The organism is Polyangium fumosum (assembly GCF_005144585.1).
Taxonomy (GTDB): domain Bacteria; phylum Myxococcota_A; class Polyangia; order Polyangiales; family Polyangiaceae; genus Polyangium; species Polyangium fumosum.
The window spans coordinates 1-57,671 of record NZ_SSMQ01000022.1; the positions used below are offsets into that span (position 1 = coordinate 1).

At 69.2% G+C, this 57,671-nt stretch carries 46 protein-coding genes and 1 tRNA gene; 21 read left to right on the plus strand and 26 right to left on the minus strand.

Features of this window, described 5'->3' with window-relative positions:
• Positions 1-402: 402 nt before the first annotated feature.
• Together E8A74_RS21370 and E8A74_RS21375 are read right to left on the minus strand one after the other, a co-directional pair.
• A complete protein-coding gene (locus tag E8A74_RS21370; RefSeq protein WP_136930903.1) occupies positions 403-1,374 on the minus strand; it encodes a hypothetical protein in 972 nt (323 codons plus the stop codon).
• Entirely contained in the window at positions 1,371-1,835 is a 465-nt protein-coding gene (locus E8A74_RS21375) for a hypothetical protein (protein WP_136930904.1), read from the minus strand. Before E8A74_RS21375 ends, E8A74_RS21370 begins: the two co-directional genes overlap by 4 nt.
• Positions 1,836-1,924: 89 nt before the next feature.
• Between E8A74_RS21375 and E8A74_RS21380 the strand changes: the two genes are divergently transcribed.
• Entirely contained in the window at positions 1,925-2,998 is a 1,074-nt protein-coding gene (locus tag E8A74_RS21380; protein WP_136930905.1) for an NnrU family protein, read from the plus strand.
• A 20-nt stretch (positions 2,999-3,018) separates the two neighbouring features.
• On the opposite strand, the gene E8A74_RS21385 is transcribed toward E8A74_RS21380, so the two are convergent.
• Both E8A74_RS21385 and E8A74_RS21390 read right to left on the minus strand, forming a co-directional pair.
• A complete protein-coding gene (locus E8A74_RS21385; protein WP_136930906.1) occupies positions 3,019-5,139 on the minus strand; it encodes a response regulator in 2,121 nt (706 codons plus the stop codon).
• Positions 5,140-5,161: 22 nt separating this feature from the next.
• Positions 5,162-10,702, minus strand: a complete 5,541-nt coding sequence (locus E8A74_RS21390) for a HAMP domain-containing protein (protein ID WP_136930907.1) — start codon at positions 10,700-10,702, stop codon at positions 5,162-5,164.
• A gap of 189 nt (positions 10,703-10,891) precedes the next feature.
• Here E8A74_RS21390 and E8A74_RS21395 point away from each other — a divergent pair, with 189 nt between their 5' ends.
• The 3 genes from E8A74_RS21395 to E8A74_RS21405 are packed head-to-tail and all read left to right on the plus strand — an operon-like array spanning position 10,892 to position 11,848.
• Positions 10,892-11,320 carry a winged helix-turn-helix domain-containing protein gene (locus E8A74_RS21395; protein WP_170229266.1) on the plus strand — a complete coding sequence of 143 codons (429 nt, stop codon included), beginning with the start codon at positions 10,892-10,894 and terminating at the stop codon, positions 11,318-11,320.
• Positions 11,313-11,570 (plus strand): DUF5985 family protein, encoded by a 258-nt coding sequence (locus E8A74_RS21400; protein ID WP_136930909.1) that lies wholly within the window; start codon positions 11,313-11,315, stop codon positions 11,568-11,570. The genes E8A74_RS21395 and E8A74_RS21400 overlap by 8 nt, the downstream gene beginning before the upstream one ends.
• Positions 11,567-11,848 (plus strand): DUF5985 family protein, encoded by a 282-nt coding sequence (locus E8A74_RS21405; RefSeq protein ID WP_232379689.1) that lies wholly within the window; start codon positions 11,567-11,569, stop codon positions 11,846-11,848. The genes E8A74_RS21400 and E8A74_RS21405 overlap by 4 nt, the downstream gene beginning before the upstream one ends.
• Before the next feature lies 1 nt (position 11,849).
• Here E8A74_RS21405 and E8A74_RS21410 read toward each other — a convergent pair whose 3' ends face one another.
• From E8A74_RS21410 to E8A74_RS52505, 4 genes are all read right to left on the minus strand, one after another.
• Positions 11,850-12,584 carry a class I SAM-dependent methyltransferase gene (locus E8A74_RS21410; RefSeq protein WP_136930910.1) on the minus strand — a complete coding sequence of 245 codons (735 nt, stop codon included), beginning with the start codon at positions 12,582-12,584 and terminating at the stop codon, positions 11,850-11,852.
• A gap of 14 nt (positions 12,585-12,598) precedes the next feature.
• Positions 12,599-14,308 carry a hypothetical protein gene (locus tag E8A74_RS21415; protein ID WP_136930911.1) on the minus strand — a complete coding sequence of 570 codons (1,710 nt, stop codon included), beginning with the start codon at positions 14,306-14,308 and terminating at the stop codon, positions 12,599-12,601.
• 114 nt (positions 14,309-14,422) lie between these two features.
• Positions 14,423-15,475 (minus strand): hypothetical protein, encoded by a 1,053-nt coding sequence (locus tag E8A74_RS52495; protein ID WP_211365416.1) that lies wholly within the window; start codon positions 15,473-15,475, stop codon positions 14,423-14,425.
• A gap of 460 nt (positions 15,476-15,935) precedes the next feature.
• On the minus strand, positions 15,936-16,076 hold the full coding sequence (locus E8A74_RS52505) for a hypothetical protein (RefSeq protein ID WP_170229268.1): 141 nt from the start codon (positions 16,074-16,076) through the stop codon (positions 15,936-15,938).
• A 38-nt stretch (positions 16,077-16,114) separates the two neighbouring features.
• Here E8A74_RS52505 and E8A74_RS21425 point away from each other — a divergent pair, with 38 nt between their 5' ends.
• From E8A74_RS21425 to E8A74_RS21445, 5 genes are all read left to right on the plus strand, one after another.
• Positions 16,115-16,438: a hypothetical protein gene (locus tag E8A74_RS21425; protein ID WP_136930912.1), complete on the plus strand. Its 324-nt coding sequence runs from the start codon at positions 16,115-16,117 to the stop codon at positions 16,436-16,438.
• 558 nt (positions 16,439-16,996) lie between these two features.
• Positions 16,997-17,305 carry a hypothetical protein gene (locus tag E8A74_RS21430; protein ID WP_136930913.1) on the plus strand — a complete coding sequence of 103 codons (309 nt, stop codon included), beginning with the start codon at positions 16,997-16,999 and terminating at the stop codon, positions 17,303-17,305.
• Complete coding sequence (locus E8A74_RS21435; protein ID WP_136930914.1) at positions 17,302-17,565, plus strand: hypothetical protein; 264 nt, start codon at positions 17,302-17,304, stop codon at positions 17,563-17,565. Before E8A74_RS21430 ends, E8A74_RS21435 begins: the two co-directional genes overlap by 4 nt.
• Positions 17,562-18,140 carry an RNA polymerase sigma factor gene (locus E8A74_RS21440; RefSeq protein ID WP_136930915.1) on the plus strand — a complete coding sequence of 193 codons (579 nt, stop codon included), beginning with the start codon at positions 17,562-17,564 and terminating at the stop codon, positions 18,138-18,140. Before E8A74_RS21435 ends, E8A74_RS21440 begins: the two co-directional genes overlap by 4 nt.
• 161 nt (positions 18,141-18,301) lie before the next feature.
• Entirely contained in the window at positions 18,302-18,628 is a 327-nt protein-coding gene (locus E8A74_RS21445) for a hypothetical protein (protein WP_136930916.1), read from the plus strand.
• A gap of 120 nt (positions 18,629-18,748) precedes the next feature.
• Here E8A74_RS21445 and E8A74_RS21450 read toward each other — a convergent pair whose 3' ends face one another.
• Entirely contained in the window at positions 18,749-19,876 is a 1,128-nt protein-coding gene (locus tag E8A74_RS21450; RefSeq protein WP_136930917.1) for an IS1 family transposase, read from the minus strand.
• Positions 19,877-21,319: 1,443 nt separating this feature from the next.
• On the opposite strand from E8A74_RS21450, the gene E8A74_RS21455 reads away from it, so the two are divergent.
• From E8A74_RS21455 to E8A74_RS21475, 5 genes are all read left to right on the plus strand, one after another.
• Positions 21,320-21,712, plus strand: coding sequence for a hypothetical protein (locus E8A74_RS21455; protein ID WP_136930918.1), 393 nt, complete (start codon positions 21,320-21,322; stop codon positions 21,710-21,712).
• Positions 21,713-21,836: 124 nt separating this feature from the next.
• Positions 21,837-23,519, plus strand: coding sequence for a 1-acyl-sn-glycerol-3-phosphate acyltransferase (locus E8A74_RS21460; RefSeq protein ID WP_136930919.1), 1,683 nt, complete (start codon positions 21,837-21,839; stop codon positions 23,517-23,519).
• Entirely contained in the window at positions 23,516-24,499 is a 984-nt protein-coding gene (locus E8A74_RS21465; RefSeq protein WP_136930920.1) for an NAD(P)-binding domain-containing protein, read from the plus strand. Before E8A74_RS21460 ends, E8A74_RS21465 begins: the two co-directional genes overlap by 4 nt.
• 84 nt (positions 24,500-24,583) lie before the next feature.
• Complete coding sequence (locus E8A74_RS21470; RefSeq protein ID WP_136930921.1) at positions 24,584-26,128, plus strand: serine/threonine protein kinase; 1,545 nt, start codon at positions 24,584-24,586, stop codon at positions 26,126-26,128.
• Between the two features lie 43 nt (positions 26,129-26,171).
• Positions 26,172-26,819 (plus strand): HAD family hydrolase, encoded by a 648-nt coding sequence (locus E8A74_RS21475; RefSeq protein ID WP_136930922.1) that lies wholly within the window; start codon positions 26,172-26,174, stop codon positions 26,817-26,819.
• A gap of 18 nt (positions 26,820-26,837) precedes the next feature.
• Here the strand turns inward: E8A74_RS21475 and E8A74_RS52510 are convergent, their stop codons facing one another.
• From E8A74_RS52510 to E8A74_RS21520, 9 genes are all read right to left on the minus strand, one after another.
• Positions 26,838-29,213, minus strand: a complete 2,376-nt coding sequence (locus E8A74_RS52510; protein WP_170229269.1) for an MYXO-CTERM sorting domain-containing protein — start codon at positions 29,211-29,213, stop codon at positions 26,838-26,840.
• Positions 29,214-29,350: 137 nt separating this feature from the next.
• Positions 29,351-29,911, minus strand: a complete 561-nt coding sequence (locus E8A74_RS21485) for a hypothetical protein (RefSeq protein WP_136930924.1) — start codon at positions 29,909-29,911, stop codon at positions 29,351-29,353.
• A gap of 96 nt (positions 29,912-30,007) precedes the next feature.
• Positions 30,008-30,089 (minus strand) — tRNA-Leu (locus tag E8A74_RS21490).
• Positions 30,090-30,176: 87 nt separating this feature from the next.
• Positions 30,177-31,262 (minus strand): ATP-binding response regulator, encoded by a 1,086-nt coding sequence (locus E8A74_RS21495; RefSeq protein WP_136930925.1) that lies wholly within the window; start codon positions 31,260-31,262, stop codon positions 30,177-30,179.
• Between the two features lie 147 nt (positions 31,263-31,409).
• Positions 31,410-33,137, minus strand: coding sequence for a carboxypeptidase-like regulatory domain-containing protein (locus tag E8A74_RS21500; protein WP_170229270.1), 1,728 nt, complete (start codon positions 33,135-33,137; stop codon positions 31,410-31,412).
• A 50-nt stretch (positions 33,138-33,187) separates the two neighbouring features.
• A complete protein-coding gene (locus E8A74_RS21505; RefSeq protein ID WP_170229271.1) occupies positions 33,188-33,955 on the minus strand; it encodes a hypothetical protein in 768 nt (255 codons plus the stop codon).
• A gap of 30 nt (positions 33,956-33,985) precedes the next feature.
• Positions 33,986-40,687 carry a hypothetical protein gene (locus tag E8A74_RS52515; RefSeq protein WP_170229272.1) on the minus strand — a complete coding sequence of 2,234 codons (6,702 nt, stop codon included), beginning with the start codon at positions 40,685-40,687 and terminating at the stop codon, positions 33,986-33,988.
• Positions 40,688-40,733: 46 nt separating this feature from the next.
• Complete coding sequence (sppA, locus tag E8A74_RS21515) at positions 40,734-42,590, minus strand: signal peptide peptidase SppA (RefSeq protein ID WP_136930928.1); 1,857 nt, start codon at positions 42,588-42,590, stop codon at positions 40,734-40,736.
• Positions 42,590-45,025 (minus strand): zinc-ribbon domain-containing protein, encoded by a 2,436-nt coding sequence (locus tag E8A74_RS21520; RefSeq protein ID WP_136930929.1) that lies wholly within the window; start codon positions 45,023-45,025, stop codon positions 42,590-42,592. Before E8A74_RS21520 ends, sppA begins: the two co-directional genes overlap by 1 nt.
• Positions 45,026-45,405: 380 nt before the next feature.
• Here E8A74_RS21520 and E8A74_RS21530 point away from each other — a divergent pair, with 380 nt between their 5' ends.
• From E8A74_RS21530 to E8A74_RS21540, 3 genes are all read left to right on the plus strand, one after another.
• Positions 45,406-46,536 carry a hypothetical protein gene (locus E8A74_RS21530; RefSeq protein WP_170229273.1) on the plus strand — a complete coding sequence of 377 codons (1,131 nt, stop codon included), beginning with the start codon at positions 45,406-45,408 and terminating at the stop codon, positions 46,534-46,536.
• A gap of 234 nt (positions 46,537-46,770) precedes the next feature.
• A complete protein-coding gene (locus E8A74_RS21535; RefSeq protein ID WP_136930932.1) occupies positions 46,771-47,079 on the plus strand; it encodes a YtxH domain-containing protein in 309 nt (102 codons plus the stop codon).
• 139 nt (positions 47,080-47,218) lie between these two features.
• On the plus strand, positions 47,219-47,728 hold the full coding sequence (locus E8A74_RS21540; protein ID WP_136930933.1) for a hypothetical protein: 510 nt from the start codon (positions 47,219-47,221) through the stop codon (positions 47,726-47,728).
• A gap of 91 nt (positions 47,729-47,819) precedes the next feature.
• Here E8A74_RS21540 and E8A74_RS21545 read toward each other — a convergent pair whose 3' ends face one another.
• From E8A74_RS21545 to E8A74_RS21560, 4 genes are read right to left on the minus strand one after another with little or no spacing between them, the layout of a single operon-like run.
• On the minus strand, positions 47,820-48,137 hold the full coding sequence (locus E8A74_RS21545) for a hypothetical protein (protein WP_136930934.1): 318 nt from the start codon (positions 48,135-48,137) through the stop codon (positions 47,820-47,822).
• A 14-nt stretch (positions 48,138-48,151) separates the two neighbouring features.
• On the minus strand, positions 48,152-48,382 hold the full coding sequence (locus tag E8A74_RS21550) for a hypothetical protein (protein ID WP_170229274.1): 231 nt from the start codon (positions 48,380-48,382) through the stop codon (positions 48,152-48,154).
• Positions 48,383-48,419: 37 nt separating this feature from the next.
• Complete coding sequence (locus tag E8A74_RS21555; protein WP_136930936.1) at positions 48,420-49,253, minus strand: sensor histidine kinase; 834 nt, start codon at positions 49,251-49,253, stop codon at positions 48,420-48,422.
• Positions 49,231-50,334, minus strand: a complete 1,104-nt coding sequence (locus E8A74_RS21560; protein WP_170229275.1) for a PAS domain-containing sensor histidine kinase — start codon at positions 50,332-50,334, stop codon at positions 49,231-49,233. The genes E8A74_RS21555 and E8A74_RS21560 overlap by 23 nt, the downstream gene beginning before the upstream one ends.
• Positions 50,335-50,393: 59 nt before the next feature.
• Here E8A74_RS21560 and E8A74_RS21565 point away from each other — a divergent pair, with 59 nt between their 5' ends.
• Positions 50,394-50,876: a response regulator gene (locus E8A74_RS21565; protein WP_269749885.1), complete on the plus strand. Its 483-nt coding sequence runs from the start codon at positions 50,394-50,396 to the stop codon at positions 50,874-50,876.
• Positions 50,877-50,933: 57 nt separating this feature from the next.
• Here the strand turns inward: E8A74_RS21565 and E8A74_RS21570 are convergent, their stop codons facing one another.
• Both E8A74_RS21570 and E8A74_RS52520 read right to left on the minus strand, forming a co-directional pair.
• Positions 50,934-51,983: a DHH family phosphoesterase gene (locus tag E8A74_RS21570; RefSeq protein WP_170229276.1), complete on the minus strand. Its 1,050-nt coding sequence runs from the start codon at positions 51,981-51,983 to the stop codon at positions 50,934-50,936.
• 204 nt (positions 51,984-52,187) lie between these two features.
• Positions 52,188-54,194, minus strand: a complete 2,007-nt coding sequence (locus tag E8A74_RS52520) for a serine/threonine protein kinase (protein WP_170229277.1) — start codon at positions 54,192-54,194, stop codon at positions 52,188-52,190.
• A gap of 104 nt (positions 54,195-54,298) precedes the next feature.
• Between E8A74_RS52520 and E8A74_RS21590 the strand changes: the two genes are divergently transcribed.
• Positions 54,299-54,541: a hypothetical protein gene (locus E8A74_RS21590; protein ID WP_136930940.1), complete on the plus strand. Its 243-nt coding sequence runs from the start codon at positions 54,299-54,301 to the stop codon at positions 54,539-54,541.
• A gap of 13 nt (positions 54,542-54,554) precedes the next feature.
• On the opposite strand, the gene yhbY is transcribed toward E8A74_RS21590, so the two are convergent.
• A complete protein-coding gene (gene yhbY, locus E8A74_RS21595; protein WP_136930941.1) occupies positions 54,555-54,857 on the minus strand; it encodes a ribosome assembly RNA-binding protein YhbY in 303 nt (100 codons plus the stop codon).
• A 151-nt stretch (positions 54,858-55,008) separates the two neighbouring features.
• Between yhbY and E8A74_RS21600 the strand changes: the two genes are divergently transcribed.
• A complete protein-coding gene (locus E8A74_RS21600) occupies positions 55,009-55,482 on the plus strand; it encodes a host attachment protein (protein WP_136930942.1) in 474 nt (157 codons plus the stop codon).
• 58 nt (positions 55,483-55,540) lie between these two features.
• Positions 55,541-56,962 (plus strand): MATE family efflux transporter, encoded by a 1,422-nt coding sequence (locus tag E8A74_RS21605; RefSeq protein WP_136930943.1) that lies wholly within the window; start codon positions 55,541-55,543, stop codon positions 56,960-56,962.
• 71 nt (positions 56,963-57,033) lie between these two features.
• Here the strand turns inward: E8A74_RS21605 and E8A74_RS21610 are convergent, their stop codons facing one another.
• The gene (locus E8A74_RS21610; RefSeq protein WP_136930944.1) at positions 57,034-57,582 is read right to left on the minus strand and encodes a dihydrofolate reductase family protein; all 549 of its coding nucleotides are present in this window, start codon (positions 57,580-57,582) and stop codon (positions 57,034-57,036) included.
• Between the last annotated feature and the right edge of the window lie 89 nt (positions 57,583-57,671).

Here is a 57,671-nt window from a genome sequence, read left to right on the forward strand (position 1 = left end):
GCTCTTTTATTCTTTCGTGGAGAGCGCGAAGCTCTGCGGGCTCGATCCGAAAGCGTACCTGCGTACGGCCATCACCGCGGCGGTGCGCGGGGAGCGAATTCCCCTGCCTCATGAGATAGCCGCTCGGAGATAGAGCGCGAGCCGACGTCGCGTCCCTCGGTCGTCCGCGCCGAACACCGGCGCGAAGAGAGCGGGCGTGTGTCCCCAGAAAATGTACGCGTATGACGAACGCTGCCTCGCACGAGCGCTTGCGCAGACGTCTGCGCGCGCTTGCTGTCGAAGCTCGATGCCGCCCGGCGGCCGGACGAACGCGCGTGCGCGCGGCGCCTGCCACGGCGGCGGGCCGGCGTCCAGACGGGGGTGAGCGAGGTGATACATCTCAGCCGGAGGACACGGCCTCGTTCAGCCCGCCCGAAAGCCCACGGGCGCGATCCATGCGAGCACGATCATCACGCAAAGCAGGATCCATATCACGTCGGGCATGGTGGGCTGCCCGAGCTCGGGCCTTCGCGCGAGCAGCGGATCCTCGATGCGCGGGCGGCGGAAGAGGCGCGGCCACGGGACCGCGAAGAGGAGGAGCAGCGACATCGGCTCCAGATAAGGCATCGTGCAGAGCAGGAGGATGTGGAGGTGCAGCACCCAGATCGCCGCCGTCCACGCGAGGCGCCATCGCGCGCCGAAGAGCAGGACGAACGAGCCGCCCTCGATCACGAGCGTCGCAAACGCCGACAAACGCGCGAGATCCGGGCTCTCGATCAGGGCGCGCCGATAGGCGAGCAGCCAGGGAAAGCTCGCGAGCGGCTCCTGCGAGAGGACGAGCCAGCGAATTTGACTCGGGTTCACCCAGCCAAACCCCGACACGAAGAGCTTGCTCAGCGCCGAGCCCACGTACCCGGCCGCGATGCAGGCCATCGCGCCCGCCTCGGCGAGCGATTCGCGCAGCGGGCGTCCCTCGGGCGTCAGCGCGTCGCGCCCGGCGACGACGCGAGCCCAAACGAGACCGAGGACCCAGCCGAAGAGCATCGCCCCCGGGAAAAAGCAGTTGCGCGACGGCGTGCCGAAGAGCTCGGTTCGCCACTGGCTCAGCACCGCCATCCACCCGATCGCCCACGCCCCGGCGGTGATGACGAAGCGATCGAACGCGAGGAAAATGAGGCCGACCGCGACGAGCCCGAAGAGCACCCAAGCGAGGGCCGGCGTGTTCGGCAAGAAGCGCAGGAGCCCCGGCGCCCTGGGGGCGAAATGGGGATCCTTCGCCATGCTCGCCACCTCGAATGCCGCGTCCAGGAAGACGACCCCCGCAATCACGGCGAGCCCCACGCGCAGCGGGGTCCGCGAATGGCCGTCGTACGGCGAGCGATACACGAGGCTCACGGCGCCCTACGGCGCACGCGGCAAGAGGCGAGCTCGCAATCCTGGCTCGCCGGCGGCCCCGGGCGATCTTCGAGGGTCCACGTCCGCCAGACGATGTGCGCGTCCTCCATTCCGGCGGCGTCGCTCGTGACATGCGCGTCGAGGTAGACCTGGAGGTCGCGGGGCACGTATTCGACGTGGCCCTGATCCCCGGGCGCGCAATGCCGGACCTCGTCGAGCTTGGGCCACGAAGGCGCGCAGGAAAAACCGTCGAACGCCGTGATCTCCGCGGCCTCGCCCGACGCGCCCACCACGAGGACCCGCGACGCGACGTCGGGCGAGCGCCCCGCGTACATGCCGAAGGCCGAGAGCGGAAAGAAATTACCGACGCCCCGGGCCGCGAGGAGATACGCGATCGCAATCGCCCAGGCGGCCACGCCGGCGCGCGCGCGACGTTCGTCCCGGTACGGCCCGCTCGACATTGACGGGAGCCTACCACTCACAAATCGCGGCGCGCAACACCCCGAAGGGCCTTGGCACATCGCCACGGGCCGTCGTACCCTCCGGCGTCATGCGTACCCTCCCGGCTCTCGCCCTCGCGGGCCTCTGCTTGCTCCTCGCCCCCCACGCGCTCGCGGATGGCGATCCCGCGCGCGGCAAGCAGCTCCTCTTCGAGCGCGGATGCGCGGCCTGCCATTCCTTCGACGGCTCCGCGCGCCCCGGGCCGACCTATCACAGCCTCGTCGGCAAGACACGCAAGGTCGTGACGCAGGAAAAACCCCGCGAGATCGTGGCCGATGAGGCCTACATCCGCCGCAGCATCGTCGAGCCGAACCACGACGTCGTCGAGGGATACATGCCCGGCGCCATGCCGGGGCTCGCGATGCGCGAGGGCGACGTCGACCACCTCGTCGCCGCGATCCTCGAGATCGGCGGCGCCCCGAAGGCCGAGCCCGCGAAAGGCGCAAAGGACGGGAGCCTCCGCGCGATCGCGTCCGCGACGCTGCTCTTCGTCCTCGGCCACATTGGCCTGTCGAGCGTCACCCTCCGGCGCCCCCTCATCCAGAGGCTCAGCGAGAAGGGCTTTCAAGGGATCTATTCGCTCCTCGTCCTCGCGGCGTTCGTCTGGATGATCTTCGCCTATCGCGCGGCGCCCTACGTCGAGCTCTGGCGCGCCCCGCCGTGGACGCGCTGGATCCCGCTCGTGGTCATGCCGATCGCGTTTTTCTTCCTGGTCTGCGGGTATTCCACGCAAAACCCGACGCAGATGATGCAGGAGAAGGCGGTGGGCGCGGAGCCGCGAGGGATCGTGCGGATCACGCGTCATCCGGCATTGTGGTCGTTCGCGCTCTGGGGGATGGCCCATCTCCCGCCGAACGGGGACGTCGCCTCGATCTGCCTCTTCGGCGGGATCACCTTCCTGGCCATCGCGGGGATGCTGCACATCGACAGCCGGCGCAAGATCGCGCTCGGCGAAGCGTGGGAGCCGTTCGCCGCGAAGACCTCGCTCGTGCCGTTCGCCCGCGGCGGCATGGGCAAGGCCATCGCCGAGATCGGCGTCGTGCGGTTCGTCGTGGCGATCCTGCTTTACGTGGGCATGCTGCACGGACACAGGCTCGTCATCGGCGTCTCGGCGATGCCGTAATCCACCGGGGCCTTCGCCGCTCACGCGTCCGTCAGGGGAATCCCGCAGAGATTCGCGATCAACGAGACGAGCCGCCCGAGGTCCACCGGCTTCGGCACGTGCCGCTGGAACCCCGCGGCGAACGCGCGCTGGCTGTCCTCGCTCCGCGCATACGCCGTCAGCGCGATCGCCGGGGTTCTCCCGCCAAACTCCGCGGGCAACGTGCGGATGCTCCGGATCAGCGCATATCCATCCATGCCTGGCAATCCGATGTCACTCACGAGCACGTCGGGCCGGGACCGCGAAAGATCGTGAAGCGCCTCGTCGCTCGACGCGGCGAGGGTCACGGTCGCGCCACGGTCTTCGAGGACACGCCGCAAAAGCGCGCGGGCGTCCTCCTCGTCATCGACGACGAGCACCTTGAGCCCCACGAGCCGGACCTGCTGCTCCTGTGCCGCGGCCTCGTCCTCGGACGCGCGCGTGACCGGCGTGCTCCGGATGGGCAGCTCCACGGTGAACGTCGCGCCCCTCCCGATGCCGTCGCTCGCCGCGGCAATCGTCCCGCCGTGCGCCTGGACCATTTGCTTGACGAGCGCGAGCCCGAGCCCGAGCCCGCCATGGCGCCGCGCCGTGGAGCCGTCCGCCTGCCGGAACGCCTCGAAGACGTACGGCATGAACGCAGGATCGATGCCCTGCCCGGTATCGGTCACCCGGAGCAGGAGGTTCGAACCCGAAAGCGCTGCGCTGAGTGCGACCTGCCCGCCTTTCGGCGTGAATTTGATTCCGTTCGAAAGGAGGTTCCAGACGACCTGCTGGAGCCGCTCGGGATCGCCGAGCGTGAAGCCCAAGGGGCCGACCTGGATCGTGAGATTCACGCCGCGCGCCTCTGCCACGGGGCGGAGCGATTCGACGGCGGCCTGCGTGATCTCCACGAGGTTCGTCGGCACCATGTCGAGCCGGAACTTGCCGCTCACGATACGCGAGATGTCGAGCACGTCGTCGATGATACGCGCCTGCGCCCGCGCATTGCGCTCGATCACCGAGAGCGCCCGCTCGACCTGCGGCGGCGCCTTTTGCCGCGCGAGGACCGCCCAGCCGAGGATCGCATTGAGCGGCGTCCGGAGCTCGTGCGAGACCGTGGCGAGGAACTGATCTTTCGCCTGGCTCGCGAACTCCGCCTCGGCGCGCGCGGCGCGCTCGCGCTCGAGCAACGCGGCGCGCTCGGCCTCGTGCGCCGCGCGCTGGAGGTGCCGGGCCACGGCCCAGGCCGCGCGCTCCGCCATGGCCGCAAAGAGCCGCTTCTCCGCATCGGAAAACCCGCTCGCGCGGCTCGATCCGACGAGGGCGACGCCGACGACCTCTCCGAAATGGAGCAGCGGCACGCCATAGAGGGCGCGCGTGGCGCTCGTTTCGAGGCAGGCGCAATCGGGGAAGGCCTGCGCGCCCTCCACCTCGACCGGCTCCTTCCGCGCCGCGATCGTCCCGCAGAGGCCCTCACCGATCCGCACGGAAATGTCTTCGTCGGCGTGTGGGCCCACCGCGGCGCGCACGCGGAGCACCTCGCCCTCCCGGAGCAGCACGGTCGCCGTATCCGCGGCGTCCGCGGCGCCGAGGAAGATATCGATCAGCTCGCGCAGGAGCACGCCGAGGTCATCCGTATCGAGGGCCGCCGTCGCGATACGCTCGAACGCCACGAGCCTGCGCACGGCCTCGTCGCGCTCCCGCGTCCGCAGCTCGACCTGCGCTTTGCGGATCTCCTCCCTTTGCTGGAAGAGGTCCACGAAGGCCTTCACGCGGGCGCGGAGCACGTCGACGTTGAAGGGCTTCGTGATGTAATCGGCCGCCCCCAGCGCGTATCCACGCCGCGCGTAGGCCTCGTCGCGGTGGATGGCCGTCAAGAACAGGATCGGCACCTCGCGGCCGTGCTCGGTCGCGCGCATTCTGCGGGCGACCTCGAACCCGTCCATGTCCGGCATCTGGACGTCGAGCAACACGACCGCAAACGGCTCGCGACGCGAGGCTTCCAGGGCCTCGACCCCTGATTTCGCCTCCACGAGCCGCGCGCCGAGCGGCTTCAGCACCGCGGCGAGGACGAGGAGGTTTGCCGGTGTATCGTCGACGAGCAGGACGCTCGCCGGCGCCGTGCGTTGTTCCGCGTTCATGGCTTCCTGAGGGGCAAAGAGGTCAATCGAGCTGTCCCGGACCGCCCGCGTGTTTCTTGAACCTCCAACCGTGAATCACGGCGAGCAGACGCTCCGGATCGACCGGCTTGGTGACGTAATCGGAGGCGCCCGCCGCGAGCGCCTTCTCCCGATCCCCCTTCATCGCCTTCGCGGTGAGGGAGATGATGGGGAGCGACTGGAACTGGATGATGTCGCGAATGGCGCGGGTCGCGGTGAGCCCGTCCATCTCCGGCATCATCGTGTCCATGAGCACGAGGTCGACGTCGGGGTGCACCTGGAGCAATTCGAGCGCGATGCGCCCGTTCTCCGCGTGGAGCACCTCGATCTTGCGCGCCTCCAGCACCGTGCGGAGCGCGAAGAGGTTGCGGTTGTCGTCGTCGACGAGCAGCACCTTCATCCCACTGAAATCGGCGTCCGGGGGCAGCCGCAGGACGTCTCTGTCCGTGGACGGCGACATGGCGCTGGATTCATCGCGGGCCGACAGCTCCGGGCCGACGTACGTCACCGGCAGGTACAACGTGAAGGTGCTGCCCTGGTTCGGCGCGCTCACGACGTCGATCGTGCCGCCGAGCAAGCGCGCGATCTCGCGGCTGATCGTGAGCCCGAGGCCCGTGCCTCCGTATTTGCGGCTCGTGGTCCCGTCCGCCTGCTGGAACGCCTCGAAGATGAGCTTCTGCTTTTCCGGTGGAATGCCGATCCCGGTGTCCTGCGCGGAGAAGGTGATCATCGTCTCGCCCCGATCCCCCGGCGCCACGGCGATCGTCATGGAAACGCCGCCCTCGCTCGTGAACTTGAATGCGTTCGAGAGGAGGTTCTTCAGGATCTGCTGGAGCCGATTGACGTCGGTGTAAAGCGTCTCCGGGAGCCGGCTGTCCATGCGCACCTCGAACGACAGCGCCTTCTGGTCGGCGACATGTCGGAACGTCTGCTCCAGGTAATCGCTGACGTCGGCGAGGCGGAACGTCCTCGGATCGATGGGCATCTTGCCCGCCTCGACCTTCGACAGATCGAGGATCTCATTGATCAGCGCCAGGAGATCGTTGCCCGAGGTGTAGACGGTCTGCGCGAAGCGGACCTGCTCGGCCGTGAGGTTCCCGTTCTGGTTGTCCGCCAGCATCTTCGACAGGATGAGCAGGCTGTTCAAGGGCGTCCGGAGCTCGTGCGACATGTTCGCGAGGAACTCCGACTTGTATTTCGAGATGAGCTGGAGCTGCTCGGCCTTCTCCTCCAGGCTCAGGCTCGCGAGCTCCACCTCGTTGTTCTTGATTTCGAGCAGCTTCGCCTTTTCGTTCAGCTCCGCGGCCTGCGCCTCGAGCTCCGCGTTCGACTTCTTGAGCTGCTGCAAAAGCTCCTCCGTCCGCATGCTGGAGGAGATCATGTTGAGGATGACGCCGATGCTATCCATCAACTGATCGAGGAACGCGAGGTGGTTCGCGATGAACGGCTTGAACGAGGCGAGCTCGATGACGGCCTTCGTCTCGCCCTCGAAGAGCACCGGCAACACGACGACGCTCCGCGGCGGCGCCTCTCCCATGCCTGTCGCGATGTAAATGAACCCGTCGGGCACGTCGTGCAGCAGGATGCGCTTCTTCTCGAAGGCGCATTGCCCGATCAGGCTCTCCTTCAATCGGTACGTATTCGAGAGGTTCTTGCGGCCGCCGAACCCATAACTCGCGATGAGGTGCAAGACCGGCTCGCCGGTGGCGTCGCTCTCCATCATGTAAAACGCGCCGTGCTGCGCGTCGACGAGCGGCGTGAGCTCGGACATGATGAGCCGGGCGACCGAGACGATGCTGCGCTGGCCCTGCATCATGCTGGAGAACTTGGCGAGGTTCGTCTTCAGCCAGTCCTGCTCTTGGTTCTTGTGCGTCGTGTCCTTGAGGTTGCCGATCATCTGGTTGATGTTGTCTTTCAGCGCGGCCACCTCGCCTTGCGCCTCGACCGTGATGTATCGGGTCAAATCGCCCTGCGCGACGGCGGTGGACACCTCGCCGATCGCGCGGACCTGCGACGTCAGGTTCCCGGCGAGCTGATTGACGTTGTCAGTCAAATCGCGCCACGTGCCGGCCGCGCCTGGCACCTTGGCCTGGCCGCCGAGCTTGCCTTCGATACCGACCTCGCGCGCGACCGTGGTCACCTGATCGGCGAAGATACGCAGCGTGTCGGTCATGTTGTTGATCGTCTCGGCGAGCGCGGCGACCTCGCCCTTCGCCTCGAGCACGAACTTCTGCCGCAAATCGCCGTTTGCGACCGCGGTCACGACCTTCACGATGCCGCGCACCTGCTTCGTCAGGTTCGAGGCCATGATGTTGACGTTGTCGGTCAAATCCTTCCAGACGCCGGAGACGCCCGGCACCTTGGCCTCCGCGCCGAGTTTGCCCTCGATACCGACCTCGCGCGCGACCGTGGTCACCTGATCGGCGAACGTGCGCAGCGTATCGGTCATGTTGTTGATCGTCTCGGCGAGCGCGGCGACCTCGCCTTTTGCTTCGAGCACGAACTTCTGGCTCAGATCGCCGTTCGCGACCGCGGTCACGACCTTCACGATGCCGCGCACCTGCTTCGTCAGATTCGCGGCCATCACGTTGACGTTGTCGGTCAGATCCTTCCAGACGCCGGAGACGCCTTTCACGTCGGCCTGTCCGCCGAGCTTGCCCTCCGTGCCGACCTCCTTCGCGACGCGCGTCACCTCCGCGGCGAACGAATTGAGCTGGTCGACCATCTTGTTGATGACGTCCTTGATCTGGAGGATCTCGCCTTTGACGTCGACCGTGATCTTCTGCGTCAAATCGCCGTTCGCGATGGCCGTCGCGACCTTGGACACGTCGCGGAGCTGGACCGTCAGGTTCGAGGCCATGGCATTGACGTTGTCCGTCAGGTCCTTCCACGTGCCATAGACGCCCTTGACGTCGGCCTGCCCGCCGAGCTTGCCCTCGGTGCCGACCTCCTTCGCGACGCGTGTCACCTCCGCGGCGAACGAATTGAGCGTGTCGACCATCGTATTGATGGTGCTCTTGAGCTCCAGGATCTCGCCGCGCGCGTCGACCGTGATCTTCTGCGAGAGATCGCCCTTCGCGACGGCCGTCGTCACCTTCGCGATGTTGCGCACCTGCGTGGTGAGGTTCGCCGCGAGGACGTTCACGTTATCTGTGAGATCCTTCCACGTGCCGGAGACGCCTTTCACGTCCGCCTGGCCGCCGAGCTTGCCCTCCGTGCCGACCTCTTTCGCGACGCGCGTCACTTCCGCGGCAAAGGACCGGAGCTGGCCGACCATGACATTGATCGTGTTCTTCAGCTCCAGGATCTCGCCGCGCGCGTCGACCGTGATCTTTTGCGAGAGATCCCCCCGCGCAACGGCCGTCGTCACGTTCGCGATGTTGCGCACCTGCACGGTGAGGTTCGCCGCGAGGACGTTCACGTTGTCCGTGAGATCCTTCCACGTGCCGGAAATGCCCTTTACTTCGGCCTGCCCGCCGAGTTTGCCTTCGGTGCCGACCTCCTTCGCGACGCGCGTCACCTCCGCGGCGAACGAATTGAGCTGGTCGACCATGACGTTGATCGTGTTCTTCAGCTCCAGGATCTCGCCGCGCGCGTCGACCGTGATCTTTTGCGAGAGATCCCCCTTCGCGACGGCCGTCGTGACATTCGCGATGTTGCGGACCTGCGTGGTGAGGTTCGCCGCGAGGACGTTCACGTTGTCCGTCAGGTCCTTCCACGTGCCCGAGACGCCCTTCACATTGGCCTGACCGCCGAGCTTGCCCTCGGTGCCGACCTCCTTCGCGACGCGCGTCACTTCCGCGGCGAAGGAGTTCAACTGGTCGACCATCTTGTTGATGACGTCCTTGATCTGGAGAATCTCGCCCTTGACGTCGACGGTGATCTTCTGCGTCAAATCACCGTTCGCAATGGCCGTCGCGACCTTGGACACGTCGCGGAGCTGGACCGTCAGATTCGCAGCGAGGCCATTGACGTTGTCCGTCAGGTCCTTCCACGTGCCCGAGACGCCTTTCACCTCGGCCTGACCGCCGAGCTTGCCCTCGTTGCCGACCTCCTTCGCGACGCGCGTCACTTCCGCGGCAAACGACGAGAGCTGGTCGACCATGACGTTGATCGTGTTCTTCAGCTCCAGGATCTCGCCGCGCGCGTCGACCGTGATCTTCTGCGAGAGATCGCCCTTCGCGACGGCGGTCGTCACCTTCGCGATGTTGCGCACCTGGGCCGTCAGGTTGGCCGCGAGGCCATTGACGTTGTCCGTCAGGTCCTTCCACGTGCCCGAGACGCCCTGCACCTCGGCCTGCCCGCCGAGCTTGCCTTCATTGCCGACTTCCTTCGCGACGCGCGTCACCTCCGCAGCGAAGGAACGGAGCGTGTCGACCATCGTATTGATGGTGTTCTTGAGCTCGTAGATCTCGCCGCGCGCGTCGACCGTGATCTTCTGCGAGAGGTCACCATTGGCGACCGCGGTCGTGACCTTCGCGATGCTGCGGACCTGGGCCGTCAAATTCGCGGCGAGGCCGTTGACGTTGTCCGTCAGGTCCTTCCACGTGCCCGAGACGCCTTTGACGTCGGCCTGTCCGCCGAGCTTGCCCTCGGTGCCGACTTCCTTCGCGACGCGCGTCACTTCCGCAGCGAACGACGAGAGCTGATCGACCATGACGTTGATCGTGTTCTTCAGCTCCAGGATCTCGCCGCGCGCGTCGACCGTGATTTTTTGCGAAAGGTCGCCCTTCGCGACGGCTGTCGTCACCTTCGCGATGTTACGCACCTGGGCCGTCAGGTTGGCCGCGAGGCCATTGACGTTGTCCGTCAGGTCCTTCCACGTGCCCGAGACGCCTTTGACGTCCGCCTGCCCGCCGAGCTTGCCTTCATTGCCGACCTCCTTCGCGACGCGCGTCACCTCGGCGGCGAACGAGTTCAACTGATCGACCATCGAGTTGACGGTCGTACCGATGCGGAGGAATTCACCACGCACCGGGCGGCCGTCGATTTCGAGGACCATCTTCTGCGAGAGGTCGCCGCGGGCGACGGCGGTGATGACGCGCGCGACCTCGTTCGTCGGGGCCACGAGGTCGGAGATGAGCTGATTGACGGACGACATGCAGCTCGCCCACGAGCCCTTCGCGGGGCCGACGGAGGCGCGCTCGTGCATCTTGCCCTCCTGACCGACGACCTTGCCGACACGCACGAGCTCGCTCGTCATGTGCTCATTCAGGCCGATGATGTCGTTCAGGAGCTCGCCCGTGCGGCTCAGAATCCCGTCTTTCTGGTATTCGAAGCGAACCGTGAAATCGCCTTGCTTGACCGCCTTCAGGACTTCCTGGAGGTGCTCGACCTCGGCACGGCTGTCGTCGGAGAGCCGCTCCCATTCCGCGATGGCGGAAGCCCCGCGGCTCCGGGTCGTCGTCTTGCCGAGGCTCCTCGCTCCATTCTTGGCCGTGCTTCTTTCATGAAGATAGCCGTCGACGCCGTTCGGGGTCTTGTGCGCGCGATTCGATCGCGCGGTCCGGCTCTGCTTGGAGACGACGGCTTCTTTTGTGCTCATTCCTCGTTCCCCAGGGACGTCCTTGGTCCGCTGCATGAGCGGTCTTCACCCAGTGTGGTCAAGGCCCCGGCATAGCTTTGTTTGGGACAGCACGCTTGCATCATCATGCATGAGGCCGTCACGTCCGCGATTGCACGGCTTGCCCGTCTTCCCATGTCGTCGCCGCTCGGTTGCGAGGTGTTCGCTCGAATGGTACGCCCACGACTGGGAGAGACATTGGCCGAGGAGCGGCGATTACCCGACGAGGTCGCGCGGTTCATCGCCGACCACATCACTTCCGTGGAGCAGCTCGAGATCCTGCTCCTCCTGCGCGGCGCTCCGGACGACGCGTGGACCGCCCGCGCGATCTGCGAGGCGCTCCGCACGAGCGAGCAATCGGTCATCCGCCGCCTCGCGGACCTGGAGGCGAGCGGGCTCGTCGCGTCGCGCCCCGGCTCCAAGGTGCCCGTCTACCGGTACGCCCCCGCGACGCCCTCGCTCGACGAGGGCGTCGCGCGTTTATCGGCGGCGTACACGGAGCTCCGTTACAAGGTGCTCGACAGCATTTTTTCGAACCCGATCTCCGATCTGCACGTGTACGCTGAGGGGTTCCGGTTCAGAAAGGATCGGGATGGCTGAGACCGTTTATGCGCTCTGCCTGCTGGCCAGCCTGGTCTGCGCGGCGCTCCTGCTCAAGAACTACCGATATACCCGCCTGCGCCTCATTCTGTGGACAGGCCTCTGTTTCTCCGCGATGGCCCTGAACAACCTGCTGCTCCTCACCGATCTCCTGATCGGGCCGCTCGCCGATCTGTCGATCCCGCGCGTCGCGACCGCGGTCATCGCAGTCGGGCTCCTCCTCTACGGAATGATCACGGAGGTCACGTGATCCAGCTCCTCTCGGGCATGTTCGTAGGCATGGCCCTGGCCGTCAGCTTGTTTTTCCTTCGATTCTGGCGGAAGAGCCGCGAGCGGCTGTTCGCGCTGCTCTCGCTCGTCTTCGCGCTCCTCGCGGTCGAGCGCTCGGTCCTCGCGTTCGTCCGCGGCGACCACGAGAGCAGGCATTGGATCTTTCTCGTGCGGCTCTTGGCGTTCGCGCTCCTCATCGCGGGCATCGTCGACAAGAACCGGCGTCAGCCGCGCCGATTCACGTTTCGCCCGCGTTGATTCACTTCACGCAGGACACCACCTCGGCATGAGGAAGGCGGAGGTATTCGGTCCAGTATTCGGCCCCGAGCGCCGTGATCCCCTCCGGGGCGATCTGCGGCGGGTGCCAGACGACCTCGCGCAAGCCGGCTCCCCGCAGGGCTTCCTCGTAGGTGGCGCGGCTCCAGTGATGCGCGGAGATCGTGAACGGCAGCCCCGGCGCGACGCTCGTCAGCGTGGCGACGTCGCCATCTCCCTTGCCTTGTGACGCCACTTCGAAGCCGTATTTCCGATAATACGAGGCGTCCGCGAGCTCGATGTCGGGGCTCATGCAAATGGACACGAGGCGGCCGCCCGGCGCGAGGGAGGCGAACAGGCTCGTGCACATGTCGCGCAGCACCTCCCGCGTCGGCGCGTAATGCAGGAGGTAGGTCGCGGCGACGACGTCGAAGGTGCCGAGGCCACGGGCGCTCGCGGCGTCGAGCACGTGGTACTCGATGCCGAGCGGCTGCGACGCTTCGAGGTGACGCGCATAGTCGATCATGCCCTCGGAGTTGTCGATGCCCACGACACGCGCCGCGCCGCGCTGCTGGAATCGACGGCTGTAGAGCCCCGTGCCGCAGGCGACGTCGAGCACCGAGCGGCCCTTGATGTCGCCGAGCGCCTGGAAGAACGTGTACTCCTCGTAATATTTTCGTAATGGCAGCTCGGCCGTGAGGTTCGTGATGGCTGCGAGTGTGTCGTATTGGCTACTCATCTGGTTCCTCTCTTTCAGAGTTCGATCAACGCCTGCGCGGCGACCACGGGGATCGACGGCCGCGCGCTCGCCATGCCGGAAAAACGCACCGCGGCAGGGTGCGGCACCCGCGCGAGCGCGTCGAGCTCGGTGGGACGCACCGATTGATACAGGAGCTCGACCGTCACGCGCCGGACCGCCGCGCCGCCCTCGATCTTGTACGTGACGCGGTCGAAGCCGGCCTGGAACGTGCCGTCGCCCGAGACGCCCACGGGCCCGATCCAGTCGATCCACGTATCCGCGCTCGACCAGCCCAGGGGCAGGAGGCGATTGTCTTTCACAAACCCAACCGACGCGAGCGGCCGATGCGTGGGCGCGCCCGTGGCGTCCTTCGCGACGGCCTCGTAGACCTGCACCTCGGATTCTTTCGTGACGAGGTCGAGGTGCGGCAGGACCGCATCGGCCCGATCGAGCCGCGCGCCCGCGCGATCCACGAGGGCGCCCGTCGCGTCGAACCCGCCCGACTCGAAGAGCACGTCGCCGCCCGCGCCCTCGGCGCGCAAATGAAGCCACGCGCGCCGGCTCGGATACCCCGTGGGGAACTTGTGCCCCGCGTGGTTCTCGACCTGCACCTCGACGGAGAGCGCGCTGCCCACCATCGACGCCGAGAGGATCTTGACGCCGCCCCCCTCGGCGATGTGCGCCTCGGCCCGCGCCGCCGATTGTTCGAGCTCCTCCGGCGCCACGCTCGCGCCCGTCCATTCGACGTTGTCCGCGAGGATCCGCAGCATGTAGGAATTGCCTCCGCTGAACCGATGCTGCCCGTACGGCGTGCGCTCGCCGAGCCCCGCGGGGAACTTGGCAATGGGAGAGGAGATGTCGACCTTCGCCGCGTCCTGCGTGGGCAAATGGCAGGTCGCGCAAGGGACGCCCGACGCGAACGTGGAGTTTTTCCATTCCAGGTAGGGCGCCTGCTCCAGGAAATCCCCCACGCGCTGGTCGCCCTTCATGACGGGCACGAGCACCGTATGGCACGTGGCGCAGACCTCGCTCTTCGTGATGTGCGTGGAGGCGGTGGGCGTGTAATTCACGATGAGCTCCATCGGATCGACCTTGGGCACGAGGTGCGGGCCATAGATCTTCCGCTCGTATCCAATGACGAACCCGCCCCCGAAGCTCTGCGTTTTCCCGAGCCCATCGTCGGCGATCTGGTGGCACAACGTGCAGGTGACCCCGTCGCGGGCGAGGTGCGCCTCTTCGCCGTCGCCCGCGACGAGGGCGTCGAACGTCAAATGCGCGCCCGCCTGCGCTTGCTCCTCGGACCCGGCCGGCGCGTGGCAACGCGTGCACGTCTCCTCGACGAACGCTTCGCGACCCGAATGCTTGACGAGCTCCTCGCCGAAGACCGCGAGGTAATATGGATCCCGCGCGGCGAATGCCATCATCGAGCTTCGCCACAGATACACCGGCGAGATGTCGTTGCCGGCGGTGTCGTGCATCACGGCCGATTCCGGCCCGGCGAAGTGGCATTGCCCGCACTGGCTGCTGGTCGCGAAACGATCGGTGTTCGTGGGCAGGACAGGCGGGAGCGAATCGAGCGGCGGGGGGAGCACGACCTCGGGTTCGGGCTCGGGTCCGGGTCCGGGCCCGCCGCCGGGCGGTGTCTCCCCGCAGGAAACCCCGAGGGGCCAAAGGAGCAGCAAGATGCCTGCGCTCCGAGCGTATCGGGTGTTCGTCGCGTTCATGGCAGATCCCTCCGATCTGTGGGTCCGGGCGCCATCAAACCAGAGCCCTGCGCGGGAGGCGATGACATTGTGCAGACAGCGTGCGAGGACGTTCAACCACTGGGATGGAACGTCCTAACATTCCGGGACGAGGTCCACGCCGCCGAAGAACTCGTCCACCAGGATCCTCCAGGCCCGGCCATTCTCCTCGGGCCCGCATTTGAACGCCGGTTTGATCGGCTTCTCGCCGCGGAGCACGGCGCGCGTCTCGCGGTAATACCGGGCGGCGAGGTCGGCGCCGTACTCGTTCACGGCGTCGCCGTTGTTCGGCTGGAACGCATAATAGGTCCCGCCGCGGACCATCGTGGGCATGGGCGCGTAGGGCGCGAGGCACGAGGGCTTCGTGCTGCATTTCTGGAGGATGGCGTCGTGGATCGAGCCGAGCTTCTTGCGCGACCATGGCTCGGGCCCCGAGAGCCGCGCGGCGTCGTTCAGGTGGAAGATCTCGTGGAACAGGGTTTCCCGTACAGCCTCCGCGGAGCCGTGGAGCGAGCCCGAGACGTTGTAGCCGATGCTCCAGCCACTCGCGTACGCGGAAGGGGTCGTGCGGCCGACGGAGCGGAAAACCTTCCAGGAAAGGGCGCGATGTCGATAGGGGACGCCTGCCTTCGTGCGGGCGGCGACGCCGTCGAAGAAGGCGTCGAAATCGGCGCTCGCCTCGGCGATCCAGGTGAGGTGTTTTTCGTATCGGCCCACGGGCAGCTCCGGGACGATACGAATCGAGCCGCGGAAGCCGCCCTCCATGACGTAAGGCTCCTCGACGCCGACGACGCTGCCGGTCTTTTCGTAGAGCGAGAGCACCGTCGCCCGCGCGGAGGCGTGTCCTTCGTAGCGTTTTCCGAGCAGGCAACGAATGCGCGCTCGTGGATCGGTTTCGGTGCAGGCGGCTGCGGCGGACGCATCGCCAGGGAAGAGCAGCGTGGCGGCATCGTCCGCTGCAATGGAGGGGGGAGCGGGAGCGCTGGCGGGAGCGGGAGCGGAGGCGGAAGCGGCAGCGGGCGCGGCGGCGGAGGCGGGCGCGGCGGCGGAGGCGGGCGCGGGAGCAGACGCAGGCATTGGGTCCGACGGCACGGCGGGCGTCCCGCAGGCAGCGAGGAAGAGCGGCGCGAAGAGACCGGGGTTGGCCAAGCGTATCATTGTCCCATCCACCGGAGGTCGGACCCGAGGAGCGGTCAGATTTTGCCACCAGCATACTGCGCGTCGTGGCTTCTGGACAGGCATGGTTAGGATGTGAGCCGGCGTCCCTGGCACGGACGCCGAACGGAGGACTTCATGCTTCGTTTTGGCTTGGTTCGCGTGGCGGCATCGGGACGGGCGGCGCCGGCGGGAGCTCGCCCGAATGCGTGGGCAGCCCCGAGGTGGTGCTCGCCATGGATCAAATTCTGCTCGGCGATACGAATCCGGACGGAACCGACAACCCGGTGAATGGGTGGAAGCAATACGGAAGGAACATCGACGGGCTCGTGTCCACGAAGGAGTCGCTCGGCCTTTGCAAGCCCAGGGAGGGCGGATCGCAGGCGGCGGTGTACCCCGACGGGCACAATGGCATCGACAACTCGTTCGGGAGAAACGTGATGCCCATTTTAATTCAGCTCGTCGCGGACATGACCGCGGCGACGACCGAGCACATCGCGGCGGGCGACTTCACGTACCTGCTGTCGATCTCGAACGTCGGGCAGGAGGCGTGCGCGACGTCGAGCAAGCTCTTCCTCGGGGGGAGCTTGGGCACACCACCGGCCTTTGACGGGACGCGAGGCCCGCATCTCCATGCAGCTCGACGCAGATCAGCAGGGCGCCACGGGCGGCCACATCTCCGGCGTGATCAGCGCCCAGGACTTCAGCGACGAGGTGGCGAACATGGTAGCCCCGTTCGACGAATCGTTCTGCAATCCGAACAGCCCGACGTTGCAGAGCATCCTGAAGCAAATCCGGATGGCCGCGGACATCATGAGCGACGGGACGCAGGATCCGACGAAGCAATGCGATGCGATTTCGATCGGCGTCGGCTTCACGATGAAATCGGCGCAGCTCGGGCCCGTGGCGCCGGCCGTACCGCCGCCGCCGGATCCCTGCGCACCCTCCGCTCGTTGAGAGAAAACATACCGCAAGCTGCATCCACGGGGTCGCTCGTGGTCGTCTGCGAGGCGCGTGGACGGGTGCTGATCAAGATCGGGCCCGACTGATCAAGGTTCGCGATCAGCCGTAGCAATGGGCGATTTCGGCGCGTAGGTTCGGCGGGCCTGAAAAGGCGCCGCCCCGGGGGACCTGGAAATCCCACGGGGCGACTTGGCCGCAACCCCCTCATCCGAGGTCGCAACCCATGCTTCGTTTAGTCCACCCCGCGCCGCGGGGCCAAGGGACTCGTCCGCCTAAAGGACGCCGTTCGCCCGCTCTCCTTCCCACGTCCGAAGAACGCAGGCGGATCCGCGCCACGATCCGCAACGTCGCCCGCGCTTACGGCGGGCTCGACGTCCTGGCCGCGGTCGTTGGGATCCATCGCGCCACGCTCATCCGAGCCGGGGAGCAGGCGTCCTACGCCGTTGCCGTGCTCGTCGCCCGCGCGGGCGGGATCCCCGTCGAGCAAGTGCTCTCCGGTCGTCCCCACGTGGCCGGCGCGTGCGCTCTCTGCGGTCGGAAGGGAGGCGCCTCGTGATGGTCGCTCCCCTCTACCCGGGCGGCTTGCTGGAGATCCAGCGGGCGAACCTCCGCGCCTTGCTGCGCCACCTTCACCGGGAACTCGGCTCGTGGATCCTCGTGGCCCACAAGGTCGGCTTTCGCCGCGCCGTGGTCCTCGGCTTCTGCGACGGGACGAACCCGGGGAACATGGCGCTCGCCCGGAGCATCGCGCGCGCCGTGGGGCTCACGGTCGAGGACGCGCTCGCCGGGAAGGCGCCGCCCCGCAAGGCGCCCGCCCTCATGCTGGTCGCGTCGCCGCGCCGGAAGGGAGGCGCCTCGTGAACGAGCACGACCAGGACCGGGCTCCCGACAGCCTCCCCGCGGTGCTCTCGACCGAGCAAGCGGATCGCGTGCGTCGAGCCCTCGCGCCCGTCGTCGCCTCGCGCGGCTTGTGGAAGATGGCCGACGCGATCGGCTACGCGCCGATGTACGTGCAGGCGTTCCTCCGCGGGCAGCTCGCCTGCACGCTGCACTTCGCCACGGGCGTGGCGCACGCGCTCGACGTCGAGGTGGAAGCCCTCGTCCGCGGAGGTGCCTCGTGATCCGCTACCGCGACGATCCCGATCGTCCGGGCGAGCCGATCATCGAGGCCACGGCGCGTGACCTGAACACGTACCGCGGCTTCGCCCGCGCCTACCTCCGCGCGAAGTGGCCCGTCCTCGGCGAGGCGGACGCCGACGAGGTGACGCAGGACGCGCTCTACGTCCTTTGGCGTATGGTCGACGAGGGGCGCGTGCGCGGCGCCTACACCGACCCGCCCGACGTCGTGATCCGCTCGCTCCTCGTCAACATCACGTGGCGCGTCGCGGGCAACCAAGCCGCGAGACTGCGTCGCAAGGACGCGCGCCACGTCCCGATCGGCGAGGAGCACGATCGCGATCTGCCCGATCTCGCGGCGCGTCCAGAGGACATCGCGGATGCCCGGCACGTCCTGCGAAGCATCGCGCGCTCGACGGCCCGGCCGGTGCGCGTCCTTCTGCTCGTCCTGCAAGGGGAGAGCGCGGAGAACATCGCCCGCACGCTGGGGCTCGACGTCGCAACCGTCTACAGCCACGTCGCGCGGGCCCGCAACGCGCTCGCCAAGCGCTACGACCGCCCGCGGAAGCGCAAGCGCTGAACGCTTGAAGGGCGCCTCTCACCGGGGCGCCTTTCTTCCCCCTGCTTACGCCGCGATCCAGCGGCTTCCCGCCACTGCTAGCCCGTCATCCGTGAACGTACGCGCCCGGCGCGGATGGTCCGGATTGCTGGCTGAGGCGCCCCGCATCTACGGTATGGCGAATGAAAATCGCGGTCACGATTAAGGGCAAAAAGATCCAAGAGTGCTCATTCAACGAACGGACTGCCCTCGCGATAGTTGTTTCCCATTGCGAGATGTTGGCAAGTTACTTTGACAGTATCGCCACTGCTGGCGATCTGCTGTCAAAGGCGTTCACCCCCAAAAGTGCCAACGCTTCGGAAGATGAGCAGCGCGTGCCCGCGATAGAGCGATTTCATCCAAAAGTGGTCGAGTTTATGAAGAGCCGTGGCTCAGCTTTTGCGGCGAGGTATTTTCCAGAGTTCGAGTTCGAGTTCTCGGAGGTGTCCCCGTCCGCGCCGCAGTCGTAGGCGCGTCGATAGACGCGTGAACCTCGGCACAGATGGCGTCCACGAATTCGCGCTTCAATTGCTCGGTTTCCGGATCCAAAAACGTCATGCGGGCATGATCGCACACTGCACGTGTGGAGTCTACCCGTCTGGAAACAGTGGCAATTGCTGCTCTTTCGGGCGCCAAACCAGCAGATCCAGTTGAATCCATCGCGCACGTGACTCTGCCATGGTGGGAGGCACCTCTACCCTCACCACGGGCGCGGCGGGCGGCGTAGGGGCGCGTGGGGCGTCGCTCGGCTTCCCCTTGCCCCCAGGCAGGGCGCGGAGCCAGCCTTTGCCGTTCGGCAGCTCGCGCGCCGCGGTGGGCTTCTCGCCTGGGGCCGGGGCTGGCGGGGCGAGCTTCTTCGGCTCCGGAGGCGCGCACGGCTCCGCGGCGAGGGCGCGCTCGACCAGCTCTTGCGCGGACCACACGTGATCCGTGATGCCCGCCTCCATGGCCGGCGTCACGCGCAAGCTCTCGTGGACCCGGCAGAAGTTGTACCAGGCGACGTGCAGGCTCACGGCCGCGCGGTGATTCTCGATCTTCTTCGAGAAGCCGTTGCAAAGCCGCGTGAAGCGGCGGACGTGCATCCTCACGGTGAGGTTCGCGCGCTCGACGTGCGAGGTAGAGGCCCGGTCGAGATTCGGCGCGCCGTGCGCGGTCTTCTTCGTGATGAACGGGTCGCGGGGCGGCTCGTAGCGGTGATCCGCCGGGCCCTCGCGTCGCCTCTTCTTCGAGTAGTTCTTCTGGATCACGGCGTGGTCCACCGCGCCCCCGAAGCTCTGCCCCACGGCCACGGGGTAGCTCTGCCAGCCATCCGTGGACAGCTCCGGGATCGTCACGAGCCGGGCCCGGAGATCGGCCACGAAGGCCCGCGTATTCGCCTCGTCGCGCTTCCCCACGTGGTAGCTCACGAGGAGCTTCTTCGTGCGCGACATGGCGAGGTAGGCGTACGCGTCCCCGAACTCCGCGGGATCCTCCGCGGTCACGCGCGCCTGCTTCTTTTGCACGTAGGACCAGATTTCATCGAGCTGGATCTCGCGGATGTCGAGGTCCCTCACGAGCAGGTTGTGCAGGTAGTCGCACCCCGTCCCGACGCGGACCAACGTCGAGAGGACCGTCGGAAGCGAGACGTCCGTGAGCCGCGACGTCGCGCGCACGCTCGCGCCCTCTACGAGGTGCTTCACCACGTCGGTGCGCTTCTCGATGGGCAGGATGTTCGCCACGACGCGAGACCCCAGCAAGGGCCGCCACGGGCGCCGCGTCGCGCCCCATGCGCGTCGTCGGCTCGACCGTTTCAGCGGCTCACTCGATGGGATGAATCTATCACGAATCGGCCGATTCTCGCGATAATTCTCTAATGAGATAGGACAGCTAATGTCCTAGCTCGGGCCGCACAACGGGCTCCACGATCGGACCGTTCACGAGGTCAACCGTGCCAACGTTGACGGTAGGACGATGCCGGTCCGTGGCGGATGTTCAGGAAAGCGACCGCACAAACAAAGTGCCTCGGGCGCGTTCGACAGCGACAAAACGCCTGCTAGTCGTTCGAAGTCCTGGATCTCCAGGGTCAGAAACGCGAATGGCGGACCTTGCAGGGCCCGCCATTGCGCAACCGACCAAAGCCGGTCCTCCGCGAAAGCAACGTGGTGATACCACGCGTGAAGGGCAGGTCAAGCGGTCGGATTGTCTCCCATTGCGCCCACGGGGCGCGGAGGTGTCCGATGAACGCAGCATTTCTTGCTCTGCCTTCCGAGGAGCGTATGGCCATGTTCATTGCTTGGACCGAGCATCGTGCTCGTAAAGAGCGTCCGATCTCGGACGATGAACGTAAGATGGTGGCGGATGCGTTGGGGGTGACGCAGTTGGAAGAGCCGCGTGCGCGGCCCCTCGGCCAAGACGTCACCCCCGAGCCCAACGCGCGCCCCGTCTCCGTACCTCGGGAAGGCCAAAGCCCAGTTGAGTCGCTGCATGTCAGGGGCGTGTCGGCCGCGGTTCCGCAAAGGAGGCGTGGGCTGAAAAGTAGGTAGCTTCAAACCAAGCGCGGAGCGAAGCTGCGTAGCGCCTCGTTTCAGCCAGCGCCTCCTCGTATGGCACCCCCGTGGCGTTCTCGTTCATGGGGGTGCTGGCCCTCGGGTGTAGGGGGATGTGGTGACGAAGATCCGGAAGTCTCCAGCGCTGCATCATGTTCTCCGACAAACCGGGTGATCAAAGTTGATCGGTACCCGTGGACGAGACTTCGAGACGCGTCCACGAGACTTCGAGGCGCGTGGGCAAGGCATGGAGGCTCACCCGGCGCATCTCCAGGTCGTGTGGACGAGACCGCGGGGTTGCGTGGGAGGGGCGCGTTGACGGTACAAATGTAGGTGTGGTAACGTCTGCCGGCGTCGAGGGGACGATGATGCGGGCGTACCTTGTGGGGCTTGTTCTTGCGCTGGCCGGGATGACGGTGGGGTGTGGGCCCGCGGGGACGGTGACCGCCGTGCAGTGCAAGGACCCCGCATGGTGCCGCGAGCAAACGGACCTCTGCTACAACGGTTGCTCGCACCCCAGCGCGCGGTCGGACTGTGGAGAGTGTTGCGCGCGTAACTCGACGACATGTACCGATTGCAGCGGACCTTTCAGCTTTTCACGTTGTGGTGATTGATGCGTCTGTCGAAGGACTGTTCATGCGAGACGTAATCCTCCTGGGCCTCGTGGTCATGACTTTCGGCGTCGCCTGCAGCCGCTCGGAGTCGGCCCGCTTCGTCCTCGAGAACAACAAGGTCGAGCGCGTGGAGGGTTGCCACCTCTTCATGAACGCCTGGAACGCCACGGATGAACGTGGTGGTCCGTGGGCAGTCATCGAATTCGTATGTGACGTCCCCGAATCGGTCCAACATGAAAAGGAGTGGTGGGGGGACAAGCCCCACCCCTTGGCTTTCACCATGGGCGTGGGCGAATGCTTGGTGCTCGGTAAAAAATTTTATTGCGTGGAGAGTATTGAACCGGGCGAAGTGACATTCAAAGCCACCTACGAATGGGTGACTCGTCACCACGACCACATCAAGCCGCTCCCCTGACCTTCACCGCGCCCGCCCCTTCCAAAACGTCCGCCTGAGCCGAGCGCGCGCCGCCCCCTCGCGCACGCTCCCCGCGCACATCTCCCTCGCGCCCGGCCGCGAAATTTCCTACACAATATCCGCCATGCAGGACGACGCCCCCATCTTCGGGTTCAACGCGGCGCGGGAAGACATCGTGCGGACCGTGGTCTCGCGCGTCGTGCTCTCCACGAAAGACCCGCTTCTCGCGCTCAACGACGCGGCTTACCACGAGACCAAGCGCCTCGAGGCCAGCAAGCGCGGGCCCGAGGAGCAGAAGGAGCTCGCCGAGTGGCAAAGGCTCGCGCGCGCCCTCGGCCGCATGCCCGACGGCGAGCGGCGCGAGAAGCTCGCCTCCATCGTCGAGCACGTCGGCTGGGACGTCGCAGGGAACTTCGACCCACGCGTGTTCAAGGTGTCGTCGAAGCTCCTGCCCCCGATCGTGACGTACCTGCTCGCGCCGCGGACGCTCGTGCGTCTGGCCCGCGATCCGAAGCAGCTCGTGAGCCTGTCGGCGCTCGACGACAAGGTGCGCGTCGAAGGGCCGGTCGAGGAGCTGCGCGAGCTTTCGCGGCAAGGGACGGCGGTGTACGTCCCGACACACCTGTCGAACATGGATTCGATCGTGTTCGGCTACGCGCTCGAGCGCGCCGTGCTGCCGCCCGCGACCTACGGCGCAGGCAAGAACCTGTTCACGAACCCCGTGCTCTCGTTCTTCATGCACAACCTCGGCGCCTACCGCGTCGACCGGCGGATCCGGCACAACCTCTACAAGGACGTGCTGAAGACGTACTCGTGCGTGCTGCTCGAGCGCGGCTACCACTCGCTGTTTTTCCCGGGCGGGACACGTTCACGCTCGGGCGGCGTCGAGCGGCGGCTGAAGCTCGGGCTCATGGGCACGGCGATCGAGGCGTACGCGCGGACCTTGATGGCGAACCGGGAGCGGCGCGTGTACTTCGTGCCCGCGACGATCAACTACCTGATCACGCTGGAGGCCGAGACGCTGATCGCGGACTTCCTCGCGGAGGCCGGCAAGGGGCGCTTCATCATCGAGGACGACGAGTCGTCGCGCGTCGGCCGCGTGACCGCGTTCATGCGCAAGATGTTCGACATGCAAGGCGCCGTGGTGATCCGCTTCGGCAAACCCATCGATCCCTTCGGCAACATGGTCGACGAGCGCTGCCGGTCGTTCGATCGCCGCGGGCGCGAGGTGGATCCCGCGAGCTACGTGAAGGATGAAAGCGGGCGCGTGACGCTCGATCCCGTGCGCGACGCGCAGTACACGCGCGAGCTCGGCGACGAGATCTGCAAGGCCTACCTGCGCGACACGGTGGTGCTGGAGACGCACGTGGTCGCCGCCGCGAGCTTCGAACGGCTGCGGCGCGCCTCGCCCGCGTCGGATCTCTTCACGGTGCTCCGGCAGCGCGACGTGGTCGTGGTGCCGCGCGACGAGCTCGCCAAGGACGTGGTGAAGCTGCGGGATCGGCTGGTCGAGCTCGCCGATCGTGGCGAGATCGTGGTCGGCGGGTTTCTCCGGACCGCCTCGGGCGGCGACATCGTGGAGCGGGCGCTGCGGGCCTTCGCCGGCTACCACGCCTCGCCCGTGCTCGCGTCGCGGCCGGAGGGGCTCGCGATCATGGACACGAATCTATTGTTTTATTATCAGAACCGGCTCGCGGCCCACGGGATGGCCTGGGACGTCATCGCGCCGCCGGGCATGCCACCCGCGCGGCCGCCGGTCTTCGCCCCACCCGCGGCGCGCGACGCGGCGCAGGGAGGTTTGTCGTGACGGATCGTCAGGTGCCGAGCGTGGGGATCGTGGGCGGCGGGCCCTGGGGGCGGGCGCTCGCGACGGCGGCGCGCCGGACGGGCGCCGAGGTCGTGTTGCACTCGCGGCGAGATCAACCGGGGGGTTTGGGGGCGCAGCTCCGCTCGTCGGAGCGGAGCCCCCAAGCGTCGACCGCCGATCCCGGCCTGCACGTGACGACCGATTACGCGGAGGTCGCGAAGGCGCGGCTCGTGGTGATCGCGGTGCCGTCGTCGGTCGCGCGGAGCGTGCTCCGGGCGCTCGGGGACCACCTCGGCGGTCAGCACCTCGTGGTGCACGGGGTGCGCGGGCTCGGGGTCGAGGGGCTGGAGACGGTGAGTGATCTCGTGCGCGAGGAGACGCCCGCGCGGCGCCTCGGCGCGCTCGGAGGGCCGGTGCAGGCCGGCGAGCTCATCGAGGGGCGGCCGTCGGCGATGGTGATCGGGTCGCGGTTCCCCGAGGTGATCACGGCCGCGACGCGGGCGTTCCAGGGCCCGAGCCTTCGGGTGTACGGGACAAACGATCTGCGCGGGCTCGAGTGGGCCTCGGCGCTCGTCGGTTGTCTGTCGATCGGGGTCGGCTACGCGGAGGAAGCAGGCGCGGGGCCGGGGCTTTTGGCGGCGCTGATCTCGCGCGGGGTCGACGAGGCGGCGCGGCTCATGGCGGCCGCGGGTTGCGAGGAGCGGACGATGCTCGGGCTCGGCGGGTACGGCGATCTCTTGGCGTCGATCGCGCTCGAAGACCGGCCGGAGGTGGTGCTCGGCAAGGCGCTCGCGCGGAAGGTGCCGCTCGATCAAGCGATCACGATGGCGAAGCTCCGGGTGGAGGCGATCCCGCTGATCCCGCGGATCGTGCGGTTCGCGGAGGAGCATCGGGTGGACGCGAACACGTTCGGGGCACTCTCGGAGATCCTCGCCGGCGGGCGCCCACAGGCCATGCTGGATCGCATGTTCACAGGTTGATCGTGACGCCGGGGCGAGCGCGTCGAAAACCTGCCGTTCCGGTGCGGCGGATCCCGCTTGCGCGGATGCGTGATCGGAACGAACATGGGCTCCGTGTCTGCCGCGCAGAGCCTAGCCGATAAGGAGCCGGTGAGCGTCGGCAAGTACAAGCTGATCGCGAACCTCGGCCGTGGAGGCATGGCCGACGTGTTCCTCGCCGTGGTCGCAGGGCCTCTCGGCGTGAACAAGTTGCAGGTCGTGAAGCGGCTGCGCGCCGAGTTCGCCGAGGATCCCGAGCGCCGGGAGATGTTCCTCGACGAGGCGCGGATCGCGACGCGCCTCAATCACCCGAACGTGGTGCAGACGTTCGAGGTGCACGCGGACGAGGGCGTGTACTTCATCACGATGGAGTACCTCGAAGGCGCGCCGCTGAACCGGCTGATCAACCGGTCTTCGCGGACGAAGACGCCGGCGCCGCCCGGGGTGCTGCTCCGGATCCTCGCCGACGTGCTCGCAGGGCTGCACTACGCGCACGAGCTCGCCGATTACGACGGCAAGCCCTTGAACATCGTCCACCGCGACGTGAGCCCGCACAACGTGATCGTCTCGTACGACGGTCAGGCCAAGCTGCTCGATTTCGGGATCGCGAAGTCCGACGTGCGTTTGATGGAGACGCGCACGGGAATCATGAAGGGCAAGCTCGGGTACATGGCGCCCGAGCAGGTGCGCTGCAGGCCGCTCGATCGGCGCGCCGACGTGTTCGTCGCAGGGATCGTGCTGTGGGAAATGCTGGCCGGCCGGAAGATGTGGGACAAAGCCGCCGATATGGAGGTGCTCCACAAGCTGGCGACCGGCGAGATGGAGGCGATCGAGTCGGTTCGTCCCGACGTACCCCCGGCGCTCGTGAAGATCTGCGCGAAGGCGCTGGCGTACGATCCGGCGGAGCGATATGCGACCGCGGCCGAGATGCGCGTGGCGCTCCTCGGTTATCTCGACGGCGCAGGGCTGCGCGTGACGCCGGAGGACATCGGCAAATACGTCACGTCGGTCTACGCGGACAAACGCACCGAGATCCGGAAGATCATCGAGCGGCAGATCGCGAAGCTGCGGCAAAGCGAGGCGGCGTCGCCGTCGGCCGAGGACGCGCCCGCGTCGTCGATGCGCGTGCTGCGCGGGGATACGGCGCACGGCGGGAGCGAGCCGGGCGTGGGGGCGAGCCTGCCGAACCTGCGCAGCATGCCGCCGTCGATGGAGGCGCCCGACGCGCTCGCGCCGGAGATCCCGCCGCCCCCGAGCCTGCCCTCCACAGCGGCGATCGAGCCGGCGCCGGTGACACCGACGCTCGACCGGAACCCCGGGCCAAAGACGGAGCCGCCCGCGGTGCGGACGAAGGAACGAGCGCCCGTCGAGGCGCCGGCAGATCTGGTTGAGGCGGCGCCCGAGTCGTCGGGAGGGTCGGACCGCGTTCGCCTATTTGTGGCGCTCGTGGTGGTGCTCGCCGCGGCGGTGGGCGCGTTCGTGGCGCTTCGGTTCCGACAAACCCATACGCCGCCGGCGCCGCCCGCGGCCGTGGGGACGTCGCAGGTGGATCCGAAGCAGCCGGGCGCCGGGCCGGTCACGCCGGCCGCGACGACGACGCCCCCGAAGTGAAGCGCTTGCCGGGGCGGCATGCCGTGCTAGTCGCCCGCTCGACATGAGCCGTTTCTCGCCACGCGCGTTGATCTTCGACATGGATGGGCTGCTCGTCGACTCGGAGCCGCTCTGGCACGAGGTGGAGCGCGCATTCGCCCGCGCGCGCGGGGGCGAGTGGACCGACGAGATGGCGCTCGCCTGCACGGGGCAAGGAATCGGGCGGATCGTGCACATCATGGGGGAGCACATCGGCTTCGAAGTGGACGAGGCGCGCGACGTGACGGAGCTCGAGGATCGGTTCCTCGCCCACGTGGAGGGTCTTTCCCTCAAGCCGTTCGCCCGCGCGTTCCTCGACGAGGCGCGGGGGCGATTGCCGATCGGGCTGGCGTCGTCGTCGCCGCGGCGGCTGATCGACGCGAGCCTGAAAAGGTTTGGCCTGACGGACCATTTCGACGTGACGGTGTCCGGGCAGGAGGTGCCGCGGGCGAAGCCGTGGCCGGACGTGTATTTGCGCGCGGCGGAGCGGCTGTCGGTCGGGGCCGAGGGGTGCCTCGCGCTGGAGGATTCGAAGAACGGGGTGCGGGCCGCGAAGGGCGCGGGGATGGCGGTGATCGCGGTGCCCGAGGGGGACGGGGGCGCGTTCGTGGAGATTGCGGATGTGGTGGTGAGGAGCTTGGAGGAGGCGCGGGCGCTCGTGCGGTTGCCGTAGCGCCCGGGCCTTGCGGAATCAGCTCTGCCGGCGGCGACGCGCGAAGAGGGCCGCGACGGCCGCGAAGGCGGCGAGCGAGGCGCCCGCGGGGACGCTGGAGGAGCCGGGGACGGCGCAGCCGCAGCCGCCCGGGTCCGTGACGGGCGGGGTGGCGGGGTTGCCGCCCGCGCCCGAGCCGCCCGCGCCACCGGCACCACCGGCGCCACCGGCGCCGCCCATGCCGCCCACGCCGGACGATTGAACCGGGGTGAACGTCAGGTTCGTGAAGAGGCCGTCGCCTTCGCCGGCATTGGCGATCATCACGTAAGCCGTCTTCATGCCCGCCGGGACCATCGCGATGGTGTTGTAGGCATTGATGCCCTGGGAACCGCCGCCGTCGGGCGTGAGGACGACGGTGTCGGCCGTGGGCTTGAAGGGCCCATACGTGAACTGGAGAGGCTCCTCGCCGTAACGGACGAGGACCTTGGGCTCGAAGCTGCCGCCGCCGCCGAGCGGAGAACCGCCGCCCATGGTCGCGCCGTCGAAATCGATGGTGAGCGATTCGGTGTTCTCCGGCAGGAGGACGCGGACCTGGATGACGCCGGGCACGTACCCTTGCTGGTTCGAGCCGATGTTCGCGCCACCCACGCTCGGCGCGATCCATGCGCCGAGCGTGCCGCCGCTCGTGCCGACGAGGAGCGGGCCCTCCATCGTGGAGCCCTTGAATTCGAGGATGCGCGTGCACTCGGGCAGGACGCCGCGCGTGGTGAAGGCCGCTTCAAGCTGGGCGACGACGGCATCGCCGAGCAGGGAAGTCTTGACCTCGGCCATGATGAGCTCGGCCATGTCGTGATAATGGAGGTCACCCGAGGGCGCGGCCTCCATCGCGGCGAAGACGGCGAGGTCGAGTTCGGGCTTCTGGGCCTCGGTCAAACCCTTGCGGACGTCCCAGAGCGCGCCCGAGAAGAGGGTCGCGTCCTGGTGGACCTGGCCGGCAATGGCCGCGGGGCACGCGTCGGGGGCCGCGAGGCTACGAATGGCCTTGCCGCTCGGATCGGCGTCCAGGACGGCGTATTCGCCGACGTCGGGGTCACCCGTGATGGCCGACGAGAAGTAATCGGAAAGGCCCTCGTTCATGCCGCCCGGCGAGAAGACGATGCCGTACGCGTCACGGTGCGGGGTGCCGACGAGCTGGATCGTCGCATTGACGACGGCGTGCGTGAACTCGTGGTAAATGACGTCGCCGTCGTACGCGTAATCCTTGACCGGACCCTGGCCGAACATCATGGCGCCGCCCGTGATGCCGAAGAGCAAGCCGAAGGGATTCGAGGGATCCGCCGGCGAAAAGAAGGCGTTCTGGAAAGGAACGAGGGGAACGTTGGGGTTGCCGAGATTGGCCGGGTTGCCGCCGAACAGACCGTCGGGCATACGGAGGTTCGCGACCGCGTCGATCGGGCCCTGCTGGACGAGGAAATCGGATTTGAAGGTCCTGAAAAACCGATACGCGATCTCGGTGTGCGCATACATGTGCAGCTCCGAGAACGGATCCTCCGGCGCCGTATCCTCGGCGGGCGTCGTCGACATGAAATCGAGCGAGCCGGCATCCGCCTCCACCGTCTGCAAGAGCTCACAGACGTGAATGGCGAAACCCATGATGTTCTTCGTCGTCTTCATGTCGATGCAATTGCGCGCGACGACGAGGGGGCTCGAGAGCTTGTTGGCCCCGTCCGGCAAATTCAGCGTGACGGACTGCGTCTGCGGAGATTTGACGGGGTTCGAGGGGAACACGTTGGCCTCGTGCAGCGAGACCGCGGCATTGTAACGCGCCACGATGTCGCCGGTCTGCGCGTCGACGACGACGACGGGCGCATACGGAATGGCGAGGCCCGCGGTATAAAAATGCCAGGCGAGGACATTGCCGCCGCCCGACGGCCAGATCACGAGCCGGGCCTTCTTGGGGTCCATGTCGACGCCGGACGATTTGGAGGCCTTTTCGGCGACGTCCTCGGCCGAGAGCGCGGGCACGACGCTCGCGGGCAGGTCCTCGGCGAGGCGCGCCGCGACGATACGCGCGACGCCGTTCTCGCCGAACGAGACCGTGGCGCCACGGTGAAGCACGGGCACGCCCTGGTGCATCTGCGGCATCTTGACGATGCGCCGGCCGTCACGGAGGGTCGCGTCGCGCGCGGGGCCGAGCGAGAGGCTCTGCGACCAGGGCGCGCGCTCCGCGAGGATGGTGCGCGCCGACGCTTCGAGCGCCCGGGGCTCCGCATCCTTGGCCGCGACGAGCGGCTTCTGCGCGGCGGGCGAGAACGCGCCCACCTCGAGCAGTGTACGCGGCCCGGAGGCGGCGAACGCCGTCCCGCCGAGCGCGAGGACCATCAAGCTTGCCGAGAAAGAGGAGAAAAAGCGCATCGTTGACCCTTGCTTTGGGAAGTCCGAGGACGTGGGGACACGCACGGGAGGGCGCGTCCGAATGCAATCCTAGGAACCCGCGAAAGCGAGAGCAACGATTGGAATCGTCCGGCAGGAATGTAGCGACGGAAAATGGACTAGTCGCGAAGGCTTTCGCACCGCGGGCAAGCCGCCTTGAGCCGCTCGTTCGCGCGATCGATGCGCTGCTGCGCGGCCGCGCAACGGTCGTCCTCTTTTCCAGCGAGATCGCAGAGGCGCGTGGCCGCGCGCTTCATCGAGGCGTAGGCGCGGCACGCGCCATGGCAAGGCGACTCCTCGCTGCCCGCCGACGTCGCCTCGGGCGCCACGGGCTTGGTGGGCGCCTTGCGCGCTGCATCCGTGGGCGCCGCAGGCGGCGCAGCACCCTCCGCAGAGGATTTCGCCTCGTCCGCCACGACCATCACGTTGAGGAAGGAGATCTCCCAACGATCGAGCTCCGTCGCGGCGTCGTCCGGGGTCCGGAGATCATCCGACGCGACCTTCGCCGACGCCGTGGCCGCAGGGGGCGGCGGCGGCGCAGCGGACTCAGCGGACTCGGCCGCGATGTCGACCGCCGTCGCCGGGGCCTCCCCGGACTTCGGAGCCGCCGCACAAGCGACGAGCGCGATAGGCACGAGCGCAAGGACCAAGGACGCCGGACGCAGGAGACGCAAGGACATGTCGAAACCCCCAAACGCGAAAAAGGCCGGCACCTTACGGTGACCGGCCCTTTTCTCTTCTTTCGGACTCGCGGTTCCTCATGAACCGCTTCGGGGTGCGAAGGGCGGGACTTGAACCCGCACGGTGTTACCCGCTAGCACCTCAAGCTAGTGCGTCTGCCAATTCCGCCACCTTCGCTCGGAACCGCTTGCTTCGAGGCGACGGAACCTACCCGGTTCGCCCCCAATGTCAAACACTTTTTTCGAGGCCCCCCAAGCTCGCCCGTCAGGTCGTGAGAGCCACGACAATCTCACCGATCTCGAAAGGCTTGCGCACAGCCTTGACCTCGAAGGACGCAGGCAAACCCGACAGGTCACGCACGTTGCCCGAGATGAGGACGATCCGCACCGAGGGGTTCGTCTCGCGGATCTCGACGAGCGCGCCGTGCACGTCCGCGCCGAACGGCGAGAGGTCGCAGAGAGCCGCGTCGACGCGGCCCGTCTTCAAGGCGCCCGCGAGCTCGGCGCGCGCGCGCACATGCACGATGGTCGCGCCGCGCGCCGCGAGCGCCGCTTCGAGCAGATCGAAGACCGCGTCGTCGTCCTCGACGACGAGGATCCGTTGGCCCGCGAGGACCATCGCCGGCTTGCGGTTCGAGTGCGGCGGCGCAGGCGGCATGGAGGGGCGGCGAGGCCAGCGAAGCTCGAACCGCGCCGAAGGTTCGGCCCGCACGAGCGAGAGCGAACCCCCCGACTCGCGCGCGAGCGCCGCCGCGTAACGAAGGCCGATGCCCGCGCCGCCCGCGCGCGTGGTGACGCCCGCGTCGAGCAAGTTCGCGCGGCGCTCGACAGGCACGCCCGGGCCTTCGTCGGTCACGCCAAAGACGACGTCGTCAGGTCCATCGAGCGTCGCGTCGAGGAGCACGGCGCCACGCGAAGGCGAGACAGCGACGGCGTTCAGCAGGAGGTTCGTGAGGATCTGCAAGATGACGGAGGTGCCCGGCAGATGCGCGGCTTCGAGCGCAGGGTCGAGCGAGGTGCGGAGCTCGACACCGCCACGCTTGGCCTCGGGCTCGCAGCCCTTCGCCGCCTCGGCGAGGATCGTCGCGACCGAAGCGGGCACGTCGTCCGGTACGTCGGCGCCGATGGCGCGACGAACGATCTGCCTCGCGTGGCGCGCGCGTGAGGCCGCGATGGCGAGCGCGTCCTCGACGGTGGGGAGGGAGTCGATCTCGCCGCGCGCGCGATCGATCCATCCAAGCACCACGGTGAGCGCGTTCGAGACCTCGTGGAGGACGCCCGCGAGGTCTCGATCGGTCGGGCGTCGCAACGCCTGTTCGACGTCGATCCGCAGGCTCTCTTTGTCGGCCAAGGGCCCGCGGCTCGCCTCCTGCGATGCCCCTCGTCCGCGCGCCGTCTCGTCCTTACCACCGGTGTCGGACTCCGCCACGCCTCCAGCCTATCCCGGACCGAGGCGAGCGTGTACCCCCGGGACGCAGGCGCGAGACAGCACGCGCGCCTACCTCGAAAGTGCGAGGGACGGAGCAAGAGGCAACTTGTAACGGCCTGCAAAATCCGTGGCTCCCTCCGCAATCTGAATCACCACGGTCTCTTCGGTGCCCGACGCCGTGACAGGCATCCACGCGCGGACGGTCGCATTCGGGACGATCTTGCCGAGAGGATCACGGACCTCGCCGCGGAGCACGACGGGGTACGGGAGGACGAGCGTGTTGAAGTCGAAGGGCTGGCCGACGAGGATCTTGACCTGCGGATTTGCGATCCACGGGTAGAGCGAGTCGGACGGCGGGACGACGACCAGATCCGCGAGGCCCGGATCGGCGAGCAAGGAGAACTCGCCCGCGAAGCCGAGCGGCGTCGACATGGGCTGCGAGGCCGGCGCGTCGGCGAGGAGGCTGCGCGAGAGGTACGGGCGCGCAGGCGTGCGCGAGGGGAAGACGGAGGCGGAGCCGAACGAGAGCGGGCTGCCGTTCGGCAGAACGACCTCGCCGGAGACGACGGACTTGTCCCGGACCGTAAAACCCTTGCCGCAGACGCAGTCGCCGTCGGCGGGGACCTCGAAGCCGTCCTCGGTGGTGACGGCCTTCGTGAGGTCGAACGTGGGGTGCGTGGTGACGCGGTACTTGCCAGGCGGGAGGAGCACGGTGAAGCGGCCCTCGGTGTCGGTGTCGACGACGGCGCTGTAGATGGCGCTGTTCGAGGCGTTGCCGGAGAGTTCGAGGCTGCGGAAGGAGACGGTCGCGACGACGGGCGCGCCGTGGGCGTCGACGACGGTCGACATCACGCTGCGGCCGACGGCGTCGAGGTCGATGAGGGTGAGGTCGGCCTGGATGTTCTTGCTGTCGGGGTTGAGGGGGCTGAGCGAGGCGACCTGCCAGAAGAACTTGGGCGCGTCGGGATCGTCGGGCGGCGGCCGGAGGCGGAGGATGGGCGAGCTCTCGAGGCCGAAGTCCCAGTAGTACTCGAGGTTGTAGGTCGTGAAGAGCGCGAAGGGCGGATCGACCGTGAGGACCTGCGTGCGCGAGATGGGGATGCCGTGCTTGGGCTCGACGACCTCGATCGACCAGCCGTTCAGGTCCTTGCCCTCGGGGAAGGCGATGCTGCCGGAGATGAGGCGCGGCGCAGCGGAGAGGTGGAGGTCGATCTTGCCGCCCTGCGAGACGTCGATGCCGCGGTAGTACATGGGCGGCGGCGGAGGCGCGGGGCAGTTCTCGGGGGCGCGCGGGACGACGTGCACGTCGTAGATGCCGGGCGGGATCTCGACCGAATAGGCGTCCGTGCTGCCCGGCTGGATGACGGCCTTGGCCTCGTGATCGGGCAGGCCCGCGTGCTGCGCGTCGCGGTAGAAGGTGAAGTCCGCCTGGAGTTTGCCCTCGGGCGAGAGGGGGCAGCCCTTGTAGTCGTAGTCGACGAAGAGCTCGATCGGCGAGACGACGACGTGCGAGAGCGCGATGTCGTGGTCGACGACGAGGCCCGCGCTCGACTGCGCGACGAAGCCCTCGCCGCCGAAAGGCACGAGGTAGGGCGTGTTGGCGCCGGTGTTCGCCTCGGCCGTGGGGCGCACTTCGAGGATGAGCCCGGGGAGATCGACCTTGGTGCCGACGCAGGTCGGAAAGCCGTCGACGCTGACGCAGACGCCGCCGCCTTCGCAGTCTTCGTCGGAGGAGCAAGCATTCACGGCATCCGCGCCGACACCCTCGAGCGCGAAACATCCCGAGAGGGCAGGCATGGCCGCAAGCACGAAGAAAGCTGAAGTCAAGAAGAAAGCGCGTTTCAAGGTCAACCTCCCGTGGTCCCGGCGTCCTTCATGTCGCCCGTCGCCGCCGTGGGATCGAGCGGACAACTCGCTGCGGCGGAGGGGCAGTTTTCCAGGATCGGAGGACAGTCCCCGACGCCGCATTGCCGAAATTGCCAGGTGATCTGGCTTGAATCTCGGAGATCCTTGGGGCAGCCCGTCTGCGTGTCGAATTCGTGCGTGACCACGAGCGTGAGACGATGGCAGCCCGCATCGAGCGGATACACCGTGGAGTTCCAACGAACCCCCACGAGCGGGCGTGGGCCATCCGCCAGGGTCGCTGCCGGTAGCTCCTGGAAATTCGGAAATGCCCACCGGAACGGTTGGTTGAAGGCGTTCATTTCACCGTAATCGACGTAAAGGGCGACCTTGACGGATTCGCCCGCGTCCTCGGACGCGACGGACGCGACGATCGGAAACTCGGGCAAGCCGAGGTCGCCGCCCACGAGCAAGATGGAGCGCGGATCGGGGTCGAGGCCCGAGGCGACGAGGATCGGCGGTGTCTGCTGAGGCTCGTACGTGACGGGCTCCGCGGTGACGAGGCAACCCGGCGCGAGCACGGCGAGCAGGAACGCCTGAAGCGATCTTCGGGCCAGCGCGCCGAAGCCCTGGAAATGGCCTTCAGGCAAAGACGGACGGCGCCGCACCCCTGACAGCGCTGTCAGGTCCTGGAGAGCCTCCGGCGCAAACGAGCGGGCGGGCGAGAGCGGACGAGCGACGAGCAAGGGCACCTCCTTTTTGGGCAGGGGCACGGCGTAACAGCCGCCGCGCGAGCCCCTCCATCAAGTGCCACGAAAGCGGCTCGGCGGTCCGTTCTTGTTCCCTTCGGTGGAAGGCGCCGCGCGGAAGCGGGCCTCGGCATACTCGCTACGCGTGGCGAGTCGAACGAGATCGGCGAGGGCCGGGTGCGCCGCGCAAGCCCGCGCGAGGCCCCCCTCGGCCGTGAGAGGCGTGTCGATCTCGAGCTTGAGCTCGGCAACGACGAGGCGAAGGGCCGTGGGAAGGTCGCCGCTCGCGAAGAGGCCGGCGCGGCGGGCGGCACGGCGAGCGCTTTCCATGGCGGCCTCGTAGGTGATGCCGTCGGGCTGGGCGAAGATCTCGCGAAGGCGGCGGTCCCCACGGGGAGGGACGATTTGCCAGAGGTCCTGGCCGAGGCGCGCGACGCCGGGATCGGTGCCGCCGGTGGGGCCCACGGGGCCAAAAGCGGCGCGGAGGGCCTCGATGAGGGTGCGGAGGTGCTCCTCGGGGAGGCGGACGAGGACGTGCTCGGGCATGGCGCCGGCGATGGAGGCGCCGAGGAGGTACCGAAGCTCGGGGGTCTCCTCGCGGATCTCGCCGGAGAGGACGACGGCCGGAGGCGCGAGGAGCGCGACCTGGACGCCGAGGGCGGAGGCCTGGTTCGGGGCGCCGGCAGGCACGCGGCGGTGGAAGAGCGGGGTGCGGGCGGCGCCAAAGACGCGCGTGACGGAGCCCCACACGTCGCCGAGGACGGTGGGCGCGCCGGGCTGGACGCGGAGGGCGCCGGTGAGGCCGTAGTGGCTCGGCTCGCGGCGGTAACGGCCGGTCTCCCAGGTGATGGCGAGGGCCTCGTTGATGGGGCTCTCGACGTTGCGGAAGAGGAGCGCGAGGACGAGCTCGGGCGCGGAGGCGAGCGCCGAGAGCGCGGGAGGCGCGACGGCGCGGCCGGCCGGATCGAAGCCCGCGAGGACGTGGTCGACGGCGCGGGCATAGGCGCCGTTGCGGTCGAGCAACGCAGCCTCGTGGAGCTTCTGGAGCGTGGTTCGATCGCCGGGGCGGAGCGACGCCTGGTGCTTGCGGACGACGAGGAGGTCACGCGAGCGCGCCTCGGCGTTCGCGCCGTAGAGCTCGACGAGGCGCTCGCCGGCGTCGTACGAGCCGGCCATGAGCTGCTCGAAGAGCGCCGTCTCGCGCGCAGGTCCGCCGCCCGGGGCCGGAGCCGGAGGCGCGGTGCGGGCGCGGGGTTGCGCAGGCGGCGGGGGCTCCTCGACGATCGGCGCGGGGAGCGGCTTTTCCGCGGGCGGCGGCGGCGGGCGGAGGCCCGTCGGCATGGAGCGGATGGCGCTCGCGGCGAGGGGGATCGGGATGTCGTCGTCGTCGACCGCGTCGTCGAACGCGCTGTCGAAGGCCTCTTCGAGGTCGAGGACGAGGGCCTGGCCGTCGTCGCCGAGGGGCGCGGGGGCCGGCGGAGGAGGCGGGGGCGGCGGATCGGAGGGCTCGACGATGAGGCGCGGCCTCCGCGCATGGGCGAGCTCCTCGGCGATCTGCGCGGTGAGGTTGCGATCAGGGGCGGCGAGCGGGAAGGCGTCGGCGTAGAGGCGGATGGCCTCGTCGGGGTCGGTGGCGACGACGAGGCGGCCGAGCTGGTAGAGGAAGCGGGCGCGATCGAGGCCGGCGCTCTGGCGAATGAGGTCGAAGAGGGCAGCGCGCGCAGCCTCTGGCTCGCCGTAGCCAGCGACGAACTCGAGCTTCTTGCGCATCGCGATCGGGCGGGTGTCGGGCTCGACGGCGGCCGTGTCGAGGAGGCGCGACGCGGTCTCGAGCTGGCCCGCGGAGAGGGCCGCGTCCGCCGCGGCGAGGGCGACGCGGCCACGGCTGCGGAGGCCACGGAGGTCGCCCGTCAAGGCGCGCTCGAAGAGGGGCAAGGCCGCGTCGAAGTTTTTGTTGCGCACGAGGCGCTCGGCCATGCCGAGGGCGATGAGCGGAGCCGGGCCGAACGCAGCATGCCGGCGCGAGAGCTCGCGCATGCCGGCGCCGCCGCCCTGGATGACGTCGAGCTCCTCGGCGAGCAGGAACGCTTGGAGCTCCATCTGCTCGGGCGTGAGGTGCTCGGCGATGCGCATGAGCTCGTCGATGGCGTGCTGCGCTTCGCGAGGCGTGCCGCCGCCACGCGCGCGGTACTCGAGGCGGCGCGCTTCGAGGACGGCCTCGGCCGAGTGCGGCGCGAGGCGGACGGCACGGCGGACGCGGTCGAGGGCGGTGGCCTCGTCGCCGGTCGAAGAGGAGGCGCGCGCCGCCTCGACGAGGTAACTCGCGCGTTTGTCCGCGGGCTCGCGGGAGGCGGTGGCGAGCTGATCGAGGGCCTCGGAGAGGGTGCGGGCGTCCCCCTGGTGGCGAGCGATCGAGACGCGCAGCTCGATGACGGCGTCCCGCGCGGCGATGGGCGCGATGCTCTCCAGGATGTTGCGCGCGGCCTGGGCGTTGCCGCCCGCGAGCCAGTCGTTCGCGGCGCGGATGCCGTACTCGGCGCGCTCGTCGGTCTTCGCGGAGAGCTCGCCGAGGCGCTGCCAGAGAGGCGCTGCCCGGAGCGGCGATCCGAGCCGCTCGTGGATGTCGGCGAGGAAGCGGAGCGCGCTCGGATCGTCGGGCGTCTCCGCGAGGAGCGCGTCGAGCTCGGCGCAAGCGTCCTCCAGGCGGCCGAGGCGCTGCTCGAGGACGGCGGCGCGGCGCAGGCGGAGCGTGCGGCGAAGATCGGGCGTCGACGCCGCGGCAATGCGCTTGCCGAGGATGTCGGCGACGGCGGCGTGATCGCCCTGCGAGGCCGCGTGTGCTTCGAGCCCTTCGAGGGCTTCTTCGTTGTCGGGCGCGAGCTCGCTCGCGGCCTTGAGGTGCGCGACGCCGGCCTTGTGATCACCGAGCGCTTCGAGGAGCGCCGCGAGCTCACGCAGGATGGCCGCGCGCGCGACGGCGTCGTCGGTCCGCTGGAGCTGGAGGTTCAGGAGCGCGACCTGCGCGGGGCGATCGCCCGTGCGGCGCGCGAGGCGCAGCGTGGTCGCGAGGAGCTCGTCGGTCGGCTCGCTGTCCTGGAGGATGCGCTTCAGGACGTCGAGCGCGGCCGCGTCCTCGCCGCGGCCCGCAAGCATGGTCGAGAGATCGACCGCGATGCGCACGCGGGACATCGGGCCGAGGTCCTGGCGCGCGAGCTCGGAGGCGAGCACGGCCTCGGCCTCGCTCGCGCGCTCGGACAGGACGAAGAGCCGGCGCATGCTGGAGAGCGCGGCCTCGCGTTGCTCGGGCGTGATGCTCGGGGATCGTAAGGCGCGTTCGAGCGTCTCGATCGACTCGGCGAAATTGCCTTCGCGCTCTTTGCGCTCGGCGACGTGGAGCAGGGCCGCGAGCCGAACATCTGGGGCGACGGCCGCGTCGAGGTCACGCGCGAGCGCCGCGTCGCCCGAGGCGAACACGGCTGCGTCGGCGTCGCTCACGAGCAGCTCGTCGTCCGGAGCGCGGCGCGCCGCCTGCACGAAGAGCGTGCCCGTGACGAGCGGATCCCCGATCGCATGCGCGAGCTTGCCGCCGAGACGGAGGAGCGCGACGCCGACGCTGGCGTACGGCTTAGCGACGGCGAGCAGCAGGGATTCGAGGAAGGCGCGGGTCGTCGCCGCGTCGCCCGCGGCGACCATGGGCGCGAGCTCGACGAGCGTGTCGTACTCGTCAATGTCGCCGTCCGCGGCCACGGCGCGTTCGACGAGCGAGAGCCCGAGCGCGTACGCGCCGAGGATGCCGAGCGCGACCTTGGCGAGGGCCACGGCCGCGCGCGCGCCATCCGGTCCATCGGTTCGCTTCAGCGCGGCGAGGGCCGCGGTTTCGAAGCGGGCGACGAGCGGCCCGACGTGGCTCACGGACGCGATGAGCTTGCGCAGCGCCTCGCCGATCTCCTCGATGGTCCCGAGGTCCGGCCGCGCCGTGAGCGCGCGCAGGAGCAGGTCGAAGCGCATGCGGCTGCCCTCGCCCGCGGCCTTCGCGAGCGAGGCGGCGCGCTTGAGCCACGCGGCCCGCACGCCCCCGTCGGCTGCCTCGGCGACGCGCTCGATCGCGCGGATGGCCTCGGTCGGGTTGCCGCCGCGCTCCGCGAGGCGCGCCATCAAGAAGTACGACGTGCCCTCGGACGGGACGGCTTCGAAGCACGCGACGGCGTGGCGAAGCGCCGCCTCGGTGGCGCCTCTTCGTTCGAGCTGACGCGCGCCGCGGTAGTGCGCCGCGCGCCGCCCGTAACAACCGAGCGCGGCGGCGGCGAGCACGTCGTACGTGCGATCGAGCACGTCGATGCCGCCCTCCACCGCGGAGGATCGCTCGACGATCGCTACGGCTTCGGCGCGCGACGGGTCGATCTGGATCGCGCTCGCGCCGATCTCGAGCGCGCGCTTCGGCAGCCCGTTCGCGACGGCGAGGTTCGCGGCCTCGATGAGCAGGCTCGCGCGACGGCGCGGCTCGGACGTGAGCGTCTCCGAGCGCCGCACGATCGCGTCGAGCGCAGCCGCAGGACCCGCGAACGTCACGAGGTCCCGCGCGTACCGCTCCATCCCGCCGCGCGGCGCGGCCACCGCGGCCCGCCAGAACGCCTCCTCTGCCCCTGCCGAATCCTGCGCGAGATCCCAGCGCACGGCCCCGAGATCCCTGAGCCCGCTCGACAGGTTCTCGAGGGCCGATTGCTCCGGCCCGTCCACGAGATCGCCGAGCGCGTGCACCCTCGCCTCGACGAACGCGACGAGCCCGTCCGAGCCGAGCGACGCGCCGCTCTGCTGCATCTTGTCGTCGAGCGCGTCGAGGTGCTCGTGTAGGTGCCGCGACTCCGCGCCCTTCGCCGCGGCGCGCGCGAGCTCCGCCGCCGCGCCGTCCCAGTCCTCCGCGGTCGCGCGCCGCTGCGCCAGATCGAAGAGCCGCTCGATCGTGCGCTCGTTCTTCGTGTCCGCCGAGACGAGCCGCTCCAGCAAGATCACGCCGAGCGCCACATCCTCTGCGCGATCACTCATCGCGAGCAGCCGACCACGCAGCCCCGGCACGCGCGGCCCGTACATGTCGAGCGCGCGCCTCCCGACGTCGATCGCCCGCGGCGCGTCGAGCTCGAAGAGCAGCGCGAGCGCGTCGCCGAAGAGGCTCGCCATGTCGTCGAGCGGCCGCGGCTGCGCGAGCACCCACCCGAGCGCGTCCTCCAGCCGGTCCGGATCGTACGCCTGTGAAGCGAGCCGTACGAGCTCGCGCATCGCGTTCGGGCATCCCGGGCGAAGCGCGAGCCAGCGCTGCGTCCACGTCACCGCGAGCGCCATCTCCCCGACCGCTTCGAACGACTTCGCGAGACCCTCGCAGAGCGACGAGCGGATCAGCATCGTCGAAGCGCCGCCCTCGACCGCCATCGCCGCGTCGAGGTCCGGCATCGCGATCGTCGCCTTCGCCAGCGCCGACAGAGCGCGCGCCGACCCGGGATCCGTGAGGCACGCGTCCTCCGCGGTCCTCCGCGCGAGCGACGCGATCCCGAGCCCGAGGTAGCCCTCCGCGGCCACCGCGAGCAGGCTCGCGCTGACCTCTCCGCTCGTCTCCGCCGCGATCTGCACGAGCGCATCGGCGCGCTCGCGCTCCTTCGACGCGCCGAGCGTCGCCTGGAGCAACGCCGCCGCCGCGACCTCCGAGCCCTTCGCGCGCGCCGCGATCGACGCGATACTCCCGCCCTTCTGCCGGAGCTCGCGCCGCACCGAAGCGATCCCATCGAGCGACGCGAGCGCGACGGCGCGATCCGCGAGCAACCCGAGATCACTCTCGACCTCGGCCACGATCCCCGCGTCGAGCACGGCCGCGATCGCGCGCGCCGCGTTCCCCTCGTCGAGCGCCCGCGACACGCGGCGCAGGTGCACCTGCCGCGCGCGGTACCGGTTCGTCTGGAAGGCGGCGAGCGCATGATCACGCAGCGCCTCGTCGGCCGCGCCTGCGGCGCCGCGCGCGGCGAGCGCGTCGACCATCGTGTTCGCCGCCATCTCGTCTTCGGGCGTGATCTCGAACGCGCGCAGCCGATCCTCGAGCGCGCTGTCCGCATCTTCGAGCGCCTCGTGCCGCGCCGCCGCCGTCAAATACCCCGCCGCCGCGTCCGCTTTCGGGATCGCGTCCTGCGCCCACGCCGCGATCGTCCCGATGAGCTCGAGCGGCATCGGCTGGCTCGAATCGAACGCGGCCGCCTCCTTCAGCGCCTCGGCCGCGCCTTTCGGATTGGCGCCTCGCGCGAGCAGCACCGCGATCTTCAAGAGCGCCTGCGCCGACGAAGCGGGCCGCGACGGATCACACGACGCGCGCAGCACCTCCGCGGCTGCGATCGGCTCCCCGAGCCCTGCGAGCCACTCGGCGAGCTCCGAACGCAGCCCATCGTCCTCACCGAGCTCGAGCGCGCGCCGCGCCACGTTCACGGCCGTGTCGAGCTCCGTCTCGCGGGACGCGAGCAGCCGCGCCAACGTCGACGCGGCCTCGCGCTCACCGGCCACATCGCCGGCCTCTCGACAACGCGCGACTACGCCGCGCAGGTGGGCGATTTCCGCACGAGGGCCGTGATGCCGCAGGATCGGCTCTTCCGTGCGGTTCGCCTCCAGCACGAGGGAACCTGCCGAGGTGGGCGCCGGACGGTCAGCGAGCTCGGGCGGCGGCATGGTGCCTCGCCGCCCGACCGGCGCGGCGTCTTCATCCGTCGCGGAAAAATAGCTCATGGAAGGGCGCGGCCAGGCTACCAGAGGCCGCGGACGAGCGGTGAGCTCAACGCACGATGAGACCGAACGGCATGGCCGCCAGCGTACGCTCGCCCGACAGGAAGGGCGCCATCGAGCCCAGATACCGGGCGACCTCGGGCAGGAGCGCGCCCACCTCGGGCAAAAGAGCGTCCACGGCGGCTTGCCGCGCCGCCCGCGCAGCCTTGCTCTCCTGCGCCGCGCCCGCCTCTCCATCCTCTGCGGCTTCGAGCAAATCGAGGAGCCCCGAGCCCTCGCCCACCACCTCGGCCGGCGCGTCGTCCGGCAGATGCGCGAGCTTTCGCGCGAGCGTCACGGCGTCGACGAGCCCGCCGAGCTCGTCAACGAGGCCCCTCTCCTTGGCCTCGACCCCGCCAAAAATCCGACCCTCGGCGCTCTCGGCGACCTTCTCGACCGCCATCCCCCGCCCCTCGGAAATGCGCCGGACGAACACATCGTAGATCGACTGCATCGACCCGAGCACCTTCTGCCGCGTCGGCTCGTCCCACCCCTGGAACGGCGACATGTACGTCGCGCGCTTCGCCTTCAGCGGATCGGTCGCGGCCGCGATCGTCTCGGTCGTCACGCCGATCTCCGCGAGCGTCTTGCCCACGGCGAGCTTCCCCGACACGACGCCGATCGACCCGAGGATGCTCGTCGGCTCGGCGACGATCTTCGTCCCCGCGCAGGCCAGGTAATACCCGCCGCTCGCGGCCATCCCTCCGACCGACACGACGAGCGGTTTGTCCCCGCGCAGCTTCATCAGCCGCTTCCACAAAAGATCCGACGCGAGCGCCGATCCGCCGGGCGAATCGATCCGCAAGACCACCGCCTTCGTCGACTCGTCCTTCTCCAGCCGCGCGATCGTCCTGCCGAGCTCACGCTCGTTGATCCCGTCGCTCCCGCCGAGCGGCGACGACGGCGCGCCGCCCATCGCGATCGCCCCTGTCGCCGGCACGATCGCCACGTGCGGCTCTCCGCCCGAGCCCGGCCCCGCGAGCACACGGATTACATCGATGATCCCGCCCGACACCGGCTCCGGCGACGCGCCTCCGCCGAACCGCACGCTCACGCGCTCCGCGCCCGCGAGCTTCTTCGCCTCGTCACGCGCCTCGTCCGCGTACCCGACCTCGTCGACGAGCCCCTTCGCCTTCGCCTCTTCCGGCGGGAACGGCCCATCCTCCACGATGTCCGCGAGCTCGGGTTTGCCGCGCCCCTCCGTGATCGCCGACAGCCACGCCGAGCGCAGCCCGCGCAGCGCGCCCTCGACCGACTGCCTCGCCTCTGGACTCGCGCTGTCGCGCGTGAACGGCTCCTGCGCGCCCTTGTACTTGCCGACCTGCAGGAAGTTCACCTCGACGTGCAGCTTCTCCAGCAGGCGATTGCCGAACACGAGCTCGGCCGCGAGGCCCACCGACTCCACGCCTCCAGCCGGGCTCACCCACACACGATCACAGCCCATGGACGCGAGCAGCAGCGTCGCGTTCCCGAGATCGTCGGCGTGACAAACCACGGGCTTCTTCGCCTTGCGGATCGACGCGAACAGGCGCCCGATCTCGTTCGCCCGCGCGAGCCCGAGCCCTGCGGTCCCGAGCTTCACGAAAAACCCCTTCGTCGTCTCGCGCTCGTTCGCCGCGCCGATCGCCTGCACGAGATCGGCGTGCGTGCGCCCCCGCGGCGAGCCGAAGAGCCCGCCCTGCGACGACTCGGGCGCCCCGCGCGACAGATCGATCTCGACCACCGAAGGCCCGCTCAGCGCCGGCGAGACCCGCGCATTCGTGGTGCTCCGCGGCCTCCCCTCGCAGCCCGCGCCCGCGACCACGAGCGCCGCGATCGAAAGGCCGAGCGCCCCCAGACGAACACGTCGGTCTCGCCTCTTCTTCATCAGGGCTCCCAGGAATCCGCGAACTTGGCGAGCCGCTCCTTCGCGCGCTTCGTGTGCGGGTTCGCGTCGCCGCCTTTCTCGATGATCTTGCGGTAGAGCGTGCTCGCCGTCATGCGTTCGCCGTTCTCCCACCGGAGATCCGCGAGCGCGGCGACCGCATCCAGGTTCGTGCCGTCCGCGGCCACGGCCTGCTCGTAGAACCGGATCGCCGCGGCGCGGTCGCGCTTCTTCTGCGCGAAATCCCCCTGCGCCTTCAGCACCTTCGTGTCCTTCGGCGTCTTCTCCGCGAGCTGCTTCAAGAGGGGCTCGGCCTTGTCGAGCTCGCCCTTCTCGATCGCCTCGATCGCGGATTTCAGCGCGTCGTCCCCCGCCTCCACCTTGAGGCTCGCGGCCTCGACCTCGGGCTTCTTCGCGCCCTCCGCGCTCGCCATGAACGCGCGCAGCGACGCCACGAGCGGGTGGGGCCTCGGCATCGCCGCGAGCCTGTCGAGCTCGACCTTCGCGCCGGCCGTATCGCCCGATCGGGCGAGCGCGTAGATCAACATCGACCGCGCACGCCCGAGGTTCTGCTCGTCCCGCGCCGCGGCCCTGAGCCGCTCGATCACCGTCGCCCACACCGGCGCCGCCTCGGCCAGATCGAGCGTCGCGAACAAGAGCTCGTCGCTCGCCTGCGGGGTCGCCTTCGGCAGCGTCGCGACGAGCTTCCGCGCGCCGTCCATGTCTCCCGCGAGGCGAAGCGCGTCGATCCGACAGCGCGTCACGTCCGCGTCGGCCGCCGCGATCGACTGCGCCCGGTCCGCCGCCTGCTTCGCGCGCCCCACCACGAGATCGAGCTCGCGCTTCGCGTTCGGCAGATCCGGATCCGACGCGCCGAGCAGCCGCACCTTGAGCCACGCCACGTCCGCGCGCACGACCGCGAGGCGCGCGAGCCGCACCGCCACGCGCAGATCCGCGTCCGCGATCGCGCTCGCCTTCACGTACGACTCGTTCGCCGCGTCGAGATCCCCATCCCGCAGATCACGATCGCCCTGATCGAGGAGCGCCCCGAGCCGCGCGTCGCCTTGCGTCGACGCCGCCGCCCCGCTCCCCTTCGGCAGGTACTCGCGCCCGACCATCACCGCGCCGAGCGCGCCCGCGCCGAGCAGCAAAACCCCCACGATCCAGCGCGCTGCATGCGGACGACGCGGCGGCACGCCCGAAACCGAGAGCACATCGTCGCTGTTCAGCAGCGCCGACGACGGCGGCAACGACGTGGGCCCGCTCGACGGCGGCGTCGCCGGCGGCGACTTCGAGGAGATCGGCTTCGCCGGCTCGGCTTTTGGCGGCGCGGGCGTGGCCTTGCCCGCCGTCAGCGCCGGCGGACGATCCATCATCAGCGTCGGCCCTTCGCTCGTCGGCGGCCGCTCCATCATGAGCGTCGGATCGTCGCCGCTCGAAGGCCCCGCGTCCTGCACGTTTGGCGGCTCGGGCGTGGCCTTTCGCGGCAGCGGCGGGGGCTCCGGCGGCGGGAACATCGGCGCGGACGCCGCGGCCTTTCGGGGCGGCGGCGGAGGCTCCGGCGGCGGAAACATGGGCGACGACGGCGCGGTTTTTCGCGGCAAGGGCGGCCCCTCGGCCGGCGGCGACGGGAACATCGGCGCCGACCCCGCGGGCTTGCGCGGCGGCGGCGGAGGCGGCGGAAGCGCGCTGATCCGCTCCACGGTCCCACCTCGCTCGTCCGACGACGAACCCGCTTGCGCGCGCATCGGCGGCGGCGACCCGAAACCGCCGTTGTTCCGCGTCGAGATGGGCGCCTCCACGACGTCCATCGTGTTCAGCTCTTCGAGCCCGCCCGGCACGCGCGGCGCCGCGAGGGCCGGGATGTCCGAACCCTTGTCGGCCCCGGCCGACGCGGGCGGGCGCACCGACGCCGGCCTCCGCCCGAGCAACGCGCCGCCCATCGCCATGGGCGGAGCCGCAGCCGCTGGGGCCTGCTGCTGACGCCCGGGCAACGCGAACACGACCGAGCCTTCTTGCCGCGGGGGCTGCGCCGCCCCTCCGCCGAGGCCTGCGGGCGTCCTCGTTCGGGTCCGCGCGGCCGGCGGCGGCGGCGTCGTCCCGGTGCCGGGCACCGTCATGCCGATGCGGTTGAAGAACGGATCGAGCTCGGCGATCGACCCGAGCCTGCGCGGCCGGCTGTTGCCGCGGGAAAGCACGTCGTCGCGGGTCACCTTCCCGTCGTGGATCGCGCCCTGGAGCTCGCGCAGGGCGGAGAACTCGATCTCGCGCCCGTCGACGGTGCGTACGACCCACGTATCGGGGACCGTCCCCACGGATGCGCGGCGCACCTTGAACTGGTGCCCGCAGGTCGTGCACTTCACGGAGGTGCCGCGCTCGGAGACGAGAGCGTCATCGAAGTCGTACACCGTGCCGCAGCGCTCGCAGGTGACTTCCATGGGGAACTTGGCAGCTTTCCTCTTTGTGCACCGGGACGCAACGGCCGCGAAGGCCGGCGCTGCGGCGCATCAGGCTCCTACTTCTACCGCGCTTGCCCTGTCGTGCTCCACTGTTCGACACGCAGGAGCCGTGGATCCTCCGCGCTCGGCCCGCCGGATCCTGGATGCCACAGCCGATCGTGAACGCCCTTTCACGATCCGACCCCACGCGCCACGCCCGCCCCCCTCTCTCCATCGCGGATCGGCGCGACAAAACCCAGCGCGATCCCGCGGCCTTGTACAGGGCATGCTGCTTGCTAGGCTCCTCCTGTTGCCCCGGCCTTCGTCAAGGCCCGGGAAGACCTGCTTCGCGGCGTGGTCGATGCTTATTGGGAGACGGTATGAAGCGACTTTCTCTGCTGGGCTTCATCGGCATGATGGCGACGTTGCTCGCTGGCTGTCCCATCTACGACGACGACGGCGAGTGGAACGAGGGACCGTGCCCCTCGGGGGACTGCTCGAATCCAAACGGCTGCAACGACTCCAATGATTGCGGCGTGAACGAGACGTGCGGCCGGGACAACGAGTGCCACACGGGCGACTGCACGATCTGGGGATGCACCTCGGACTTCGAGTGCGTCATCGAGGGCATGCAGGCGAGCTGCCAGCCCGGCGGCACAGGTGGCACAGGCGGCACAGGCGGCTCGGGCGGGACCGGCGGCACGGGAGGCGTGGGCGGCTCCGGCGGCTCCGGCGGCTCGGTCACCTGGTGCGGCAACCCCGACGACTGCCCCATGGGCGAGACCTGCGCACCCGACGGGACCTGCCATCCGGGCACCTGCGACACCGTCGGTTGCATCTACGGCTACGCTTGCGAGGCTTCGCAGTGCGTCCCGCAGAACCCCGCGGCGTGTGGCACGGACGCCGACTGCAGCGCGCTCGGCGCCGGCTACGCCTGCGTCAGCGGCGTGTGCACCGCGCCCGCAGATCAGTGCACGGACCAGACCCAGTGCCCTGCGAACAACAAGTGCGTCGACGGCAAGTGCACCCCGGCGTGCAACGACAACGCCGACTGCGACGGCGGGTACACCTGCGACCCCGTCGGCGTCTGCACCGTGCCGGCCAAGCCCTGCACCATCACGAACGACTGCGGCTCGGCCGATGAAGTCTGCGTCGACGGCGCGTGCGTCCCGCGCAGCCAGATGGGCATGTGCCCGCCGGGCGACGTGTGGGTGGAGAACGGCTGCATCCCGAACCAGACGGCCGCGTTCTACTGCAACCAGGATGGCGTGCAGGACGCCTGCGCCGCGGGCTCCATCTGCCTGCACCACGCCTGCTACATCTCGTGCGCCCCGCCGAACGACAACGCCTGCAACAACCTGCCGTCGTTCGACGTCTGCAAGCCCGTCTCGACGATGTCCGGCGACCACCAGGTCTGCGGCTCGAACGACAACCTCGGCAATGAGTGCGATCCCACAGCCGGGCTCGCCTGCGCGTCGGGCAAGATTTGCATCGACGGCTTCTGCAAGTAGCTCCCCCCTTCTCGCATCCTGCCCCTCACACGGCGCCGCGGACATTTTTGCGGCGCCGTGTGCGCTCGCCCTGCCCGCTCCCGCTGTGGCATGCGTGCTGCCTGGCCCTCCCGCGCGGATTCGATCGAGCGCTCACGTGGTTCGTTTCGCGCTGGGAGCTTCGGGTCACCTGCAGCGACCCCCAGCTCCCAGCCCCACGTGAGGCTCCGATCCATCCCCGACGGAGCCTAAACAATGAAGAACTACGGATTCCTCCAGCGTTTGGCAGAGTCGTTCCCTTACGAGCGCAGGACCACGACGAGCTGGCTCGTGCCAGCCTCCATCGGGGTCGGCGTCGGGGTGGCCCTCGGCGTGGGCATCGGCTTGCTCTACGCGCCGCGCACGGGCGAAGAGACCCGAGAGCGACTCCGCCAGGGCGCCGATCGGGTCAAAGACCGCGCGCGCTTCACCGCCGGGCGCGTCCGGGGTGAGCTCGAGTCTGCCGCGAACCAGATCCGCGAGCGCTCGTTCGCCACATCGAACGAGGCCGGCCAGAGCCGTTAGCGCCGACGCGCGCGCCGGCGTTCGTGACGCGCTCCACACACACCTCACGTGCGAACCGTGTACGCGCTGCGTGCACGGTTTGCACGCTTTGGGGCGTCGAAGCTCCTGCGCGGTTCGTCCGCGCGAAAGTCGCGGCATCATGAAACACGAGATCCTCATCGCTTTCTTCTTCGAACGCGCGCAGGCGGACGGCGCGCTCGCTTCGCTCGCCGAGCTCGGCGTCCTGCCCGGCGACGTCAGCGTCATCCCCAAGCACGTCGGCCATCGAGGCGACCTCGGCCTCCACCTCGGCAGCAAGGCCTCCGAAGGCGCTGCGATCGGCGCTGCGATGGGCGGACTGCTCGGCGCGATCGTGGGCGCGCTCGGCGCCGCGGGCTCGCTCGTCGTGCCCGCGACAGGCTCCGTCTTCGCGGGTCCGGTCGTCGCGGCGGCGGCGGGCGCCGGCGTCATCGGCGCGATCGGCGTGGCGGTGGGTGGACTTTTGGGGGCGCGTCACCCGGAGTTCGAGGCGCGCTTGCTCGAGGATGCCGTCGGCATGGGCGGCTCGCTCGTCGCGGTCCGCGCCTCGCCTGCGGCTGCGGGCGCCGTCGAGCGCCTCCTCGAGGCGCGCGGCGCAAGCTTCGTCCGGCGTGAGTCGGCCGAGCCCTGAGGCCGGCCCATTCGTCGTCCCGAGGCGAGCTCGCTTCGCGCGATCTCGCAGAGCGCCGAACGAGTCGGCGCTCTCGCCGTCCTCCAGGCGCTCAGCGCGCGCCTGCGTTGCCCATCCGCTCGGCCAGCCCGTGCTCGAGCCCGGCCAGCGTCTCTTCCACCGTCGCGCGGAAGTAACGTCGCGCCGTGAAGAGCGCCGCCGCGCCGAGCAGCCGCGGCGTCAGCCCGCCGCCGAGCAGAAAGCCCACCGCGACCGCGCCGACGAGCGCCGCATGTGGGTTCGCCCGCGCCACGTCGCTCACCATCGTGAGCACCTCGTTCGGATCGACTCCGCCGAACGCTGCGAGGGGACCACGGTCCGCCCCTTGTTCCGTCGTGCCGCCTTGCCCCGCTTGTCTCTCCCCAACCATGAACCCCTCCGTTCTCATCCTTGACGCGTCATCACGCGCCCGAGCACGTACCCGAACGCGAGCGCCACGCCGAGCGCGACGAGCGGCCGCTCCTCGACGAAGGCGACCAGCTTGTCGTCGGCCCGTTTCACCTGACGAACCACCCGCGCCGCCCCCTTCGCGTGACCGTTCAGGTGGGCGCCGCCCATTTCCGATTTGTGAGGATCTTCGATCATCGCCTCGCGCTCCAGCAACGGGCGCGCCATGCGGCCTGAGCAAGGCCCGCACGGTCGAGGCGCGTGCTCACGCGTCGAGCGGGATGCAAAGCCGACAGATGGTGCCCTGGCCCTCCACGCTCTCGACCGACAAACGACCTCGGCAGAGCGTCGCCAGGTGGTGTGCCAGGTACAGACCTACACCCAGCCCGCGATACAGGTAGCTCGGCGCGTTGGAACCCCGATAGAACTTCGTGAACACCTGGCCGAGCTCGCGCGCCGGGATCCCGATCCCACGGTCCTCCACGATCACCACCGCGCTCGCCGCGTCCTCGGAGATCACCCGCACGCCGATCGGCGCCTCGGGCGGCGAGTACTTCACCGCGTTCTCCACGAGCGACGCCACGATCTGCTCCACCCGCTCCGGATCGCCCCGCACGCGCACCGGCGAGGCGGGCTCGTGAAGCGTGAACGTCCGCGACTCCAGCATCAGCCGCGCCTCGCCCACCGCCCGCCGCACCGGCTCGCGCAGGTCGAACGAGAGCGCCGCCACGCGCAGCGATCCGTCCTCGATACGGGGCAGGTCCACGAGCAGCGCCTCGATCAGACGGCCCAGCCTGCGCGCCTGCCGCATCGTCCGCGGGAACGTGTCGGGCGGGACGCTCGTCCCTCGTTCGAGCGCCCGCGCGAGCGTCATGAGCGAGACCTCCAGCGGCAGAAGCGGGCTCTTGAGCTGATGCGCGATCAGCGCGAAGAACGTCCGCATCTCCTGCCGCGCCTCTTCCTCGGCCGCCTCTCGCTCGGCGCGCTCCTGCGCGAGGCGCTCGTTTTCCTGGCGGAGGCGCGTGTTCTCCTCCTGGGCTTCGGCGAGCCTCGCTGCGAGCGCCTCGTAGCTCGGCTCAATGCGGCGGGCGAGTTTCATCGCGGTTCCCTCGTTGGGCCGGCGCCGCCACGCCTTTGCCCTCCGGCCAGTGCCTCGGCAGCACCAGCGAGAAGGCGCTCCCTCGCCCCACCTCGCTCGCGACCGTCAAGCTCCCGTGCAGACGCTTCGCGAGCCCTTGCGCGAGATAGAGCCCCACACCGAGCCCGCTCGCCGACGTCGGCACGTTCGAGCCGCGGTAGAACTTGCCGAACACGCTGGCCTGCTCCGCCGCCGGGATCCCGATCCCCTGATCGATCACGCGCACCCGCACGCGTGACTCCGTCCCCTCGACCTCTACCGTCACCACGCGCTGCCGCCCCGAGTACTTCATCGCGTTGTCGATGAGGCTGATCAGGATCTGGTGCACCCGATCCGGATCCGACGTCACGGGCACCCCGTCGCCGGGCCCGTGGTACTCGAGCCGCTGCGACGGCGCGGCCAGGCGGAAATCCTCCACCACCTCGCGCGTGAAGACCGCGAGGTCGAAGGGCGCCACGTGCACCTCCAGCGTCCCGCGCTCGATCGCCGCGGCGTCGCTCAGGATCGCGTCCACGAGCCGCCCGAGCCGGAGCGTCTGCCGCAGCGCGCGCGCCATCGTCCCCTCGGGCGGCGTCGTCCCGATGGCGAGCGCGCGCTCGATCGTCCGGAGCGAGTTCAGCACCGGCTGGATCGGCGCGCGGAGCTGATGCGCGGCCATCGACAGGAACGACTCGCGCTCGGCCGAGAGCAGCTTCGTCGTGACCGACCGATCATTCGCCGACAGGTCCCGCACGAAGGCCGTCGCGAACGCGCGGCCCCCGGGCGCCACGAGCGAGACCTCGAGCGGCACGTTCGTCCCGTCCTTTCGATGCCCGATGGCGCGCTCCGGCGCGACCGTCGCCTCGTCCCAGCGATGCCCTTCTCCGTTGGGCAGCGCCACGAGCTCCGGGAACGACTCTCCGACGAGCTCTCCGGGCGAGCGCCCGAGGAGCCGCTCCGCCGCGGGATTGGCGTACACGATCCGCCCATGTTCGTCCGCGCAGACCACCCCATCGGGCGCCCGCGCGATCACCTCGGTCCAATCGATCGTCGTCTCCTGCACGGTTACCACCTTGCGTTCGTCGACGGTGGCTTCATTAGGGACGGAGGGGTTCATTGCCAGTGGGGGGCACGAAATTGGGAAAGCGCTCGCGACCGACCGTTCTGATCGTCGATGACGACGACGAGATTCGATATTCGATGCGCAACCTCCTGGTCGTATCGGACTTCGACGTCTTGCTCGCCGCCGACGGCGTCGAGGCCCTCAAGCAGCTCGAGCGCCATCGCGTCGACGCGCTCGTCATCGATTTGATGATGCCGCGCCTCGACGGCGTGGGCGTCATTCGGGCCTTGCTCGGCAAACCCCCCGAGGCGCGGCCGGGCGTGATCATCGTCGTCTCGGCGCACGTCGAGCTCCGCCGGCGCATCATGGGCCTCGACGTCCGCCGTGTCTTCCCCAAGCCCTTCGACGCGCTCGCCCTCGTGAACGAGCTCTCGGCCGCCTTCAACGCCGGCGCCGCGGACAGCGAGCCTGCCAAGGACAAACCGCCCGCCGAGCCGACCCTCGTTGCCGTCCCCCGCGGACACGAAGGGCGCCCGGTTTGACCCGGACGCCCCCGATTTCCCCGACATTCTTCGATTTCGACGACGACGACGATTCGCTCAGCCGGCTTCGTCCGACGTCCCGATCCGTTTCCGGATCGTGTCCTCGACCATTTCCCGGACAACCTGCCAGAGCGCGTCCTGGTTCGGACAGGCCGCGAGCGGCCCGAGCGGGATCTGGAATCCGCCTTTGCCGCGCCGCCCGCCGCCGTAGGGCATCCCGAGCGGGCCGATGCCGAACGCGTCGCGCAGCCACGTCGCCGGATCCAGCGACGCATCGGTCGTGCGCAGCGAGCCGTCGATCCACCCCTCGACCAGGCCGAACGTGATCGCCGTCTTGATCCCCTCGCGCCGGAGGAGGAAGTCGGCGGCTTGCCCGATCGCGTCCCGGTCCTGCGAGCGCACCTGCCCCACGCCCGCGAAGACCCACATCCCTTCCACCTGCATCGCCTCCAGCGCCCGCCGCATGATCCGCATCGAGCTCGACGGGATCGCGTAGCGCGACAGCGCGCTCAGCACGTCCGTGTCCACGAGCTCGATGATGCTCGCGAGCGCTCGCAGATCGTCGGCGCTCGCGTGCAGCAGATCATCCGTATCGCTTCGGATCCCGTACGCCAGCGCGGTCGCGAGCCTCGTCGCGATCGCCCCGCTCTCCAGGACCCGCGTCGGCGCCTCGATCACGTACTCTGTGTAGATCGTGCTCGCGGCGCCCACGCCGAGCCGGATGTCCACGAAATCCGCGGTCGGTTTTCCCTGAATGGCGTGATGATCCACGATGGACACGCAGGGCAGCCCTGCGCTGCTCGGCAGCTCGATCGCGTTCGTGTCGACCAGGCTCAACGCGGCGTACCGGTCGAGGTCTTCCGGCGCGGTCACGCGGACGAGCGGGAGATCGAGCAAGTTCACCATCGCCCGATTTTCCGCCCGGCTCACGAGCGGCAGGTGCGCGATGTCGCACTCGATGCCCACGCTCGCGGCGAGCCTTTGATGGGCCCACGCGCTCGCCAGGCTGTCGGGGTCCGGGTATCCCCGGATGACGACGACATGCCTGCCTTCGTGCTTTCGCAGCGCTTCGAGGAGCTGTCCGACGCGGCTCTCGGCTCCGTCCACGCGCCGCGGCCCGCGCAGATCGGGAAGGTGTGGGCTGCTGCTACGGTCGGGTTCGATCCGCAACGCTTCTTGATGGTTCACCGTCTTGCCCCGGAGGTGCGGGCCTGATGCCGCACGGTCCGCCACCCACGAAAGCAAGCCGCGCGCCCATCCCGCAGCCGGGCCGTCCCGTACGAACGAGGAGGGACGTTCGCCCGAACCGCCTCAGAGCTTGAACATGGCCATGGCCGTTTCGCCCGGACGAACGGTCACGCTCTTCGACTTCGCGGCGCCGCTCGCGGGCTTGCACGTCACCGAGTACGTGCCCGCCTTCAGCGACACACGCAGCGACGACGACTTCCCCTTCGAGGCCCCGTTCACGGTGAACGAACACGGACCGCCGACCGCCACGGCGACGAGGGTCCCGTTCGCCGCGGCCGGCGCGGGCGCGGGCGTCGGGGTCGCTTTGCTCGTCGGCTCGGACGCGGCGCTGCCGCCTTTCGGCGCTTCGTCCCCGCCCGAGGGCGGCGGCGTGGCGGCCGCGACGGCTGACGCGGAGGACGCGGGCGCCTCGGCGGACGCCGCCGCGGAGGCGGTCTCGGCCGGAGGGGGCGCGGCCGAGGGAGCCGGCGTGCTCGGGGGCGCGGCGACGGCCGAGGGAGCGGGCGTGGCGACGGGCGGAGGCGTGGGGATCACGATGGGCCCGTTCTCCTGAGATTGCGTCGTCGTCGAGGCGGTCGGCTCGCCGGACTGCTTGCGCAGGAGCATGACCATGAGCACGACCACGCCGAGCAAGCCGACCGCGCAGAACGCGAGGAGCACGCGGATCATGCGCGAGCTGTCGGGCGCGGCAGCGGGCACGGGCGCGGCAGCGGGCACGGGCGCAGGCACAGGTGCGGCGGCAGCTGCAGGCGCAGGCGCAGGCGCAACGACGGGCGCAGGCGCAGGCTCCGCCGCGGGTGCGGGCGCAGGTGCGGCGGCAGCAGCGGGCGCAGGTGCGGCAACAGGCACGGGCGCAGGCGCAGGCATGACGACCGGCCCGGAGAACACCTCCGTCATCGGCTCGTCCATCCCCATCGGCGCGGGCGCAGCCTGCTGCAGCGCCGAAGCCATGTACCTTTGCGGCGCCGGCGCCCCGTAGATCCCCGAGCCGAGGTGCACGTTCGTCTCGGCGTCGTCGTCGGCGGGCAGGTGCGCGAAATCGGGGTTCACGACGCCCCCGGCCATGGGCGGCGGCGTCGGCGCGGGCAGCCACGCGGGCGCGGAGGCCGGGGACGACGGCGGCGGCGCGGGCGGCGGCACCGATCCGGTCGTCTTCCTCTCGCGCGCGGCCTGCGCGATCTGCCCGATCCGATCCACGAGCAGCCGGCCCTCGGGCGGCGAGAACGGCAAGAGCGCGTGCGCGAACGCGTGCACGCTCCGGAAGCGCGCCTCCACGTCCTTCGCGAGCGCCCAGCCGATCACCGTGTCGAGCTCCGCAGGCACGTCGCCGCGCAACTGCGACACGCGCATCGGCTCTTCGCGCGTGATCTGCAGCATCAGGTACGCGGCTTCGCCCTGGAACGGCGGACGACCTGCGAGCATCTCGTAGAGGATCGTCCCGAGCGACCACACGTCCGTGCGCGCGTCCACGTCCTTCGCCTTGCGCACGAGCTCCGGCGACGCGTACGGCGTGAGCCCGAACATCGCCGTCCCCGTGATCTCGCCCGTCGCATCTTGCGCGCCGCCGAGCAGCTTCGCCGTGCCGAACTCCGTGATCTTGATGAGCGGCGCGCCGCCGGTCCGCTGCGTGAGGAAGAGGTGCGACGGCTCGAGATCACGCACGACGATGCTGTTCGCGTGTGCCTCGGCCACGGCCTCGCAGGCTTGCAGCGCGAACAGGATCGCGTCGTGCAGCGGCAGCGGGCCGGTCTTGCGGACGTGCCGTTCGAGGTCGATGCCTTCGAGGTACTGCCGGACGAGGTAAAACGTCCCGTCGGCCTCGTTGCCGACGTCGATGATGCGGGCGACGTGCTCGGAGGCGATCTTCGAGAGGGCGCGCGCCTCGCGGCGAAAGCGCTCGATCTCGCGCGCATCGGCCTGATGCGGCAGGAGCAGCTTGATGATGGCCCGCTGGTCGAACGCGGTGTGGAACGCGTCCACCGTGAGGCCATGTTTACGCCCGAGGATGGCGCGAACGCGGTATTTACCGCCGATCAGGGCGCCGGGATGGATGTCGTTGGCGGAGCGCATGACTCGTCGTTGTCGGCGAACCGGATCGCGCGCCCATTCTTGCATGACCTCGGCGGGAGGGGTAGGAGCGTGCGTCTGGGCGAGAGACGCCCACGCTGCCGACCATGAAGCGCTACCAGCCCGGCCCCTACGACAACCTCCCCGACGTGCGGGATGGCTTGACCCGCAAGGAGCGCATCGTGCTCTATGTCCTCCACAAGACGCAGGAGGAGCGCGGGGGCCGCAACGTGCCCACGGCGATGCTCTACGGCCGCGTCGTCGAGTACATCGACATGAGCGTCGAGGAGCTCCAGCGTATCCTCGCCCGCCTGGCCGCTCCGCAGGAAAACACCCGCGGCAAGCCCTGACGGCCGGCCGCGCTCAGCCGGCCTTCGGAAGCGTGATCTTCGGCTCCTTCGGGTGACGGCGGTAGAGCAAGATCGTCCGGCCGAGCACCTGCACGAGCTCGGCGCGCACGGCGGGCGGGATCTTTTCGGCGAGATCGCCGCGCTCGTCGGGGCACTCGGTCCCGACCCGCACCTTGACCAGCTCGTGCTGCTCGAGCGCGTCGTTCACGGCGGAGACGATGCCGTCGGTCAGCCCGTGTTTGCCGAGCTGGACCACGGGATCCAGGTGATGGCCGAGCGCGCGCAGGTGGCGGCGCTGCTTTCCTGTCAGGCTCATGCGGTCCTCTTTCTCGGCCGACTCGGTCGAGGGACGGCCGGCCTAGTCCCCCGGCTCCTCCACGTCAAGCGCGCCCTCGCTCCATTGCCGGACGCACCCGACCCCTCCATGTTCCGCGCGTCGCGCCGACGAGGCGCGCGAGGAGGGACGCTTGCAAGAGGAACGCGCGCAAGAAACGGAACGAATCACGTTCGTCCTCATCGCCGACGCCAGCCGAGCTCGCCTGCTCCGGCGGGGCAAGGAGAGCGCCTCGCTCGAGGTCGTCGAGGAATTCGAACACCCCGAGAGCCGCGCCATGGCCCGGGACCTCATGGCGGACAAACCGGGCCGCGCCTTCACCGGCGGCGGCCAGGTCGCCGGACGCAGCGCCAAGGAGTACGCCACCGACCCGAAGGACGTCGAGGCCCAGAAGTTCGCGCGTAGCCTCGCCGACCGGCTCGCCTCGCTCTACGACGCGCATGCCTTCCACGCGCTCGTCCTCGCCGCGCCGCCGAAATTCCTCGGCCTCCTGCGCGGCACGCTCGCCGCGCACACGAACCACGTCGCCGAGGCTGTCGTCGCGTCCCACGAGAAGGACTACACGCAGCTCGACGTGCGCACGATCGCCGAACGAATCGCCGCCTGAGATCCAGGCACGGAATCGTCGGGCGCGCCCGCGCCGGCGAGGTATACCGGGGCCCTCCATGAGTGACGTGGCCCCGATTCCCAGTGCTTCGCGCATCGTGGACGAGACGGTGGCCCGAGGACCGCGGACCTTGCGCGCGGAGCTTCGCGAGATTGCCGCCCTCGGCGGACCCATCACGCTGAGCTTCGTCGCCAACCAGCTCCTCGGCTTCGTCGACACCGCCATGGTCGGCCGCCTCGGCGCCACCGCGCTCGCCGCCGTCGGCATCGGCAACGGCATCTTTTTCTCGATCACCGTGCTCTTCATGGGCCTCATCCTGGGCATGGATCCGCTCGTGTCCCAGGCCGAGGGCGCGGGCGATCGCAGCCGCGCCCGCGCCGTACTCGGCCAGGCCGCGCGCCTCGGCCTCGTCTTGTCGGTCCCGTGCATGGCGATCATCGTCCTCGCCGGCCTCCTCGTCGGCCGCGCCGGCATCGATCCCGAGACCTCGCGCAACGTCCTGCACTTCTTGCTCGGCCGCCTCCTCAACGTCGTGCCTTTCCTCCTGATCACGGCCTGCCGCGTGTACCTCCAGGCTCGCGGGCACACGCGCGCGCTCGTGTGGTCGGCCGTCTGGGCGAACGTCACGAACGTCATCGGCAACATCCTCCTCATCTACGGCGACGAAGGCCTCGCCTACATCGGCCTCCCGCGGGTCGGCTTGCCTTCGCTCGGCGTCCTCGGCTCGGGCCTCGCGTCGAGCATCGCCTCGCTCGTCTCGTTTGGCGTCGTGTTCCGGGACATCGTCCGGCGGGAGGGCCGGGTCCGCGCCGACGAGCTCCGCGCCGATCGCGAGACCACGCGCTCCATCGTCCGGGTTGGCTGGCCCATCGGCACGCACCTGCTCGCGGAGGTCGGCGCCTTCTCGATCGCGGGCATCTTCGCCGGGTGGATCGGCCCCGAGGCGGCGGCGGGCCATCAGGTCGCGCTCTCCCTCGCGAGCCTCTCGTTCACCATCGCGCTCGGCATGTCGAACGCGACCTCGGTCCTCGTCGGCCGCGCCGTCGGCCGTGGGGATTCCACGGCCGCGCGCCACGCCGGCCTCCTCGGCATCGCCTCGACCTGCATCGTGATGAGCCTCTCGGCCGTCGTCTTCGCCGCGGCCCCCGCGCTCTGCGCGCGGATCCTCTCGGACAAACCCGACGTCATCGCGGCGGCGGTCCCGCTCATCCGCATCGCCGCGATCTTCCAGCTCGCGGACGGCGCGCAGGCGGTCGCGGCGGGCGCGCTCCGGGGGGCGGGGGATACGACGTCGGCGCGGAATGCGAACGTGGTCGGGTATTACGCGTTCGGCATTCCGCTCGCGCTCGTGCTCGGGTTCGCCGTCGGGATGGGCGCGGTCGGAATCTGGTGGGGGCTCACGGCGGCGCTCTTCGCTGTCGCGGCGGTGCTCGTCCTCCGGTTCGCGCGCCTCGCGCCGACGCAGATGAAGCGAATCTGAGCGCCTCGCTCAGAACGAGCGGGGGTGCCGCGCCCCCGCTCCTGGTTTCCAGCGATCACGTCACGGTGCGGTCATGCGCTCCCGGCGGCTTTCCCCGAGGGACGAACCTCGTACTGGAGCAGCACCACTCCATTGCGGTACACCTTCGTCGACACGAGGTCGAGGTTTACCGGTGCGGCGAGCCGCGACACCACCGGGATTCCCCCGCCGAGCAACACCGGATTCAGCTTGAACAGCACCTCGTCGACGAGCCCCTCGGCGAGGAGCATCGCCGCGAAATCCCCGCCGCCGGCCAGGTACATGGGCTTGCCCTCCTGCGCTTTCAGCTTCCGGATGGCGCCGACGGCGTCCTCCGCGATGATTTTCACGCGTGGATTCGGGCTCTCCTTCAATGACCGCGAGAAGACGTACGTCTCCAGCATCGGATACGGATCGGTGACCCCCACCTTCAGCCCGACGTCATACGTGCGCCGTCCCATCACGACGGCGCCGTACCCCGCGAGGGATGTGAGGTAATCGGCGGCGTGATCCCCTTCCATCACGAAGAAATCGAACGAATGGTCTTCGCGCGCGATGCGGCCGTCCGCCGTGATGGCGACGTGATACACGAGTTTTCTCATATCGATCTCCAGACACACGCCGGCCCCGAAGCCGGCGTCCGAGCAAGCAGCAACCACGATTTCGGATCCGTCACGAGCGAACGGCGGAG

Excerpts from the sequence above, each read along its gene's own strand:
- E8A74_RS21375 (WP_136930904.1), bottom strand. The coding sequence starts at position 1,835 with ATGTCGAGCGGGCCGTACCGGGACGAACGTCGCGCGCGCGCCGGCGTG.
- E8A74_RS21380 (WP_136930905.1), top strand. The coding sequence starts at position 1,925 with ATGCGTACCCTCCCGGCTCTCGCCCTCGCGGGCCTCTGCTTGCTCCTC.
- E8A74_RS21385 (WP_136930906.1), bottom strand. The coding sequence starts at position 5,139 with ATGAACGCGGAACAACGCACGGCGCCGGCGAGCGTCCTGCTCGTCGAC.
- E8A74_RS21390 (WP_136930907.1), bottom strand. The coding sequence starts at position 10,702 with ATGAGCACAAAAGAAGCCGTCGTCTCCAAGCAGAGCCGGACCGCGCGA.
- E8A74_RS21395 (WP_170229266.1), top strand. The coding sequence starts at position 10,892 with ATGGTACGCCCACGACTGGGAGAGACATTGGCCGAGGAGCGGCGATTA.
- E8A74_RS21400 (WP_136930909.1), top strand. The coding sequence starts at position 11,313 with ATGGCTGAGACCGTTTATGCGCTCTGCCTGCTGGCCAGCCTGGTCTGC.
- E8A74_RS21410 (WP_136930910.1), bottom strand. The coding sequence starts at position 12,584 with ATGAGTAGCCAATACGACACACTCGCAGCCATCACGAACCTCACGGCC.
- E8A74_RS21415 (WP_136930911.1), bottom strand. The coding sequence starts at position 14,308 with ATGAACGCGACGAACACCCGATACGCTCGGAGCGCAGGCATCTTGCTG.
- E8A74_RS21425 (WP_136930912.1), top strand. The coding sequence starts at position 16,115 with ATGCAGCTCGACGCAGATCAGCAGGGCGCCACGGGCGGCCACATCTCC.
- E8A74_RS21445 (WP_136930916.1), top strand. The coding sequence starts at position 18,302 with ATGAAAATCGCGGTCACGATTAAGGGCAAAAAGATCCAAGAGTGCTCA.
- E8A74_RS21455 (WP_136930918.1), top strand. The coding sequence starts at position 21,320 with ATGCGAGACGTAATCCTCCTGGGCCTCGTGGTCATGACTTTCGGCGTC.
- E8A74_RS21460 (WP_136930919.1), top strand. The coding sequence starts at position 21,837 with ATGCAGGACGACGCCCCCATCTTCGGGTTCAACGCGGCGCGGGAAGAC.
- E8A74_RS21470 (WP_136930921.1), top strand. The coding sequence starts at position 24,584 with ATGGGCTCCGTGTCTGCCGCGCAGAGCCTAGCCGATAAGGAGCCGGTG.
- E8A74_RS21475 (WP_136930922.1), top strand. The coding sequence starts at position 26,172 with ATGAGCCGTTTCTCGCCACGCGCGTTGATCTTCGACATGGATGGGCTG.
- E8A74_RS52510 (WP_170229269.1), bottom strand. The coding sequence starts at position 29,213 with ATGCGCTTTTTCTCCTCTTTCTCGGCAAGCTTGATGGTCCTCGCGCTC.
- E8A74_RS21485 (WP_136930924.1), bottom strand. The coding sequence starts at position 29,911 with ATGTCCTTGCGTCTCCTGCGTCCGGCGTCCTTGGTCCTTGCGCTCGTG.
- E8A74_RS21500 (WP_170229270.1), bottom strand. The coding sequence starts at position 33,137 with ATGCCTGCCCTCTCGGGATGTTTCGCGCTCGAGGGTGTCGGCGCGGAT.
- E8A74_RS52515 (WP_170229272.1), bottom strand. The coding sequence starts at position 40,687 with ATGAGCTATTTTTCCGCGACGGATGAAGACGCCGCGCCGGTCGGGCGG.
- sppA (WP_136930928.1), bottom strand. The coding sequence starts at position 42,590 with ATGAAGAAGAGGCGAGACCGACGTGTTCGTCTGGGGGCGCTCGGCCTT.
- E8A74_RS21520 (WP_136930929.1), bottom strand. The coding sequence starts at position 45,025 with ATGGAAGTCACCTGCGAGCGCTGCGGCACGGTGTACGACTTCGATGAC.
- E8A74_RS21530 (WP_170229273.1), top strand. The coding sequence starts at position 45,406 with ATGAAGCGACTTTCTCTGCTGGGCTTCATCGGCATGATGGCGACGTTG.
- E8A74_RS21535 (WP_136930932.1), top strand. The coding sequence starts at position 46,771 with ATGAAGAACTACGGATTCCTCCAGCGTTTGGCAGAGTCGTTCCCTTAC.
- E8A74_RS21540 (WP_136930933.1), top strand. The coding sequence starts at position 47,219 with ATGAAACACGAGATCCTCATCGCTTTCTTCTTCGAACGCGCGCAGGCG.
- E8A74_RS21545 (WP_136930934.1), bottom strand. The coding sequence starts at position 48,137 with ATGGTTGGGGAGAGACAAGCGGGGCAAGGCGGCACGACGGAACAAGGG.
- E8A74_RS21550 (WP_170229274.1), bottom strand. The coding sequence starts at position 48,382 with ATGGCGCGCCCGTTGCTGGAGCGCGAGGCGATGATCGAAGATCCTCAC.
- E8A74_RS21555 (WP_136930936.1), bottom strand. The coding sequence starts at position 49,253 with ATGAAACTCGCCCGCCGCATTGAGCCGAGCTACGAGGCGCTCGCAGCG.
- E8A74_RS52520 (WP_170229277.1), bottom strand. The coding sequence starts at position 54,194 with ATGCGCTCCGCCAACGACATCCATCCCGGCGCCCTGATCGGCGGTAAA.
- E8A74_RS21590 (WP_136930940.1), top strand. The coding sequence starts at position 54,299 with ATGAAGCGCTACCAGCCCGGCCCCTACGACAACCTCCCCGACGTGCGG.
- yhbY (WP_136930941.1), bottom strand. The coding sequence starts at position 54,857 with ATGAGCCTGACAGGAAAGCAGCGCCGCCACCTGCGCGCGCTCGGCCAT.
- E8A74_RS21605 (WP_136930943.1), top strand. The coding sequence starts at position 55,541 with ATGAGTGACGTGGCCCCGATTCCCAGTGCTTCGCGCATCGTGGACGAG.
- E8A74_RS21610 (WP_136930944.1), bottom strand. The coding sequence starts at position 57,582 with ATGAGAAAACTCGTGTATCACGTCGCCATCACGGCGGACGGCCGCATC.